We start from the raw sequence: 57,671 nt of genomic DNA, 5'->3' as shown, positions 1-57,671 counted from the left end.
AGCGAACTGCGCAAGGCCTCCGTCCTCGACGAGATCGAGATGGAGAAGCGCGCCAAGGAACTGCTGGACACCCTGTCCATCCGGATACCCAGCGTCCGTATCCCGGTCGCCTCGCTCTCCGGCGGTCAGCGCCAGGTCGTGGCCATCGCCCGCGCCCTGATCGGTGACCCCAAGGTCGTCATCCTCGACGAGCCGACCGCGGCCCTCGGTGTCGAGCAGACCGCCCAGGTCCTCGACCTCGTCGAGCGGCTGCGCGAGCGCGGTCACGGGGTCATCCTCATCAGCCACAACATGGCCGATGTGCGCGCCGTCGCGGACAGGGTGGCGGTGCTGCGACTGGGCCGCAACAACGGAGTCTTCGACGTGGCGACCACCTCCCACGAGGAGATCATTTCCGCTATCACCGGCGCCACGGACAATGCCGTCACGCGCCGTCAGGCACGCACCGCCACGAAGGAGGACGCGAAGTGAGCGACCTCGCCAAGACCCCCGGGACTTCCACCGACAAGCCCGCCGCCGAGGCGGCACCGGCGGCCGAGCAGTCGGCGGCCCCTATCCCCGCCGTGGACCCGCGCCTGCTCATCCGCGAGGAGGGCTTCAAGGGCTACTGGTCCGAGTTCACCCGCAAGGTGCGCGGCGGCGAGCTCGGCTCACTGCCGGTCTTCGTCGGGCTGATCGTCATCGCGATCGTCTTCCAGTTCCAGAACAGCAACTTCCTCTCCGCCAGCTCCGTCGCCAACATCGCCGTCTACAGTTCCGGCCTCGGCATCATGGCGGTCGGCATCGTCTTCGTACTGGTGCTCGGCGAGATCGACCTGTCCGTCGGCTCGGTCGCCGGTGTCGGCGCGGCCGTCTGGGCCGTGCTCAACGTCAACCACGGCTGGAACGACTGGCTGGCGGTTCTCGTCGCTGTGCTCTCCGGCATGGCGCTCGGCGCCCTGCACGGCTTCTTCTTCGCCAAGATCGGGGTGCCGGCCTTCGTCGTCACCCTGGCGGGCTTCCTCGGCTGGAGCGGTCTGCAGGAGTGGATGATGGGTGGTGAGGGCTCGATCAACACGCCGTCCGGCAGCGTCGTCGAGAACCTGACCAACTACTTCTTCGAGGACAAGGCCGCCGGATACGGTCTCGCCCTGGTTGCCGTCCTCGCGTACGCCGCCTCGCTTCTGATGGACAGCAGGCGCCGTAAGGCCGCGGACCTGCCTGCCCGTCCGACCACCGAGATCGTGCTCCGTACGGGCGTCGTCGCGGTCCTGTGCTTCGTCGTCGCGTACGTGCTGAACGAGCCCTCGGGCGCCCGCGGCCTGCCGCTGGCCCTGGTGCTCTTCCTCGCCGTGCTGGTCGTCGCGGACTTCGTGGCCCGCCGGACCACCTTCGGCCGCCAGGTCTTCGCGGTGGGCGGCAACCCGGAAGCGGCGCGACGCGCCGGTATCAACGTCGACCGGGTCCGGATCACCGTCTTCGCGCTCTCCGGAATGCTGGGCGCCTTCGGCGGTCTCTTCATCGCAAGCCTGTCGGGCGGTGCCACCAAGAGCGTCGGCGGTGGCAATACGCTGATGCTGGTCATCGCGGCCGCCGTCATCGGCGGCACCAGCCTCTTCGGCGGCCGGGGCAAGGTCTGGTCCGCGCTGCTCGGCATGATCGTGATCCAGTCGATCCAGCAGGGCCTGAACATGATCGGTATGGCGAATGCCATTCAGTACATGATCACAGGCGCTGTTCTGCTGGCCGCAGTGGTCATCGACTCGGTCTCCCGCCGCACCCAGAAGACGGCGGGCCGCGCGTAGCACCACGCTGCCCGATCCTGTGCCCGGCGCCGATACAGGCGCCGGGCACAGCTGTGTCCGGGGACGGATGCGGCGCGGCCGTGTCCGCGGGTGAAGGTGTCACCCCGGCGCGACGGCGGCGGCGCTGCGTGCGCTGACCTCGTCCGGCCACCTGGCCCCCGACCGGGAGCCGCTGGCGGGCAGCGACGAGGTCGCCGGCTGGATCGTCGACGTGACGTGGTGGCGCCACCGCCGGGAACTGCTGGCGGCGGCTGCGCGGGGCTGGGCAGCCGACCATCCGCTTGCCCCCGCCCTGCCGCGGGAGAGCGCGCTGCGCCTGACCGGCTTCCCCGACACCGCTCTGCTGGACGCGGCGGCGGACGGGCTCGGCATGGTGCGGGACGGATCCGGGATCCGGGAGGCGAATGCGCGTCCGCTCCTGTCCGACCGGGCACAGGACGCACCGGACACGCTCTGCGCGCGGCTGCGCGGCGAGCCGTTCGGCGCGCCGGGGCAACCGGAGCCGGCAGAGCTCGGCCTCACCACCCCGCACCTGCGCGCGGCCGTCGACCGCGGCCTGCTGTTCCGCGTCGGGCAGGGCGTGTATGTGCACCCCGACGCGGTGCGCCTCGCGCCGGCCCGGCTCGCGCCGCTGCCCCAGCCGTTCACCCTCAGCGCCGGCCGTCGGACGCTCGGCACCTCCCGCCGGGTCGCCGTACCCCTCTTCGAGCTCCTCGACCGGCTCGGGCACACCCGCCCCACTCCCGACGGCCTCAGGCATCTGGTCGCGAGTAGCGACGTGACTCCCTGACGTCACGTGATCTCGCACGGGTTCACCGAAAAACACGGAACACAAGACATATCAAGAGATATGTGGTATTTCCCGCCGAAGGTGTGACACAGGAACGCGCCCCCTGCCGAAAGCCGTCCCGTGCGGAACATTAGACTCTGCGGGATCGGCAAGAAGCTCGACCGGCTCATACGCAAGGAGGCACGGGTGCCGTTGCTGACCCACATCAGGGGACCGCGCGACCTGGACCGGCTCGGCCCGGAGCAGCTGAACCAGCTCGCCGAAGAGATCCGGACCTTCCTCGTCGACGCCGTTTCCAAGACCGGTGGCCACCTCGGCCCCAACCTGGGTGTGGTCGAGCTGACCATCGCCCTGCACCGGGTCTTCGATTCGCCGAAGGACAAGGTGCTTTTCGACACCGGGCACCAGAGCTATGTGCACAAGCTGCTCACCGGTCGCCAGGACTTCTCGAAGCTCAAGAGCAAGGGTGGCCTCTCCGGTTACCCCTCGCGCGCCGAGTCCGAGCACGACATCATCGAGAACTCGCACGCCTCCACCGTCCTCGGCTGGGCCGACGGTCTCGCCAAGGCCAACGAGGTACTGAAGAAGGACGACCATGTCGTCGCGGTCATCGGTGACGGCGCACTCACCGGTGGCATGGCCTGGGAGGCGCTGAACAACATCGCCGCCGCCAAGGACCGTCCGCTCGTCATCGTCGTCAACGACAACGAGCGCTCCTACGGCCCGACCATCGGCGGCCTCGCCAACCACCTGGCCACGCTCCGTACCACCGACGGCTACGAGCGCTTCCTGGCCCGCGGCAAGGACATCCTGGAGCGCACCCCCGTCGTCGGGAAGCCGCTCTACGAGACGCTGCACGGCGCCAAGAAGGGGCTGAAGGACTTCATCGCCCCGCAGGGCATGTTCGAGGACCTCGGCCTGAAGTACGTCGGCCCGATCGACGGCCACGACATCGAGGCCCTGGAATCCGCGCTGCAGCGCGCCAAGCGCTTCGGCGGACCGGTCATCGTGCACTGCCTCACCGAGAAGGGCCGCGGCTACACCCCCGCCCTCCTCGACGAGGCCGACCGCTTCCACGCCGTCGGCAAGATCCACCCCGACACCGGCCTGCCCATCTCCACCTCCGGCCTCGACTGGACCTCCGTCTTCGGCGAGGAGATGGTCAAGCTCGGCAGGGAGCGCGAGGACATCGTCGCGATCACCGCAGCCATGCTCCACCCGGTCGGCCTCAGTAAGTTCGAGAAGGCGTTCCCGGACCGCATCTACGACGTCGGCATCGCCGAGCAGCACGGCGCGGTCTCCGCGGCGGGCCTCGCCACCGGCGGACTGCACCCCGTCTTCGCGGTGTACGCCACCTTCCTCAACCGCGCCTTCGACCAGGTCCTCATGGATGTCGCCCTGCACAAGTGCGGCGTGACGTTCGTCCTGGACCGTGCCGGTATCACCGGCACGGACGGCGCTTCGCACAACGGCATGTGGGACATGTCGATCCTGCAGTGCGTGCCGACCCTGCGGATCGCCGCCCCGCGCGACGCCGACCAGGTCCGCGCCCAGCTGCGCGAGGCCGTCGAGGTCGACGACGCCCCGACCGTGGTCCGCTTCTCCAAGGGTGCGGTCGGCCCGGCGGTCAAGGCCGTCGGCCGGGTCGGCGGCATGGATGTGCTGCGCACGTCCGACGCGCCCCGCCCGGACGTCCTCCTGGTCTCCGTCGGTGCGCTCGCCCCGATGTGCCTGGAGATCGCGGACCTGCTGGACGCCCAGGGCATCACGACGACGGTCGTCGACCCGCGCTGGGTCAAGCCCGTCGACGAGGCCATGGCGCCGCTCGCCGAGCAGCACCGCGTCGTCGTCACCGTCGAGGACAACAGCCGGGCCGGCGGCGTCGGTTCCGCCGTCGCCCAGGCGCTGCGCGACGCCGGGGTCGACGTACCGCTGCGCGACTTCGGTATCCCGCCGCGCTTCCTTGACCACGCCTCCCGCAAGGAGGTCATGGCCGAGATCGGGCTGACCGCGCCGGACATCGCCCGTCAGGTCACCGGACTCGTCGCCAAGCTGGACGGCCGCTTCGACAGCGATGCCGACAGCCGCTCCGTGATCGAACCCGCGCGCGACTGACCTGTTCGAGCACGGTCCCAGCGACCGGCGAGCGATACGGCAGATGGGCCGGTCGGCCACCCTGTGAGGGTGGTTCGACCGGCCCATTCGCGTGAAATCGCCGGGTGCGGAGCCTCCCGCGACCGATGAGGTCCCAATCATGGCGTACACGACGAGCGCGTGGAGGTACGCCGGTGACTGCCCAGCAGGACACACCACCCAGGAAGGGCGGACTGTTCCGGACCAAGACGGTCGAGCAGTCGATCCGCGATACCGAGGAACCGGAGCACGCGCTCAAGAAGTCACTCTCCGCCCTGGACCTCACGGTCTTCGGGGTGGGTGTCATCATCGGCACCGGCATCTTCGTCCTCACCGGCAAGGTGGCGAAGGAGACCGCGGGACCCGCCACCGCCCTCGCCTTCGTGGCCGCCGCCATCGTCTGCGCGCTCGCCGCTCTCTGCTACGCCGAGTTCGCCTCCACCGTGCCCGTCGCCGGCTCCGCATACACCTTCTCGTACGCCTCGCTCGGCGAACTCATCGCCTGGATCATCGGCTGGGACCTGGTGCTCGAATTCGCCCTGGGCACCGCGGTGGTGGCGGTCGGATGGTCCGGCTACGTCCGCTCGCTGATGGACAATGTCGACTGGCACATGCCCGGCGTGCTCTCCGGGCCGGATGTGGCAAATGGATTCGGCTTCGACCTCCTGGCCTTCCTCCTGGTGCTCGTCCTGACCGCCGTCCTGGTGCTCGGCATGAAGCTCTCCGCCCGGGTCACGACGGTCGTGGTCGCCATCAAGCTGGCCGTCGTCCTGATCGTGATCATCGCGGGGCTCTTCTTCATCAAGGTCGCCAACTACTCTCCCTTCATCCCGCCGGCGCAGCCGCAGCCGGCCGGATCCGGACTGAGCGCGCCATTGATCCAGCTGATGTTCGGCTACGCACCGACCAACTTCGGCGTCATGGGCATCTTCACCGCAGCCTCCATCGTCTTCTTCGCCTTCATCGGCTTCGACGTCGTCGCGACGGCCGCCGAGGAGACCAAGCTCCCGCAGCGCGACATGCCGCGCGGCATCCTCGCCTCGCTCTTCATCTGCACGGTGCTTTACGTCGCCGTATCGCTGGTGGTCACCGGCATGGAGCCTTACACCGAACTGTCGGTGAGCGCCCCGTTGGCCGATGCCTTCAAGGCCGTCGGCCATCCCGTCTACGCCGGGTTCATCAGCTTCGGCGCGGCGGTCGGCCTGACGACGGTGTGCATGATCCTGCTGCTGGGGCAGACCCGGGTGTTCTTCGCGATGAGCCGCGACGGGCTGCTCCCGCGGTTCTTCTCCAGGACGCACCCGAGGTTCGGCACCCCGTACCGCCCGACCATCCTGCTCGGCGGGATCATCGCGATCGTCGCCGGCTTCACCAGCATCAACGAACTGGCGACGCTGGTGAACATCGGCACGCTCTTCGCGTTCGTCGTCGTCGCGCTGGGCGTCATGGTGCTGCGCCGCACCCGCCCCGATCTGCACCGCGCTTTCCGCACCCCGTGGGTGCCGGTGCTCCCGATCCTCTCGGTGGCCGCGTCGGTGTGGCTCATGCTCAACCTGCCGGCCGAGACCTGGCTCCGGTTCGGCATCTGGATGGTCATCGGCGTGATCATCTACTTCGCGTACGGGCGCAGCCACAGCCGGATCAACGTCGAGAGCGGCCGTCCGTGAGTCAGTCCGTACGCGACGGCGGCAGCGGCCGTACGGCACGGGGGCCTGCGCACTGAGCCCCGTACGCCTCCACCCGCTGCCGCAATTCCCGGTCGGCGGTGACGACGACACAGACACGAGCCGCCGAGCCGGCCGTCGCGGCGGCGACCATCTCGACGATCCGGTCGTCACCGCTGCCGGGCGCCGACTCCACGCGTACACCGGGAACGGAAGCGACGTCCCTGGCCCTGCCCTCGACGACCAGGATCAGCTCCGCGGGGCCCGGATACGCGTCCAGGCCATCCACGGCGAACGGGACCAGCGCATCACGCAGCCGCTCGGCTGCGCCACGCCGGTCCCGCCACCATCCGTCGGGTACCGAGCCGACCACATTGGCCGCGTCGACGATCACCAGAGTCGGTTCGGTCCGCATCCCGGAAGGGTGTCATGTGCCGACCGCGGACGGGTCCCGTCAGCCGCCGGTGGCGGGGGACTTCTTCGCGGACTCCGGGATCGTGCTGTCCTCGCGGATCGCCTTCCACAGCTCCTTGGCCTGCGGCTGCGCCGCGACCACCCGGTACGGGTCGATCTTGTCGTACACCACCGGGAGCATGATCGTCTCCATTGAGCCCGGGTCGACGCCGTTCATGGAGCGGGCGAACTTCGAGAGCGACGTCAGCGAGGCGAGTCCCTCGTCGGTCGTCAGCGACTTGGTGGCCGAGTTGGCGATCTTGTACGTGTTGGTCGGACTGCTCAGCAGATCCTGCGACTTGACCTCGCTCAGCAGCGCCAGCAGGAACTGCTGCTGAAGGCCGATCCGCCCGAGGTCGCTGCCGTCACCTATGCCGTGCCGGGTCCGGACGTACGCGAGCGACTGGGTGCCGTCGAGCTTGTGCGAGCCCGCCGTGAGGTCGAGGCCGGACGACTTGTCGTGGATGTCCTGGGGCACGTCGACGGTGACGCCGCCGATCGCGTCGACCAGGTCCTTGAACCCGGCGAAGTTGATCTCCAGGTAGTGGTCGATCCGGACCCCGGACATCTTCTCGACGGTCTTGACCACACAGGCCGGACCGAACTGGGAGTAGACGCCGTTGAACATCACGCGGTTCGCCGACGGCGTCGTCGAGCCGTCCGCCTTGGTGCACTCGGGCCGGGTGACGAGGGTGTCGCGCGGAATGGACACGGCGACGGCCCTGCTCCGGCCCTCGGGTATGTGCACCACCATCGCGGTGTCGGACCGGGCGCCGCTGACGCTGCCACCGCCGCCCAGCGCCTTGTTCTCGGCGCCGGCCCGCGAGTCCGAACCGATGACCAGCAGGTTCTGACCGCTGGTCGGCAACTTCTCGGGCCGATCGTCACCCAGCGCCTTGTTGATGTCGACGCCCTTGATGTTCCCGTCGAGGCTGCTGTAGAGCCAGTAAAGGGTGCCGCCAGCGGCGAGGAGCAGCGCGAGAAGGATGCCAAGGGTGATCTTGAGGCCCTTGCGCTTGCGCTTCTGTTCCTTCTTGCGGCCGCGGTTTGTTGCTTCCGCCGGTCGTGAGGCCCTGGGGCCCGGGGGCATGGCGTCGTGGCTCATCCTGCTCGAGTCCCTTGATCTCGTGGCCCGGAGGGGCCGGGGTGGGGTTGGACTCGGGTGGGGGGAGGAGCCGGTCCGACTTTTGTGGTGGATGAGAACTATAGACAGTCCATCGAGCGAGCGTACGAGTACTAGGGCGTGTTTCGAAAGTCCCCCTGCCAGGCGTCGCCTGGCACGCACGCTTGCTGCGTTGTCGGGCTCGCCCCGATACGACCGGTATCGGGGCGACCCTCCGCCTTGCGATCGCACGCACCGGACGCCGCCAGGCCCGCCCTACGGGCGGACGACGCTCCTTCCGAAACACGCCCTACGCGGCCCGTTGAGCTGGCGCGGGGGCGCGACGTCGGCAGGACGGGCCGATTGCCGCAGCTCCGAGTCCCCGACGCACCCTCGTTGCGAGGGTCTAGGATGTGGCAGATTCGAAACCATGCGCGATGTGCCATGGTGCGATGAATCGGGTGCCAGTTCTGGAAAGGTGACGGCGGATCCATGCTTGGACGCGATGCCCGCGCGACCTCAGAGGTCGCCCCTGCTGCTCGGGCGTTGGACGGTATCTGGCTCACCCGTGGCAAGGACGGCCGGCTCACCGTATACGTCCACACCGAGGACAGCCTGCGTCGTTGGACACAGACCCGTCCGGGGGGCGGGGAATGGCATTGTTCAGACCTGGCGACGGTGGGGCATCTGACACATCTTTCCGTTGTTCAGGACGCCAATGCCTACGTCCACTTTGTTGGCCGGCGTGAGCGCGTCGTCGGCTCCACGGTGACCACCGACATCGTGTACGCGATCCAGTACCAGACTGGGCGGCCGGTCTCGGCGTGGCGCTCGCTCGGCAATCCGCACAAGGACGCGGCAGGGGGGCATCGGATCGGCGCCCCCGCCGTTGTGGTGAGCGAGTCGGGCGAGGTCCACATCGGCATCCGGAACGCGGGCGGCGGACTGATGTTGCGCCGCGAGCGGGCCGACGGCACATGGCGTGGCTGGGAGGACCTTCGCGGTTCACACATCACGGGAGTTCCCGCGGCGGTCGCGCTCACATCCGGGGGCGTCGAGATGTTCGCGGCAAGCGACGGCGGGACGCTGCACTGGCAGCAGAAGGAAGCGGGTGGGGGCTGGAACGAGGTCCAGCCGTCGAGGCTCGCAGTGCGGGCGGGCACTCTGGCCGCGCTGGAGACAGCTCCCGGCCGGGCCACCTATTTCTGGACCGACCCCGCGGGCGGTGTCATGGCCTACCGTGCGGGGGCCTGGCCCATGGTCCTCGGCGGTGCCCCGGGTGACGGGCCGCACGCGGTGATCCGGATGGCCCTGGACGGGTACGACTGCACCGTGCTGGCACACCGGGGAATCAACGGCACGGCTGTGGTTGGCCTCGGCGTGACCGAGAACGAGGCCAACGGTGTGTGGTGGTCGGACACCGGGGTGCCATGTCTGGCAACCCCCGCGTTGACGCACGACGTCTTCGGCCGACTCGTGATGGCAGTGATCGGTGATGACGGGGCTCCGCGACTGGCTCTTCAGACGGATGCACCGGGTCTGACACTCGACGAGTGGCACGCCATCTGAGGCGGAGTCCCGTTTTGACGCGGTCGAGGTTCCGCGAGGGATGCGCCGTGCTCCTACCGTCGTCGGATGGTTGTACCGCCGAGGCCATGACATGAATCACGTGCACGAGTCCAGCTCTTGTCCAGGATCATCACGTGATCCGCACATTGACATCGTTTAATGTTTACTTAAGATTTACGTCTGGTGCTTCAGCTTCGAGAGTTGAACGACTGGCGATCGAAGGAGACCGGTTCTGAGCCAAAGGGGCTTGGGCGGCGGGGCAGCGCGCAGGGTTGGATCTTGGTGGTGGCCCAGTGCTCGCCGCTGCCGTGAACTGGAGTGTGAAGCATGGCCGATGGGCCGCGTCTGAGTGTCATCGTCCCGTTCCAGGACGTTGAGATTTACCTCGACGAGTGCCTGGAGTCCATTGCCCGTCAGACATTCCAGGACTTCGAAGTCATCATGATCGATGACGGCTCGACTGATCGATCCACGGCAATAGCCCAAGAGTTCTGCTCCCGAGATCAGCGCTTCCGGTTGATACGCCAGGAATCCCAGGGGCCCGGCCACGCCCGGAATACCGGGCTTCGTGCCATGCACCCGGCGGGCGAGTTCCTGGTGTTCGCGGACGGCGACGACGTCATTCCCGAGTACGCCTACGAGTTGCTGATACGGACACTCTCGGAGTCCGGTTCGGATTTCGTCTCCGGCAACGTCCAGATGATGAACTCCACCAAGAAGTGGCAGTCACCGCTGCATAAGGGACCGATGCAGCGTGACCGCCGCGGCACTCACATCACGCGGTTCGACGCCCTGATCTACGACCGAACGGTCTGGAACAAGGTCTTCCGCCGTTCCTTCTGGGACTACCACTTGATTCAATTCCCGGAAGGCGTCCTCTACGAGGATTCCTGGGTCAACATGTTCGCGCACTTCAGGGCGCGGAAGGTCGATGTCATCACCGATATCGTCTACTTCTGGCGGCGCCGGGAAGGCGGCGCGGCGCCGTCCATCACCCAGCGGCACACCGAGATCGACAATCTACGGGACCGGGTCGCCGCCGTAATGTCCGTCAGCCGCTTCCTGGGACAGCACCGGTCACGCTCGTTCAAGGAGCACAAGCGCAAGTACGACCTGGCCTGCCTCAAGTCCGACCTCATGCTCCACCTGAAGGTGCTCCCCGACGCGGACGACGAATACCGCGACGCCTTCATGCACTGGGCGCAGGAGTTTCTGGGCGAGGCCGACGACGACATCATCGAGGAACTGCCCGCCGACGCCCGGGTGAAGTGGCTGCTCGTCCATCAGGGGCAGCTCGACGAGCTGCTGGACGTCATCGAGTTCGAACGCAAGGGCGGGCCTCTGCCGGTGCGCCGTCGACTGCGCCGGTATCTCAATTACCCGCACCTGGGGAACCGTAAGACAGGTCTTTACAAGAGCGACTACCGGCTCGACAAGGAACTGTCGCCCTACAGCTCTCTCGCGGGTGCTCGCTGGGACGCCGAATGGCTGACGCTGACCGGTTCGGCCTATGTCCGCTTTATCAACGTGCACAAGCGGCACATGTCGGCCAAGGCCTTGGCGCTGCGGAACAAGAAGACCGGCAGCAAGATCATCAGTCTGGCGAAGACCACGTACTACCCTCAGGCGACCGAGCACTCCAACCAGAATCGTTACTGCTACGACTGGGCGGGCTTCGAGAGCCGGTTCGACACCACTCGGCTCAAGAAGAAGGGCGAGTGGGTCGAGGGGACGTGGGATGTTGCCGCGGGCGTGTTCAGCCGTGGTCTCTTCCGGTACAAGAGCATCGGGCGGGGAGGTGCGGGAACGGCCGCCAATCCGCCGTATCGCTACGTCGACAAGAACACTCGCATCATCCCCCTTTTCGTGCAGGGCGGTCTGAAGCTCCGAGTCGAGATCGTTCGTTGCCGCATCACCCGGCACCGTATCGCGGGCGAGCACCTGGAGCTCGGCGGCGTCTATCTGGGCCCGAAGGTCCCGGAGTGGGGAAAGCTCCGGGTGATCAGTATGAACGGTGCGGGCCGGCATGACTCCTGGCTGTCGTTCAAGCCCGGTGGCGATGGCTGGTGCACTTTCGTCACCCGTGTTCCGCTGCGCAACCTGGTACCCGGCTCGCGGGCCGACGGTGACACGTCCGTACCCCAGGCCTGGACCATGGGCAGCAACGGCTGGAAGATGACCGTTCATATGGAAGGCCGCAAGGCGCCGTTGTACCCGGTGATGGCGGAGGGGACCGAGGACGGCCACTACCGCATGCCGGCGAAGCTGCAGACGGAACAGGGCGACCGGGAGATCGTCGTGCACCGGAACGGATCGGGCTACGTGGTGCTCTTCGAGCGTGACGCACTGCCGCTGGTTACCGACCACAGGTGGCACGAGGACGGCTCGTTGGAGCTCATCGGCCACTACTCCTGCGCGGATCTGCTGTCACCGGACGAGCATGCCTGTGCCCATGTGGTGGTCAGGTCCCGGGCCCACGGTGCCGAGCGGGCCGTACCGCTGGAATGGGACGGGCGCCGCTTCCGCTGTGTCGTGACTCCCGCGGCCATGCGTACGCTGGCCGGAGCCATCCCGCTCGCCGCCGGCCGGTGGGACTTCTACTTGCGCCGACAGGATCCTTCATCCGTGGCCCCGGCCGACCGGTCTCCCGATCTCATGCTCAAGATCGAGCAGGACCTGATCGGCACTTTTCCGCAGGAGATCGAGGTGCAGGGGCGCGGTTACGACCTTCAGGCGGAGGCGTACGACCGACTCTCGCTCCTCGTCCGGTCCGCGATGGCCGAGGATGCACGGGGCCCGTACCGGCAGAAGCAGCTACGGACCCAGTACTATCCGCAGGCTCGTCGTCGCGAGATCAAGCCGGCAGTGCTGTTCGACGCCTTCAAGGGCACGCAGTACTCGGACAGCCCCCGCGCCGTCCATGAGGAGATGGTCCGGCGCGGCGTCGACGTGGAGCACTTGTGGGTCGTCCGCGACGACCAGGTCGAACTGCCGCCCACGGTCCGGCCCGTGCGCATGTGGTCCCAGGAGTGGTATGAGGCACTGGCGACCTCTCGCTACATCGTCGCCAACAACCACCTCCCGGACTGGTTCGAGAAGCGTCCCGAGCAGGTCGTCGTGCAGACCTGGCACGGCACCCCGCTCAAGAAGATCGGCCATGACATCGAGGCGGTGCACTTTGCCGATCAGCGGTATCTGGAGCGGGTCGCGAAGGAGGTGCAGAACTGGGACATGCTGGTGTCCCCCAACAGCTTCTCCACCCCCATCCTCAAGCGGGCCTTCCAGTTCCCCGGCGAGATGGTCGAATGCGGCTATCCCCGCAACGACCTCCTGCGCCGCCCGGGAACCGGGGGCAGGGCCGCGGAGATCCGGCGACGCATCGGCCTGCCGACCGACAAGCGCATCATCATGTACGCCCCCACCTGGCGGGACGACCAGTTCTACGCCCCGGGAAAGTACAAGTTCGACTTCCGGATCGACCTCGAGGACGCTCGCGCACGGCTGGGTGCCGACCATGTGCTGATGGTGCGTCGCCATCCGAACGTGGTGGACCCGGTGCCGAGCGCCGGGGACGGTTTTGTTTTTGATGTCTCTGACTATCCGGACATGGCCGATCTGTCGCTGATCACCGACGTGATGATCACGGACTACTCGTCGCTGATGTTCGACTACGTCAACACTGGGCGTCCGATCCTGTTCTTCACCTACGACCTGGACCACTACCGCGACACACTGCGGGGGTTTTACTTCGAGTTCGCGAGCAGTGCGCCGGGCCCACTTCTGTCCGAGTCGGCCGAGCTGATCTCGGCGGTCCGGGACATCGACCGCATTCAGGTGGCGTACGCCGACCGCTACCGCTGGTTCCAGGACCAGTTCTGTGATCTCGACGACGGATATGCCTCGGCCCGTCTGACAGACCGCATTCTGCTCGCCGGGGGCGACCTCACACCGGACCAGGCCGTAGCCCCGGCAGTCGGCACGGTGCCGGTCCGGCACCGTGCTCCCATCCGGAGGATGCTGGAGCAGACGCAGCCGATACAGCAGGTCCAGGAGTCTGCGCAGTCTTTCCGGCGCCAGGAATCTCAGCAGCCCCTCCCGGTCGAGGCACAGCAGTTCCGGCGGCCGGCACCACAGCGCACCGCAGGTGCTCCCGGCGAGCGGGTCTACGAGGGAGTGATCATGTGAGGCGGTGGCCGTTTCGCGCCGCAGCCCGATGCTGCTTCGAACCTGCCCCTCGTGCGGCACGCGCCGCCTGACCACGGAGATCGATATCTATGAAGATCGCCTTTCTGCTGCATGACGCCTATGGGATTGGCGGCACGGTCAGTGCCACCCTCAACCTGGCCGGCGCGCTGGCCAAGCGCCATGAGGTCGAGATCGTCTCCGTGTTCCGCACTCGTGACACTCCGCAGGGGAATCTGGAGCCCGGGGTGCGGCTGACTCCGTTGGTCGACATCCGTGCCAACAGCGCGGACAAGGACCACCAACTGTCCCGTCAGCCGTCGGTCGTGAGCCCGCGCAGTCCGTCGTTCTCGCAGCTGTACAACGCGCTCACGGACCAGCGGATCGGCCACTACCTGGACCAGACCACCGCCGAGGTCGTCATAGCTACCCGGCCGGTTCTGCTCATGTATCTGTCGCACTTCGGCGAACGTGACTACCTCAGGATCGGTCAGGAGCACCTGACGCACGACTCCCAGATCCCCGAGCAGCGCGAGCGACAGAATCAGATCATCCCGGACATGGACGCCTTTGTGACCGTGTCCCATGCCGACGCCGAGATCTATCAGAAGGTCCTGCCGCATGCCGCGTCCCGGATTCTCTCCATCCCGAACCCGGTAACTCTGCCGAGCGTGATGCCCGCGCAGAACGGCCAGCGGATCGTCGTGGCCGCTGGACGACTGGTGAAGGTCAAACGGTACGACGTTCTCGTCCGCGCCTTCGAGACCGTGGTCCGCCACCGGCCGGACTGGAGTCTGCGGATCTACGGCTCCGGCAAGGAAGAACAGTCCCTGCGCGAGCTCGTGATGGAGCGTGGGCTGTACAATCACGTACGGCTGATGGGCGCGCATTCGCCGATGGAGACGGAGTGGGCCAAGGGCGAGATCGCCGCCGTCACCTCGGACAACGAGTCCTTCGGCATGACGATCGTCGAGGCCATGCAAGTCGGCCTGCCGGTGGTCAGCACCGACTGCCCGCTGGGGCCCCGCGAGATCATCCAGCACGGGGTCGATGGTTTCCTGGCCGTGCCGGGTGACCCCGAGTCGGTGGCCCAGGCCCTGCTGGCGATCATCAATGACGACCAGCTGCGCCGACGTATGAGTGAGGCGGCCCGGCAGAACGCGTATCGCTTCGCCCCCGACGTCATCGCACAGCGGTACGAGGAACTCTTCGACCACCTCGTCACCAACCGCGTCCGCCGACCGGTGCGGCCGTTGTCGCGGATCCTGGCCCAGGGGCGTCTCATCGCGGCCGCCGGAGGAGCGTTCCGGCTTCAGTTGAAGGTCACCGGCGAGGTCGCGGCGGGTTACGAAGTGGGAATCAAGCTCCGCGACAGCCCGGAGATCCGCACGGTCCCGCTGGTCCCGGGGACGCCCATCAAAGACGCCCGGGGGCAGCTGTGGACGGACGTGGCGATCGATCCTCGCCTGCTGCGTCCGCACGAGGGTACGTGGGACCTCCGGCTACGAACCCCCGATGGCCAGGAAGAGCGCATCGTTGCCGAGGGGGTCGAGACCCAGCACCTCAGCGGACAGGCTCCCTGGCTCGACGGGCAGGGGGTGTCCTCTGCCATTCCCTATCGCACGATGGACGACTTCATCGCCCTGCGAACGTGGTACAGGGTCGCCCATGTGGAGATCGGTCAGGTCGTCGTCGATGAGGGCAGCACCGGCTTCCACGCCAACCTGTTGCTCCCGCAGCCAGCCCCGGCCGGTGCGGCGTTCCAGGCGGTGCTGCGCCACCGTAACGACAGGACGACCGAGTTCGCCGTCCCGGTCCAGCCGACCGGAGGTGTCGGGATCGCGTTCGCCGTTCCGCACCGGGAATTCCTGGCCCGCCGCATCGGTGCCACCGATATCTGGGATCTGTGGATTCGGGTGGGCGGCGGGGTTGCCGAGGCGCGGGCCGGCCGTATCGGAGGAGACATCATCCGTCGCAAGCACACCGACCGGTTTCCCAGCTCTCTGGACCGGTCCGACCTGGGTGTCGCGCATCGAACCGTCGTGTACATCACCGACGACAATGACCTGTCCTTCTCCGTGAAGCACGCATGACGTCTCCCGGTCATGGTTCATGAGATCAGGGACTCGACATGCACGCTCTCCCCGCATGAGATTGGAACTCCCGAGCCTTGTCCAAAGCAGCCTCTGGCCGTCCCTTGCATACCGGTATCGACGCGTCCGGGACCTTCCCGGTCGAGTACCGGTTCTCGCACGCCCGGAACGGTAATCAGCACCTGGTTGTTGTCTTCGCCAACTTCTCGGTTCCCGGCGACTACGGGTGGTCGAACGGAGTGTTCGATACTCTCCGGTCAAACATTCTCTGGATCCGTGACCGCTTCCACGGCAAGAACAGTTACTACCTGTGTAAGGGGATGGACTTCGGGCTGGAGCGGTCCGTCGCCACACTGATCTCGAATGTGCTGAACTCGTTGGGACTGACTCCGGACCAGTGCACCATGTGGGGCGGATCGAAGGGAGGCAGCGCCGCACTCTACTTCGGTCTGAAGTATGGCTTCCGGAACATCGTTTCGATGGTTCCGCAGTTCAGGATCGGCACCTACGTCCTGCAATACCCGTCCATCGCCCAGCACATGATGGGTGAGGTTACCGAGCAGAGCACCCACATCATCGATGATGCCATCCCGAGTCTGGTCCGGGCAGGGGCGAACCGGAACGCCAACATTTATATCCTCTCCTCGCCTCAGGACGAGCAGTACAAGGAGCAGGTGGAACCCTTCCTGCCCATGTTCGCCGGCTACGAGAACCTCAACTTCATCTTCAGCGACTCCCCGCACATTGTCGACCATGCGCATGTGACCGGCCGCAACCTCCCGGTCCTGATGGGGCTTGTCAATTTCCTCATCGACGGGATAGCACCGAGATTCGGCTTCGTACGCAGCGGCGGTGAGCGGCCCGACGCCGATATATCTGCCATCGACGCCTATCTCAAGGCGACTTCTCAGGTGCAGGAGGATTTCGCCGCACCCGTGGTTCTCATGCCGACGGCCGGACAGGCAGTGCACGGGCAGACGGTCACGTTCGCCGGTACGGCACCGGGCGCGGTGCGGCTGAGCGTGTGGGAGCACGGCAAGTTCCTCGGAGCCCCCGAAGTCGCTGCCGACGGGGCGTGGACCTGGGACCTCGGCCGCCCGTGGAGCGTGGGCAAGCACGCCGTGCGGATTCTCGGAGTGGACGCGGCCGGCTTCCATTCCCAACGGACCGAGGTTGCGTTCACCGTGTCCGCGACAGAGGAGGGCGGGCCGGCGGTCGCCGGCGTCGCGGCCTTTGCGACGGCTGCTGCTCCGGCGCAGGTTGTGGCAGCACCGGTGCAGGCTGTGGCAGCACCGCAACCTGCCAACGCCCGGCGGGTCTCCGCGCCGATGGTCGGAGTTCCCGCGCCGGGTCAGCAGGTCCAGGGACCGTTGATTCAGATGATGGGATACGCCGAAGGTGCTGTGCGGGTGGAGTTCGTCGAGGACGGCATGCGGCTGGGTGTCGCCCCGGTGGCGCTGGACACCAGTTGGTTCTGGGATTCGGGGTGGTCCTGGACCGAGGGACAGCACACCGTGGAGTGCCACGCCGTTGACGCGGTGGGTCAGGAGTCCCAGCGGACCGTCGTGGCGTTCAGCGTGGTGAACGCGTACAGGGCTTGAGTGTCGGGGCGCATCGGAGCTGCCGCGAGGCCCGAGCCGTGGGCGCGGTGGCCGGCATCGGGCCCAGCCGTCAGCGGGTCCCGACTTCCATGATCAGCGCCAGGTGATCAGACGCGGAGGTAGAGCGCACGGTACAGCTGATCCGGGGCAGTTCGGTGAACAGATAGTCAACTTTGTCACCGCTGTGCAGTGTTGCCCTGCCGGTGCGTGAGGAGGTGGTCCGTTGGTCGCACTCCCGATAGCGACGGTAGGTCTCGTGCGGCCAGATCCAGCTGTGCTCGTTCCCGGCCGTTGGCGCCGCACTGTTCAGATCACCACCGAACACCGTGCGCGAGTTCGCAGCGCCGACCAGGGAGCTGAGCTGGTTGTCGCGCAACTCCCATGTCGGATGCGCCCGGTCGCTGCCGGGCAGGCTGAGATGAGCACCGCACACGCGGATGCCACGGGTGAGAACCGTGGCGCACAGAATGCCCCGGTGCAGTCCGAGGACGGGCTGCTGCGAGGGCACCACCGCGACGCTGGTGAGTGGCGTAGAGGCGAGGATCGCGACGCCCGCCGGACCCTGGCCGCGCGTTGCGCACTTGACCGTGCTGAGCTGCCCCTTGGCATTGCGGTAGGTGTAGGCCCGAAAGGCCGTCACCCAGTTCCCGCCCAGTTCCCGCCGCGCAGTGGCGAGATCGCCCGCGCAGGCCTCCTGCAGCATGATCACACGCGCGCCGTCGACGTCGGCCAGACTCTTGAGGGCCTGAACCTTCCTCCGGACACTTCCGGTTTCCTGGCAGTTCCACTGCTGTACGCCACACATGTTCCAGGTGGCGATCCGCAGCCGGTTCAACGCCGCGTCAGAGGCGGGGGCCGCAACGGACAGCGGGGCGAGCACGACAAGGACCAAGGCCAGGGCAGGCCACAGGAGCAGACGGCGCGCTGCTGTGGTCCCCACGTCCCGCGTCTCGGCAAGGTGCAGCATGACCCGCTGTTCCCTCCCTCCGGTACAGAACCTGAACGCCGACGGACCGTACGGGAGATCATCCTGTACGGTCCGTCGGCTGCAAAATAGAGCGTTACGCCGGAACGCTCGCCACGCCCTGCGCCAGGAACTTCTTTCCGTTCACCCGCTCCGAGACGCCCTCACGGTCCAGGTACGGCGTGATGCCGCCCAGGTGGAAGGGCCAGCCCGCGCCGGTGATCAGGCAGAGGTCGATGTCCTGGGCCTCGGCGACGACGCCCTCGCCCAGCATCAGACCGATCTCCTGCGCGACCGCGTCCAGGACGCGGCCGCGGACCTGCTCCTCAGTCAGGACGACATCGCCCTGCTTGAGGAGCGCGGCGACCTCCGGGTCCAGCTCCGGCTTCCCGGAGTCGTAGACGTAGAAGCCGCGCTTGCCGGCCTTGACCACCGCCGCGAGGTTGTCGGAGACGGTGAAACGGTCCGGGAAGGCGCGGTTCAGGGTCTCGGAGACATGCAGACCGATGGCCGGGCCGACCAGCTCCAGGAGCACCAGCGGGGACATCGGCAGACCGAGGGGCTCGATGGCCTTCTCGGCGGTCTCGACCGGGGTGCCCTCGTCGATGACGTTCTGGATCTCGCCCATGAAGCGGGTGAGGATGCGGTTGACGACGAACGCAGGGGCGTCCTTCACCAGCACCGCGGTCTTCTTCAGCTTCCGCGCCACACCGAATGCCGTGGCCAGCGACGCGTCGTCGGTCTGCTCGCCGCGGACGATCTCCAGCAGCGGGAGGATCGCGACCGGGTTGAAGAAGTGGAAGCCGACGACCCGCTCCGGGTGCTGCAGCTTCGACGCCATCTCGGTGACCGAGAGGGACGAGGTGTTGGTGGCGAGGATCGCGTGCGCCGGGGCGACCGCCTCGACCTCCGCGAACACCTGCTGCTTGACGCCGATCTCCTCGAAGACGGCCTCGATGATGAAGTCGGCGTCGAAGAAGCCCTCGGCCTTGTCCAGCACCCCGGTGACCAGGGCCTTCAGGCGATTGGCCTTGTCCTGGTTGATCCGGCCCTTGCCGAGCAGCTTCTCGATCTCGGCGTGGACATAGCCCACACCCTTGTCGACGCGCTCCTGGTCGATGTCGGTGAGGACGACAGGGACCTCGAGGCGGCGGAGGAAGAGAAGGGCGAGCTGCGAAGCCATCAGGCCCGCACCCACCACGCCGACCTTGGTGACCGGGCGGGCCAGGTTCTTGTCGGGGGCACCGGCCGGGCGCTTGGCGCGCTTCTGGACCAGGTTGAAGGCGTAGATCCCGGAGCGCAGCTCGCCGCCCATGATCAGGTCCGCGAGGGCCTGGTCCTCGGCGTCGAATCCGGCGCTCAGGTCGCCGTCCTTCGCCGCGGCGATGATCTCCAGCGCGCGGTACGCGGCCGGGGCGGCGCCGTGCACCTTGGAGTCGGCGATGGCCTTGCCACGGGCGACGGCCTGGTCCCAGGCGTCACCGCGGTCGACCTCGGGGCGCTCCACCGTGACCGTGCCGTTCAGCACGTTCGCGGTCCAGATCAGCGACTGCTCCAGGAAGTCCGCGCCCTCGAAGATCGCGTCGGCGATGCCGAGCTCGAAGACCTGCTTGCCCTTCAGCTGGCGGTTCTGGTTCAGCGAGTTCTCGATGATGACGGAGACCGCGCGGTCGGCGCCGATCAGGTTCGGCAGCAGGGCGCAGCCGCCCCAGCCGGGGACCAGACCGAGGAAGACCTCGGGCAGCGAGAACGCGGGCAGCGCCTTGGAGACGGTGCGGTACGAGCAGTGCAGACCGACCTCGACACCGCCGCCCATTGCCGCGCCGTTGTAGTACGCGAACGTCGGGACCGCGAGACCGGAGAGGCGGCGGAACACGTCGTGACCGCCCTTGCCGATGGCGAGCGCGTCGTCGCGGTTCTTCAGCAGCTCGACGCCCTTGAGGTCGGCGCCGACCGCGAAGATGAACGGCTTGCCGGTGATACCGATACCGGTGATCGCACCCTCGGCGGCCTCCTTCTCGACCTGGTCGACGGCGGCGTTCAGGTTCGCCAGCGACTGCGGTCCGAAGGTCGTCGGCTTGGTGTGGTCCAGGCCGTTGTCCAGCGTGATGAGGGCGAACCTGCCCGCACCCGCCGGGAGGTCGAGGTGGCGTACGTGCGCCTGCGTGACGACCTCACCCGGGAACAGCTCGGCTGCGCCCTTCAGAAGCTCAGTGGTGGAGCTCATGCCTGACCCTCGCTTCGCTCGGCCCGGCATTCGCTCAGGCTGCACCTCTTGTCTGTTCGCTCGCTGCGCTCGCTCACGCGTTGCCTCCGTCGAAGTTCGGGTTCTCCCAGATGACCGTCGCGCCCATGCCGAAGCCGACACACATGGTGGTCAGGCCGTAGCGGACGTCCGGCTGCTCCTCGAACTGGCGGGCCAGCTGCGTCATCAGACGCACACCCGAGGAGGCCAGCGGGTGACCGTAGGCGATGGCGCCGCCGTACTGGTTGACGCGCGCGTCGTCGTCGGCGATCCCGTAGTGGTCGAGGAAGGCGAGCACCTGGACGGCGAACGCCTCGTTGATCTCGAAGAGACCGATGTCACCGATCGACAGACCGGCCTTGGCGAGGGCCTTCTCGGTCGCCGGGATCGGGCCGTAGCCCATGACCTCCGGCTCGACACCCGCGAAGGCGTACGAGACGAGACGCATCTTGACCGGGAGACCGAGCTCGCGGGCGACGTCCTCGGCGGCGAGCAGCGAGGCGGTGGCGCCGTCGTTGAGACCGGCGGCGTTACCCGCGGTGACACGGCCGTGCGCACGGAACGGCGTTTTCAGACCGGCCAGGGACTCCAGCGTGGTGCCCGGGCGCATCGGCTCGTCGGCGGTGACCAGGCCCCAGCCGGTCTCACCGGCATCGGCGTTGGTGCGGCGCACGGAGATCGGCACCAGGTCCTGCTGGATCTTGCCGTTGGCGTACGCCTTGGCGGCCTTCTCCTGCGAGCGGACCGCGTACTCGTCGGCGCGGAGCTTGGTGATCTGCGGGTACCGGTCGTGCAGGTTCTCCGCGGTCATGCCCATGAAGAGGGCGGACTCGTCGACCAGCTTCTCCGACACGAAGCGCGGGTTCGGGTCCACGCCCTCGCCCATCGGGTGGCGGCCCATGTGCTCGACGCCACCGGCGACGACGACGTCGTACGCGCCGAAGGCGATGGAACCGGCCGTCGACGTGACGGCGGTCAGGGCGCCCGCACACATGCGGTCGATGGAGTAGCCGGGCACCGACTGCGGCAGACCGGCCAGGATTCCGGCGGTCCGGCCCAGCGTCAGGCCCTGGTCGCCGATCTGGGTGGTCGCGGCGATGGCGACCTCGTCGATACGGGCGGGGTCCAGGTCCGGGTTGCGGCGCAGCAGCTCCCGGATGGCCTTCACGACGAGATCGTCGGCGCGGGTCTCGTGGTAGATGCCCTTCGGGCCCGCCTTGCCGAACGGGGTGCGGACGCCGTCGACGAAGACGACGTCCCGGATGGTACGAGGCACGATGGCTCTCCTCCAGGGTGCGGGATGGCACTGCTGCGGAGCACGCCTCGGAGGCGCGCCGCACCCCTTCATGCTACTTGCGGGTAACCAAGTGGGGTAGTCCCCGCGCCCGGAGCGGCGAACGTCACACTGGGTGAGGGACCGCGTGGGGGGGGGGGGGGGGGGGGGGGGGGGGCCCCCCGCCCCCCCCCCCCCCCCCCCCCCCCACGGGGACGCCGTGAGGGTTACGGCGCCCCGAAGGTCAGCACCAGCTGCGGGGTGTTCTCCGCGGCCGGCGCCTCCCTGGACCACAACCACAGCGCGTCCGTCCCGGTGCTCGTGAGCGCCAGGTCGTAGCTGCCCCCCAGAACGGGAGAGAGCGCCGAGGTGTCGAGCGTCGCCGAGTAGACCGTCGACAGGTCGGTGGCCCCGCCGAGGGTGCCGATCGAGGTCGAGGACAGGGCGGGCTTGGAGACGAAGGTGGTCCCCGCCTCCGTCCAGCTTCCGGTCACCGGCCGTACGGCGAAGTCGTCCGTGCTGCCCGCACTACTCAGCGTGGTCGTCTTCACCGCGAGCCGCGCGCTCTTGAGCACGGTCCCGGCCGGGGCCGCAGGCAGGTCGAAGCGCAGATACGTCTCGTACGCCGCGCTGCCGCGCACCGCCAGCGAGGTGGAGGTGCCGTAGTTGGTGCTCGCGGCACCGGCGTTGACGTACGTGTCGGCCGTTGCGCGGACGGTCTGCACGCTGTCGGCCGGGGCCGTGGCCAGGGTGTAGTGGCTCTGCACCTGGGTCGCGCTCAGCACCGACGGGTAGATCGCGGTCTCGTCGATCTGCCCGGCGAAGTAGTTGCTGGACGGCTGGTTCGGCCAGCCGTTGAGGTTGTCGCCGCCGACGTGCCAGTAGCCGCTGTAGAACTGGCTGTTGGACTCGGCGAGCGTGCCGATCTGGGTGCCGTCCACGTACAGCGCCATCCCGGAGGAGCCCTGGGTGGCGACGACGTGGTGCCAGGCGCCGTTGTTGTAGCTGTTGGGCGTGGTGATGGTGCGGGCCGTGCCCGTCCACACGCCGAAGACCAGCCGGCCGTCGTTGCGCATGTAGACGTGCTTGTCGTAATTACCGCTGGCCCGCGTGGTGTTGTCGCCGAACCCGACGAGCTTGCCGCCACTGGTCGTGGTCGTCTTGAACCAGGTCTCGATCGAGTACTGACTCGGCACCGTGGTGCGCTTGTCGCTGTAGACGATCTGGTCGCTGCCGTTGAAACCGATGGCGGTGGAAGGACCGGTCACGGCGGCCGGAGTCTGGCGCAGCGAGGGCCCGTTGACGTGGATGCCGCTCTGGTCGCCGGGCGAGGTGTCGCCGACGAACGGAGTGGCGGACTCGTCATAGCGCCAGTACAGGTTCGCGCCGTCGTCGAGCACCTGCGCCGGGTACTTCTGGGCGGAGGTCGGCACTGTCACCGAGGTCGTGGCGGACAGCGCGGAGGCGTTGCCCGCCCCGTCGGTCGCGGTCACCCGGTAGCTGTAGGTGGCGCCGGCCGTGACGTTGGTGTCGGTGAACGACAACTGCGGACGCGACCACTCCACGGAGTCGCCGTCTACCGTGTACACCGGCGTGGAACCGCCGTTGCGGTACACCTTGTACGTCAGCTTGGTGTCGTCCGTGTCGAGGCTCGCGCGCCAGCGTATGTGGGCCTCGGTTGGCTTGACCGACTCCGCGCTGACCGAGGGCACCGTCGGCGCACCGACGTCCGGGGTCGCCGCGAAGTGCGTCAGGCCCTGGGCCGCCGAGCCGTTGACGGTGGTGAACTCGCCGCCGACCCACATGTACTTGTTGTCGGACGTCTCGGAGACTGCCATGGCGCGCGGGCCGATGCCCTCGCCCAGACCGTCGTTGGTGTCCGGGAACCAGCCCAGCTTGTTGGTGCCGGTGGTCGGCTCCGCAAGCAGGTGGCGACGGCGCCCGTCGGGGTATTCGCCGACGCTGGAGCAGTCGTGCGCGTGCGAGGCGCTGTACACCACGTTCTGGTACGACTTGACGGCCTGGGTGGCGCCCAGACAGGTGTCGCGCCAGCGCTGGTTCAGCGTGGACAGGTCCAGCGCGATGCGGCCGTCGAAGACGCCGCCGCCGGTGCCCTCGTTGCCGGTGTAGAAGCCGGTGGCGTCCGTGTCGAGCGCCTTGACCACCGAGTTGTTCTCGATGAACCCCGGGTAGGTGCGGACGTTGGCGCCCGTAGCGGAGTCGACGACGGCCAGGGCGTGCGAGGTCGCGCCGTTGACGGTGAAGAAGTCACCGCCGAGGATCACGTTGTTGCCGTCGGGGGTGACCGCGACGGCCCGTCCGGGCTCGTCGACGTCCGCCTGGAAGGGCTTGACGGCGCCGCTTGTGGCGTCCACCGCCGCGTACCGCGCGTGCGCGCTGCCACCGACCGAGGTGAAGTCGCCGCCCAGGTACACGGTGTCGTTGGTGACCGCGAGCGCCCGCACGGTGGCGGAGACGCTCGGGCGGAAGTTCGCCTTGGGCGTGCAGGTGGCGATGTCGATCGCGGCGAGGCTGCTGACCGGCGTGCCGTTGACCGCGCCGAAGTAGCCTCCCGCGTATAGCGTCTTCTTGTCCGGCGACACGGCGAGCGCGCGCACCGTCGCGCTGCCGCTGCCGATCGTGAAAGACAGGTTGCAGGACGTCGGGTTGCCGGTCGCCGCGTTCAGCGCGACGAAGTTCACCGCGTTCTGCGTGGTCCCGCTATCCCCCTGGGGCGGACGCACCTGCGAGAAGGTGCCGCCGGCGAAGACCGTGCCGCCCGCCTCCGCCAGGGCCCACACGATGCCGTTGGTCTGCCAGGTCGGCAGGTCGTCGGCGGTGAAGGCGACGGGCGGGGTCAGCGCGGCAGCCGGCTGCGGCAGGGCCACAAGGCCCAGGCCCGCCGCGGTGGACAGGACGAGGGCGGCGCTGAGCCCTCTGGATCTTTGCATGTACCCCCCGGCTTCCGGGCCCGGTCGCGGGCCCTCTGCCTCATCGAGCCCGCCGGTGTCCCTCGGATCCGAACGGGCCGCTCGAACATGTTTGTTTGCGAACAATACGAGTACATGACACGCAATGGAACGCACTTGACTCATCTAGTAGGAAATTTCAACGTGTTCACCCCGACCCCGTGCGTCCCGGACGTCCGTGTCGGGTATGCGCAGGCCATCACGGCCGCACCCGGCGTCAGCGGTCTATGCGCACCGCGGCACCCGCGAGCTGGTCCTCCACCTGCCGCACATCGGCGTCGACCATGATCCGCGCGAGCTCGTCCACCAGGACGGTGGGTCTCCAGCCCAGCGTCTCGCGTGCCTTGGACGCGTCCCCTATCAGTGCGTCGACCTCGCTCGGCCGTTCGTACTTGGGGTCGTAGCGCACATGCTCGCTCCAGTCGAGGTCGGCGTGGGCGAACGCGGTCTCCACGAACTGCCGGACGGTGGCCGGGACTCCGGTGGCGACCACGTAGTCTGTCGGCTCGTCGTGCTGGAGCATCCGCCACATCGCCTCGACGTAGTCGGGCGCGTACCCCCAGTCGCGGACCGCGTCCAGGTTGCCGAGGTAGAGACGGTCCTGGAGGCCGGCCTTGATCCGCGCGACGGCTCGGGTGATCTTGCGGGTCACGAAGGTCTCGCCGCGGCGCGGGGACTCGTGGTTGAACAGGATGCCGTTGACCGCGAACATCCCGTATGCCTCACGGTAGTTGACGGTGGTCCAGTAAGCGAAGACCTTCGCGGTGCCGTACGGGCTGCGCGGGTGGAAGGGGGTGCCCTCGTTCTGCGGGGGAGGCGTGGACCCGAACATCTCCGAGGACGACGCCTGGTAGACACGGGTCTCCACCCCGCTCGCCCGGACGGCTTCCAGCAGCCGCAGTGTGCTCAGGCCGGTCACGTCGCCGGTGTAGAGCGGCGCGTCGAAGGAGACCCGCACATGGGACTGGGCGCCCAGGTTGTACACCTCGTCCGGCTGGATGTCGCGCAGCAGGTTCACCAGCGCCACCCCGTCGGAGAGGTCGGCGTGATGCAGCACGAAGTGCCGCTCGGCCTCCTGGGGCCCCTGGTAGATGTGGTCGATGCGCTCGGTGTTGAAACTGGACGACCGCCGCAGCAGGCCGTGCACCCGATATCCCTTCGACAGCAGCAACTCCGCCAGGTACGAGCCGTCCTGTCCGGTCACGCCGGTGATCAGTGCGGTCTTGGTCATGCGGTGTTCCCCTCCCCGCCGGACCCGTCACCGGGACGGATCCGGCCCGTACGCCCGCCGAACGCGGGTTGAACGTCGTGAACTACGGGAAATTTTGGCAAAGTTGATGGTCCGGGCGTTCCGATCACGCGGCTCCTGGCATGATCCGGCCCATGACCGCATCGCTGCTGCCCGAACGTGCCCGTGTCTTCGTCGCCGGCCACCGTGGCCTGGTGGGCTCCGCCGTGGCTCGCCGGCTCGCCGCCGACGGGCACGAGGTGCTCACCCGTAGCCGCGCCGAACTGGATCTGCGTGACGCCGCGCGCACCGCGGCCGAACTCGCCGCCCTGCGCCCCGACGCGGTGGTGCTCGCCGCCGCGAAGGTCGGCGGGATCATGGCCAACAGTACTCAGCCGGTGCAGTTCCTGGAGGAGAACCTCCAGATCCAGCTCAGCGTGATAGCCGCGGCCCACGCCGCCGGGGTGGGCCGCCTGCTCTTCCTGGGCTCGTCGTGCATCTACCCCAAGCACGCCGCCCAACCGATCTCCGAGGACGCACTGCTGACCGGTCCGCTGGAGCCCACCAACGAGGCATACGCCCTCGCGAAGATCGCGGGCATCGTCCAGGTGCAGTCGTACCGGCGGCAGTACGGCGCGTCGTACATCAGCGCCATGCCTACCAATCTCTACGGCCCCGGTGACAACTTCGACCTGGAGACGTCGCACGTCCTGCCCGCCCTGATCCGCCGCTTCCACGAGGCGGTGGCCGAGGGGCGGGAGGAGGTCGTCCTGTGGGGCAGCGGCACCCCGCGCCGGGAGTTCCTGCATGTGGATGATCTCGCCGCCGCCTGCGCCGTGCTGCTGCGCTCCTACGACGGCGACGAGCCGGTCAATGTCGGCTGCGGCAGCGACCTCACCATCCGTGAGCTCGCCGGGACGGTCGCCGGGGTCACCGGGTTTTCCGGCCGTATCGCCTGGGACGCGACGCGGCCCGACGGCACCCCGCGCAAGCTGCTCGACATCTCCCGGATTGCGCGGCTCGGCTGGAAGCCGGCGATCCCGCTGCGCGACGGCATCGCCGCCACCTACGCCCACTGGCGCGGCGGGCTCGACGGCTGACGGGCCTCGCTCGTGTACGGGCCTCGGCGTGCGGCGCGCGCCGAGGCACTGTGCGGCCACGGGCGGCGCTCTCAGTACGCTCCGCGGCCGTCGACGACGGCGCGGAACGTGCGGGCCACGACATCGACATCACTGGTGAACGACCAGTTGTCGACATAGCTGAGATCGAGCTGGACGGTCTCGTCCCAGGACAGTTCGGAGCGTCCGCTGATCTGCCACAGCCCCGTCATGCCCGGCCGTACGGTGAGCCGCCGCCACTCGACGGACGTGTAGTGCGCCACCTCTTCCGCCAGTGGCGGCCGCGGGCCCACCAGGGACATGTCACCCTTGAGGACGTTCACCAGCTGGGGCAGTTCGTCGAGCGACGTACGGCGCAGCCAGCGACCGACCCGGGTGACCCGGGGATCGCGGCGCATCTTGAACATCAGGCCGTCGTTCTCGTTCTCATGGGCCAGGGCGGCCTTCTGGCGGTCGGCGCCCACCCGCATGGTGCGGAACTTCCACATCACGAAGGGGCGTCCGGCCCGGCCGATGCGCTCGTGGAGATAGAGGACCGGTCCGGGCGAGGACAGTTTCACAGCGGCCGAGACCAGCAGCAGCAGCGGTGCCAGCACAAGCAGGCCCAGCAGGGCGGTGCAGCGGTCCAGGACCCCCTTGAGCAGAGGCTGCATGCCCTCCCGCACCGGCGGGGCCACGCGCAGCAGCGACATCCCGCCGGCAGACCCGGTTTCCAGACGCTTGACGGACACCTCCACCAGGCCGGGCGCCACGAACAACTCGATATCGGCGTCGTGCAGGCCCCAGGAGAGGCGGCGCAGCCGTTCCCCGGACAGTGCGGTGCCGGGGACGACGAGCGCCAGGTCGGCGCGGAGTCGGTGCACCGCGCTGATGACGAGGCTGGCGTCCTCCGTGGGGGACTCCGGGGCGGTGGCGGCGAGCCGTTCCCCGGTCCGGACCCCTGACGCGAACGGGCCCCGTCCCGCGGGAACGGCGCCCACCGCCACGTACGGGTGGTCGGTGCGCGCGGCGAGATGTGCGGTGACCCGGTCCACCGCGGTGGGCTCACCCACCACCAGGACCTTGATCACCGCCTGCGCCCTGCGGCGCACCGCCGTGAGATGCCGGTGTACCGCCTTGCGGCACACCAAGGTCAGCGGCAGGGCGGGCAGCAGCGCGGCCAGGCACAGCGGCGCGCGCAGCCGTATCCCGGCCCCGGCGTGTACCACGGCGAGCACCCCCAGCAGGATGAACCAGTCGTGGAGCACCGGCAGCGTGCCCCGGCTCTCGCCGATGGTGCGTGCCGCATAGCGCGAGCGGAACAACTGGACCCCCGCCCAGGCGAGCCCCGCAACGATGCCGCTCGGCACCGCCCACGGCTGGTGGGCGGCGGAGAGCACCAGAGTGACCGGCACCCCGGCACCGACGAGGTCGGTGATCAGGGAAGTTGGAAGATACCAACGGGACTTGCGTCCCATCCACGGTGAGGTGCGCGCCCGCGAGCGCGCCTTGCGCGATCTGTCGGATTCAGCGGCCTGAACATCCCACATGTACCCCCCCAGGCACGTTTCGCGGCACGAGCGGCTTCATATCGCGAACATCCGTCCGTCGAACATGAGGCACGATGGTGAACAGTACGGCAAACTTGTGGTCGCATGGGAGCGTTTACGTGAACGCCGCGAGAAGTGCCGATCCGTACGAAATCCCGTGCGGGGTCCTCTGGTTGGTCCGGCGGGGTCGATGGACTGGCGGAAAGCGATGCGAACGTCGAACGTGCTGGCTACAGTGTGCGCCCGGTGCGGAAGGGGCCGTACCGCGTCGATGTGGGGGGTTGTGTGGTGGGGGACAAGAACACGGCCGAGGCCGAAGCCACCGGTCGGGACGACGTGGCAGGACGGGAGGAAGGGGCGGGCAGAGCCGGTCCGGCGGGCCCGGACCCGGTCGCCGACGTTTACGATTCCTCAACGGGGCCTTCACAAATGGAGGTTGACACTTCCGGAGTTGCGCCGACTCGACCCCCGCGCCGCAGGAGCCCTGCGCGTCGGGTGCTCCTCGGGGCGTTCGCGCTGCTCGCGGTGGGGCTGCTCATGGTGGGCGGGGTCACCTGGTGGGCCGTCGAGCACTACACGGGGAAGGTCGACCGTCTCTCCGGTGTCTTCCCGACACAGGTCCCCGCGGCGGCACAGCCGGCACCTTCCCGCGGCGGGCAGACCTTCCTCCTTGTCGGCGTCGACAGCCGCTCCGAGCTGCCGACCACGGGCCGTGATGCCAAAGCCCCCGAGTGGAAGTACGGGGCCCAGCGCAGTGACACGATGATGCTGGTCCATCTCCCCGCGGACCATTCCGGCGCTTACGTCGTCTCGCTGCCGCGCGACGCGTGGGTGGACATCCCGGGACACGGCAAGGCCAAGCTCAACGCCGCCTTCTCCTGGGGCGGCCCGCCACTGCTCATCGACACCGTGCAGCGGCTGACGAAGGTTCGCGTCGACCATCTTGCCGTCATCGACTGGGACGGCTTCAAGAAGCTCACCGACTCCGTGGGCGGAGTGGACCTCGTCGTGAACGGCGCCCGCCGCCGGATGAACGGCACCCAGGCCCTGGCCTATGTGCGTGAGCGCCACCACCTCGCCCGCGGCGACTTCGACCGCACGCACCGTCAGCAGTACTTCCTGCGCACGCTGCTGGCGAAGGTCATGCGACCCTCGACCTTCTCCAACCCCTTCAAGGCCGCCGAGGTGCTGGACGACCTCACCGCCGCCGTGAGTGTCGACGACCGGCTCGACGACGGCGACCTGCGTGCCCTTTTGTGGGACAGCAAGAAGGTCCGTCCCGGGAACATGGTGTTCATGAACGCGCCCGCCAGGGGAACCGGCACGATCTCCGGGCAGTCCGTGGTCCTCCTGGATCCCGGCGCCGGCGCCGAGTTGTGGCGAGCCATGCGCGAGGACGCCGTCGATATCTACCTGCAGTCGCACGACGCCGACCGGCTCGGGGCCACGACCCCCTGACGGGACGTCGGCGATCGCCGGAGATGTCTGGCTGATGATGGTTTGCGGGACAACGGGCCACTCGTGCAGTAGAGTTCGCACCAGCGGCCCCCTCGGCGTTCGCGGAGGACACCCATGACGGATCATCCCGCTCGTCCGACGCACGGGCACCGAAGGTCGCCGGGCCGACGGCGTGCCGTGGTCGGTGCCCTGTTCGGTCTGCTGCTGATCGGACTGATCACCGGTGTCGGACTGGCCCGCGACCGCGAGGACGCCGCGCCCCGCGCAGCGCGGGCGAGCGCGACGCTTCCCTTCGACCTGCCTGCCGCCGACGTGTTGCGCGACAGCCCGCATCTGGTCTTCGCGCACTACTTCCCGCCGTATCCGCCCTCCCTCGACAACCAGCCCGCCGCGCACGACTACTACGCCCGTAACTACCTCACGCCGCAGGGCGAGCAGGGCAAGCACGCGGCCTACGGCGGACTGCTGCGCGACCGGCCCCTGCCCGTGCCGCTGTCCAGGGGCGACTGGCAACTCGCCAACCTCGAACGGGAGGTGAGAACCGCACGGGGCGCCGGGCTCGACGGGTTCACCGTCGACATCCTCTCCCTCGACGGCACCAACCGTCAGCGCGTCGACCTGCTGCTGCGCGCGGCGCAGCGCGTCGACCCGGGCTTCCGGATTGTGCTGATGCCGGACATGACGTCCCTGCACACCGACCCGCGCACCCTCGCCGATCAGCTGGCCCGGCTCGCCGCGTCCCCGTCCGCATACCGGCTGGCCGACGGTCGCCTCGTGGTCTCCCCGTTCAAGGCCGAGGCCCAGGACCCCGCCTGGTGGAGCCAAGTCATCGCCCGGCTGCGCGACCACGGCATCGGCACCGCGCTCGTCCCGGTCTTCCTGGACTTCCGCGCCAACGCCGAGAGGTTCGCGCCGGTCAGCCATGCCTTCTCGTCCTGGGGCAATCGGAGCTACACCCGCCAGGACAACGTTCCCGGTGACATCCGGCTCGCCCACTCCCTGGGAAAGAAGTGGATGCAGGCCGTGTCCGTGCAGGACGCCCGGCCCAACCAGGGTGTCTATGACGAGGCGGGCAACACCGCCACCCTGCGGTCGACCTGGAACCACGCGATCTCCGACGGTGCGGACTGGGTGCAACTCACCACCTGGAACGACTACTCGGAAGGCAGCCAGTTCGCCCCCTCACTCCACAACGGCCATGCCTACTTGGACATCTCCTCGTACTACCTCACCCGCTTCAAGACCGGGGCCTGGCCGCAGATCGTCCGCGACACCGTGTACGTCACCTCCCGCGTCCAGTTCGCCGAGGCCGGCGGTGCCCCGCTCCAGCCCCGGCTGATGCGCCCGCGGCCGGGCACCGCGCCCCCGCGCGACCAGGTGGAAGTGCTCACCTTCCTGACCGCGCCCGCCACGGTCTCGGCCCGCGTGGGCACCGTGCCTGACACCTACCGTGCCCCCGTCGGCGCGTACGCCCAGGACCTGCCGCTGTCCCCCGGCCGCAGCGAGGCAGTGGTCCGCCGCGCGGGGGCCACCGTCGCCGCCGTCACCACCCGCTATCCGGCGCGGCGGACGGTCACCGTGCAGGACCTTCAGTACTACGCGGTCTCCAGCGGCCGCCGGTGAACTCCCGGAAGCGTCCTGAAGTGCCTGCCAACCGGCCCTGTTCCACGGCGACGATGCCGCTCATGCGGGCCTGGGCGCGCGTTGTCGGTGCGAGTGGGCTGGTGCTGCGTGGATGCGCGGGGCTCCGTAGGTGCCGCGCGAGTGCTGGTGGACCGCGGTGATCTGACCGGCTAGTTCGACATCACGGACCGCCCGCGGACCGGGTTTTCCGGTTCGGCGGGCGTGGTAGGCGGTTCGGGAGACCTTCAGCAGTTCACACGCGCGCGTGACGTTGTGGCCGCTCTACTTCTCCGCCTCGATGAACGGGTGCACCGTCACCGGGTCTCCTTCGCGAAGAAAGCCATCGCACGCTTGAGGATGTCAACGTCCTCCCGAAGCCTGCGGTTCTCGCGCCGCAACGCGGCCAGCTCCTCACGTTCACTGCTGGTCAGGCCATCCCGTTCACCCGCGTCGACCTCGGCTGGTTGACCCCCAGCCGAACTGCGGTCTCGGTGAGATCGAAGTGCTTGGCGATCTGTTTTGCCGAGCGGTCACCGCGACGGCACAGCTAGACGATCTCGGCCTTGAACTCCGGCGGGAACGAGCGGCGAGGGCGAGGCTTCTTCTTCCCCATGCTCTCCATGATGGACATCCTCCCGGGGCTGAGCCCCTGATCTCCGATGTCCGTCAAAGCGGATCAAGCCCACCTGCCAGGGTCTCCCTCCGCAAGGAACGGTAGCGACCGCGCCTCCCGCCGCAGCATCGAAGGGGAGGGCCGGACAGTCCAGCCCTCCCCCCCGTGTACCGGGAGTTACTCGGTGACCTCGTGGTCGTGGCCCTCGTGCAGGCCACCGCCGCTGCCCGCCGAACCCTGGGTGTTCTGCGGCGCCACCGGCTTACTCAGAAGGCTGGTGTCCCAGGCGTACTGGCCCACCGCGTTGGCGATGACGTCGACATTGACGTCGAACGCCTTCATGTTGATGTTCTTCAGTGTGTCGCAAGCGGCGTGGTAGCAGGCGTCGTAGGCGACACCGGCCTTACCGCCGTACACCTTTGCCTGCTCGGCCGTCTTGATGCCCTCGGCGCCGGTGAAGGTGCCGCCCGCGGGGATGCCCACCTCGATGAACGGCCCGTAGTCCGACCGGCCGGTGAAGTCGGTGCCCTCGTGCGGGACGCCCCGGCTGTCCAGGTAGTCGGTGATCTGCCGCTCCAGCTGCGCCGAGCCATCCGGGCCGGGACCGGCACCGACCTGGTCGGAGTCGTCGCCGTCGTAGACGAACTGGGCGTAGTTCGGCGAGGCGATCATGTCGAAGTTCAGGTACATCTTGACCTTGGCAAGGTCCGCCGCCGAGAGGCTGTTGACGTACGCCTCCGAGCCCAGCAGGCCGAACTCCTCAGCCGACCACCAGGCGAAGCGCACCTTGTTCTTGACGTTCTCGTGGGCAGAGTTCAGGGCCACGTCGAGGATGCCGGCGGAGCCGGAGCCGTTGTCATTGATGCCCGGGCCGGCCGCCACCGAGTCCAGGTGGGCGCCGAACATCACCACGTTGTCGGCGTCGCCGCCCTTGGTCTCGGCGATCACGTTGTAGGTGTGCCGGGTCTCCGCGAAGGTGCGGATCTCCAGGTTGACGGTCACTGCGCCGGCGGCGGCCTTGGCCGCGAGCGCCTCGCCGTCCGCCCGCGTGACGCCGCCGGTCGGGATCTTGGCGACGGACGGGTCTCCCAGGGTGCCGTTGAGCGCGCCCTCGGTGTTGTTGTAGATGATCGCGCCGACCGCGCCCGCACCGGCGGCGGTCTCCTGCTTCTGCGCAAAGGAGCAGCCGCCGCGCTTGATCAGCGCGATCTTGCCGGTGAACGTCCCGGGGGCGTAGTCCTCCGGCTCGCAGCCGGTGGTGGCGTTGACCGGCACCACCGCGACCGGGGCGGTGATGCCGCCGACCGGGCTGCTGGCGGAGTACGTCATGGCGATCAACGGGACGTCCTGCTGCTGCGGCGACACCACCCGCAGGCTCTGCGCCAGCGTCTCGGTGAACGGGTAGTCGAACTCGTTCCGGGTCACCGAGTACCCGGCCTTCCTCAGCAGGCCTTCGACGTACTCGGCCGACTGCCGGTGCCCCTCCGACCCGGCCACCCGGGTGTTCCCGTTCTTGTCAGCGATCCGCTGGAACTGCTTCAGATGCTCGTAGGCATCCTCGGCGTTGCTCTTCTTGACGAGCTTCTTTGCGAGCTTGGCACCCTCCTTGGCAGGGTCGCTGTGGGCGGAGGCGGTGCCCGATCCGATCAGCAGCAGCGGCGCTATGAGCCCTGCGACGGATACGGCGGCTACCATGGTGCGGCGGTTCCGAGCGTTCAAAACGCTTCCTTCCGGCGGTCCATGAGAAATAGGCGTAATGGCCGAAAATAGGCCGAACGACGTACGGCGGTACTCCGAGGCAGGCAGGGACGGCCGGATCGCTCCGCCCCCCTGCCACCGGCAAGGAGAAAGGTATCTGCTCAGTAAACGATTGGTAATGGGTTGACGGGAATCTTTGGCGCCGGCGCCGTCCGTGCGCGGTACCGAGCACATCGATCGGCCGCTGACCCAAACGAAGTTGGCTGGAAGTCACCGGTGCCCGGTGCGGTCGCCCCTCGCATGAGGTCCCTGGCGACTCGGGTGGCTTGCCGCAGGAGCAGTCCAGATCCGTGCCGACGATCGGCAGGCCGTGTTCAGGGTCCGTCAGCAGGTTGGTGATGCCTGCGGTTGCATCAGCCTCCGTTCAGGCCACCCTTTCAACTCGGCGAAGCGCGCGCCGTTATGGAGATGCGGGCAACTCCTGTACTCAGTGCCGCAGAGGTAGGGCGGAAGGGCGGCCCGCTTAGCCTCACCGGCAGTGCCTGCAGGTTCACTCCGCCGGCCCGCAACTGCGGCAGCCAGCGCTCCCGGAAGTACCCCGCCCAGTGGTCCACCGGCCGGGCGACCACCGCGCACAGCAGATCGTTGTGCAGATCGGCTACGACCGCGCGTCGGTGCAGCTCGTTCATCGCTGCGCCCTCCGCTCGGCCCGGCCGGTGTGCAGATACATCGCGTGCCCCTGTCCGTCGTCACCGAGGAAGGCGAGCGGCGCGTGGACCCCGCGCTCCGGCTCGACCGGCAGCAGGGTGTCACCGCGACTGCCGACCAGCTGCGTGCGGTACGGTGCCTCGTCCAGGTCGGCGACGATTCCGCGGGGAGTACGTTCCAGCCACAACCGCCCAGCCGTGTCCCGGCTCACCGTCGTCTGGGCGGAGCTGGACGTGTACGTGCCGACATACCGGGACGCCTCCGCGACGCGAGCGTCCACATCCGGCACCGACGGCGCAGGCAGGTGGACCCCGGCGAGGTCACCGAGGATCCGGCCCGCGATCTCCGTGTACACGCGCCGCGACAGGCCGCCGTTGGTGACGATCGCCACCGCGACATCGCGCTCCGGCACCAGGCGCAGGAACGCCGACTGGCCGATGGTGTTCCCGTCGTGTCCGATGACTCTGCCGCCCGGCAGGTCGAAGAGCTCCCAGCCCAACCCCCAGGCGGTGCCCTGGTCGATGTCGGGCAGCGTGACCTGCGGCCGCTGCATGGCCTCGACGGTTGCCGGGGCGAGCACGCGCCCCCCGTCGGGGCCCCGGCCTTCGGAGAGGTGCATCCGCGCGAAGGCCAGCAGGTCGCGCGGACGCATCGCCAGCATCGATCCGGCCGGCGCGTTCGAGCGCGCCAGCGCCCACACCCGCGTCGGCTCGAGCGGCGCCCCCGGCACCGTCTCGACGTGACCCACCGCCGTGCGGTGGACGATCGCCTCGTAGGGGTCGCTCGCGGCGTGGCTCATACCCAGCGGAGTGAACAGATATCGTCGAGCGCAGACGTCGAACGGCTCCTCGCGCAGCACCTCGACGATCCGCCCGAGCACGCAGTACCCGGCGTTGTTGTACGAGAACATCGCGCCCGGCCCGAAGAGTTGCGGCACCTCCCGCAGGACGTCCAGGTACTTCTCCAGGCAGTTGTCGCCCTTGCCGGTGTCGGTGAAGATGTCGCCCTCGAAACCCGCGACGTGACTCAGCAGGTGCCGCGTGGTGATCCGCCGCGTCGCCTCCTCGTCGGCGATCCGGAACTCCGGCAGGACGGCCCGCACGGGAACGTCCAGATCCAGTCGCCCCTCGTCGACCAGCTGCATGACCAGCGTCGCGGTAATCACCTTGGTGATCGACCCGATCTGGAACAGGGAGTCCACCGTGACGTCGACCCCGGTGGCCGTGCTCAGCACACCGGCCGCGGCTTCTATCACCTGGTCACCGGCGCGGACCGCCACGGCCGCCCCGGGCACCTGGCTTTCGACGAGGAGATCCGGCAACCGACGGCGCAACCAGACGCCGATCTCCTCCAGCCGGTTCAGCGGATCCGTCCCGTCCGTCTTCTGCACAGCATCCCTCCCTGCTCGATTGCGCAGGAGCATAGGACCTGCGAGAACCGTCCTCTTCGTCTACTGCCACCACATGTGGCCCGGGCATTGGTACGGTCGGCCGAACCGGTCCGCCCGGGTCGAACGAACAGTGTCACTCGGGTTGTTGGAGCGGTCGGCGGCAGGGCGGCCTGGGTGCGGGAGCTGGACACCGCCCTCGTCAGGGGCAGTGCTGATCTCACGGTGTCGTGCGCCGAGGACCTGCCAGGTCCACATGAACGAGGATCCGATGTTGTGACCAAGCACTACTAGTTTCCACACAGGAGCCCTCGGTCGAAGGGCTCCCGTTGGGGAGCCCGATAAGAGGGTTGGTTGACGAGATGTGAGTGAACCGCGATCCCCAATGCGAGCGAACTTGGGAAAAGGGCGCCGAGACGCGTTGTCATCGTGTACAGGGCCAGTTCGCGGGAGGTTACCGGCGGATCGCCGGACGGGACCCGGCGCGACTGTGGGCGCCGTGGCAGGGTGCGGATTAGGTTGGCACGGAAAAGTCTTCGGCAGCCGGACTCGTGATGGGGGCGAGCATGACCATGCAAAAAGGAGCCAATGTTCCGGTGGCGGCCCAGGCCGTGCGGGTCGAATTGGGGTGGCGTACCGCTCCGGGGGCGCCGGACGTGGATGCATCGGCGCTCCTTCTCGTGTCGGGAAAGGTGCGCAGCGATGCGGACTTCGTCTTTTACAACCAGCCGGTGCATGGCTCCGGCGCGGTGCGTCATGAGGGCAAACGGAACGCCGCCGGCGGTGTCACGGACAGCCTTGCGGTGGATCTGGCGCGGGTGGAGCCCGTCATCGAGCGCATCGTCCTGGCCGCCTCCGCGGACGGTGGCAGTTTCGGGCGGGTGTCAGCCCTGTACGTACGGATCACGGACATGTCGAACGGCTCGGAGATCGCGCGCTTCGACAGTGCGGACGCGACGGTGGAGACCGCGTTCATTCTCGGTGAGCTCTACCGTCGGCAGGGCGCCTGGAAATTCCGCGCCGTGGGGCAGGGATACAGCAGCGGCCTCGAAGGTCTCGCCACGGACTTCGGCATTTCCGTCGACGAGCCGCAGCGACCCCAACAGCCTCAGCAAGCGCACCAGCCTCTTCAATCTCAACAACCGCGAGCAGCAACACGAGTTGACCTGCCGCCCCCGCCCCGGTTCCCCCCGCACGCCCAGCCCCCGGCTGCCGCGCCGACGGCGCCCCCGGCGCCCCCTGTCACGCCGCCCGTATCGCCGTCTCCTCAGCCCGTCCGGCTCTCCAAGGTGACGCTCACCAAGGAAGCGCCGTCCGTCTCCCTCGCCAAACAGGGCGGCACGTCAGGAGTCATGCGCGTCAATCTCAACTGGGAGGTGCGCAAACAGTTCAAGAGCTGGGGCAGCAAACTCGGCAGGGCCGTCGCCAACCACGCGGATCTCGATCTTGATCTCTGCGCCCTCTACGAACTGACCGACGGCAGGAAGGGAGTTGTGCAGGCACTCGGAAACGCCTTCGGCGCTCTCGGGCAGCCCCCATATATCCACCTCGACGGGGACGACCGCACCGGCGCCGTATCCACCGGCGAGAACCTGACCATCGACCTCGACCACAAGGACCGGCTCCGCCGAGTCCTGATCTTCGTCACCATCTATGAAGGCGCCCGGAGTTTCGCCGATCTGCACGCGACCGTCACCCTGCGGCCGCAGCACGGCGCCCCGATCGACTTCGCACTCGACGAATGCACCGTTCCCTCCACCGTCTGCGCACTGGCACTGATCACCAACAACGGGGGAGACCTCACCGTGCAGCGCGAAGCCCGCTATCTCGTACCCGAACGCGGGGTGAGTCCGCAGCGCACCATCGACTACGCCTATGGGTGGGGGATGAGCTGGACACCCGGCCGTAAATGACCCCTGGTCCGTCCGGGGCCCGCCACTGCGGACGGACCGGTGTTCCCTCCGTTCATCGGTCCGGTGCGGTCCCGGGACGGGCGTAGGTGCGTCCCTTCCAGGCCGCGCCGCGGCCGCGGTGGTGCTGCACTGCCGAATCCACGGTCATCAGCAGATACAGCACGGCCGTGAACGGCAGCAATGGCGCGAGCCACATCGACTGCCGGTAGTAGCCGAGCATCGGCATGTACGTCCCCGCCATCACCGCCCACGCCGCGCCACCTGCCCACGCCGCCGGCCGATCGCCGCCCAGCAGCCCCGCCGCCAGTGTGACCGGCGGAGCGAGATAGACGAGCGCGAGACCCAGCAGCGTACCGATGAGCAGAACGGGGCTGTGCCGCAACTGTGCGTACGCGCTGCGGGAGACCATCCGCCACAGATCCGCGAGCCGGGGATACGGCCGCACACTGTCCACCCGCTCCGCGAGCCCCAGCCAGATCCGCCCGCCGCTGCGCTTCACCGCACGCGCCAGCGACACGTCGTCGATGACCGCCTGCCGGATGGACTCCGGAACCCGCGCCCGCTCGGCGGCCCCGGTCCGCAGCAGAACACAGCCGCCCGCCGCGGCGGCGGTCCGTGCCTTCGCCCGGTTCACCCACCGGAACGGATAGAGCTGTGCGAAGAAGTACACGAACGCCGGCACGACAAGACGCTCCCAGACGCTCGCCACCCGCAGCCGGGCCATCTGCGAGACCAGATCGAACCCGCCGGAACAGGCGGCGGCGACCAGCTCCCGCAGGCTGTCCGGCTCATGCGCGATGTCCGCGTCCGTGAGCAGCAGAAATTCCGGCGCCGGCTCCCGGGCCCGCGCGAGCGCGATCCCGTGCCGTACGGCCCAGAGTTTGCCCGTCCAGCCGGACTCCGGCTCCCCGGGAGAGACCACCGTCACCGGCAGCCCGCCGTACCGCACGGACAGCGCGCGGGCGAGATCACCGGTGCCGTCCTTGCTGCAGTCGTCGACCAGGAAGATCTCCGCTGCCCCCGGATAGTCCTGCGCCTGCAGCGATGGCAGGCTCACCGGCAGCATGTCGGCTTCGTCACGCGCGGGCACGACGATCGCGACCGACGGCCAGTGGTCCGGCCCCGCACGGCGAGGCAGCCGCTGGTCGGTCCGCCAGAAGAACCCCTGTCCCAGCAGCAGCCACACCCACGCGGCCAGCGAACCCACGGCGATCCAGGCAACGGCGCTCATTCGCCGCAGTCTGCCCCACTCCGACAAGACCGCAAGGGCGGTCGACTATGGTGACCGGGTGAAGATCGCGCTCATGGACTCAGGAATCGGCCTGCTCCCGGCGGCCGCCGCGGTACGTCGGCTGAGGCCCGACGCCGATCTGGTGCTCTCCTCCGACCCCGACGGCATGCCGTGGGGTCCGCGGACACCGCAGGACCTGACCGCGCACGCGCTGGCCGTGGCCCGCGCGGCCGCCGCCCACCGGCCCGACGCACTGATCGTCGCCTGCAACACCGCCTCCGTACACGCCCTGCCGGCGCTCCGTGCCGCGCTGGAAACCACGCTGCCCGTCATCGGCACCGTCCCCGCGATCAAGCCGGCCGCGGCCGGCGGCGGACCCATCGCAGTCTGGGCGACCCCCGCCACGACGGGCAGTCCCTACCAACGCGGACTCATCCGCGAATTCGCCGGCTCCGTCGACGTCACCGAGGTCCCCTGCCCCGGTCTCGCCGACGCTGTGCAGAACGCGGACGAAGCCGCGATCGACCGTGCCGTCGCCGCAGCCGCCGCGCTCACTCCACCGGGCGTACGGGCCGTCGTTCTCGGCTGCACCCATTACGAACTGGTCGCCGAACGGATCCGTGCCGCCGTACAGCAGCCCGGCCTGCCGCCCGTAGCACTGCACGGCTCCGCCGGGGCCGTCGCCGCCCAGGCGCTGCGCCGGATCGGGGTCGCACCCGCCCCGTCGGCCGAGCCGGCGACCTCCCTCACCGTGCTCCTGAGCGGCCGTGATGCCGAGTTGCCGGAAGCGGCCCTGACCTACGCCGAGGGGCGGCTGCTGGCAGCCGTCAGCCCCGCCCGCTGACCGTTCGTCGACGCGGTGAGGACCGTTGGGCCCATCCCGGATACCCGGATTCTGAGTACCCTGCTGGCATGAGGGACCACCCCCGGAAACCGAGCGAGACCGGCGCCGAGGCGGCTCCCGCCGTCTGGACCGGCCGGGCCACCAACAAGGCGCAGTGGGTGCTCGCCGCGACTGGTGCGGCGTGCCTGGCACTGGGTATCGAGCTCGCCGTGACCTCCGACTGGACCTCCGGCATCGCCCCTCTGCTGATGTCGGTGATCGGCTGCGTGGCGGCCGGACTGCTCATGCTGTTCGGGACGCTCGCCTTTGTGAACGTGGCCGTGCGGGTCGACGGAGACGCTCTGGAAGTGCGCTGCGGCCACCTGGGTCTGCCGCGCCGGCGGATCCAGCTCACCCATGTGGTCGGGGCGGAGTTCGTCCCCCGGGTCACCCCCCGCCACTGGGGCGGCTGGGGCTACCGCTGGCGCCCCGAGCAGGGGACGGCCGTGGTGGTCCGCAGGGGAGAGGGCCTGGTGCTCAAGCTCGGCGACGGCAGGACGTTCACCGTGACGGTGGACGATGCGGAAGCGGGCGTACGGTTCATCCGCGAACGGCTCCACCTGCCGGCGGCCGACGCGGCTGCCGGGGGCTGAGAGCCTGTCGGATGACCTTCGATCGGAGAGCGGACGCGGCATGGTGCGTGCGATTCCAAGGCGCCGGGATGCCCTGGTAGCGGAGCTACCAGGGCATCCCGGCAACGCCGGAAGCGTGCGTGCCAGGGCGTGGCCGCCCGATCAGAGGTCACCCGACAGGTTCTGAGCGGTCAGCAGTGCCGCACCCGTCAGAGGGGGGTGCGACCGGCCCGCGGACGGCGTCCGGCCGCGGTCCCCGTCCCGTACGCGGCACGGTCCGCAGCCTCGTCACTCTCCGTACCGGATGTGCCCGGCGTGCCGTCCCCGATCGGCTGCCGGGCCGAGGCCAGCCCCGCGAGCAGCCCCACACCCGCCGTCACCGGCGTGAAACTCAGCGCGTTCGCGACACTCGCCAGCGCCGCCAACGCGGTGAGCGCGGCGCCCGCAGTCAGGACGACCGCCGTGGCGCGGGGTGAGCGCCACAGTACGTACAGCAGCCAGCCGAACGCCGCCCCCAGCAGTGCCACCCCCACGATCCCCTGCTCGGCGGCCTGCTGCAGCGGCGCCGAGTGGGGTTTCCCGTCCGACCGCACGGTCTGCTGGGAGGTGGGGCTGAGCTCGGCGAACCGGCCGGGTCCGACGCCCAGCAGCGGATGCTCCTCGGCGAGATCCACCGCGTCCTGCCAGAGCAGCACCCGGTTCCGGGTGAGCTGCCCCTCCAGAGAGACCATCAGTCCGTCGGGCAGCGCATCCTCGGCCACCGCCCATGACGTACCGACGACCAGCGCCGTGACCAGCGCCAGCCCGGTCAGACCGAGCAGTCTGCGGTGTATCCGGACCGCGGCCAACGAACTGAGCAGCACCCCGAACGCCGTGATGAAGCCGGCCACCGAGTGCATGGCCGACGCGGCACAGGCGGTGCCGAGCGCGAGCAGTCGCAGCGTGAGACGCACCGGTGCCCGGCGGGCCGCCGCGGCCGCACAGCAGGCGGCGCCCGCGGCCAGCACCAGCAGCGCGGCCGCCGCCCCGGTGTGACCGGGCGCGACGTCGGCAGCGGCGGTGGCGCCCGGCATACCACCGCGCGAGGCGAGCGCCAGGGCGAGGGCGGCGACGGCGGCGACCGCCGCGGTGGCCACCGGCAGCAGCGTGCCGCAGATCCGGCCGCAGACGAACCCTGCGGCGACGGCCAGGAGCGCCAGCAGCACACCCTCCGGCCTGGACTCCCGTCCGGCCGCGCTGATCAGGGACCAGATCGCGCAGGCGGCGAGGATCACGGCTCCGGCGGCATCGGACGCGTTGCCGCCCTCCCGAGCCCCGTACCGGCCCGCCCGTGCAGCCATCATGTCCGACCCCCCGAACTGTGACCGTCCCGTCCACGACGGCCGGATCCGGCCGGTCGGCGGGGGACTGGCGCACACGGTAATGGGAGTGGTGCGGGTTTGTGGAGGAAAAGCGCAGGAATGATCCGGCCGGAAGCATTCCGAATGGATCCCGGTACCGCCCCGGGGCTGCCCCGCGCTCTCCTCACCACCGTAGACTCCGCCAGGTGAGCGCCACCATCACCCCCGTCGACGACCCGCAGTTCTCCGCCACTCAGCCGCGGGGGAGACGGTTCCTGCCGCGGCTCGCACGACCGGCCGCGGCCGCACTGTCGGGTGTGCTGCTGTATCTGAGCTTCCCGCCCCGACCGCTGTGGTGGCTGGTTCTGCCCGGTTTCGCACTGCTCGGCTGGGCTCTGCACAGCCGTCGGCTGCGCGCCGGATTCGGCCTCGGCCTGCTCGCCGGGCTCGGCTTCATGCTGCCGCTGCTGCACTGGACGGGCGAGGAGGTCGGTCCGTTGCCGTGGCTGGCGCTCGCCGCCGCCGAAGCGCTGTTCGTCGCCGTGGGCTGCATCGGGGTCGCCGCCGTGTCCCGGCTCGCGTGGTGGCCGGTCTGGGGCGCCGCGGTCTGGGCCCTGGACGAGGCGGTCCGGGCCCGGGTGCCGTTCGGCGGGTTCCCCTGGGGCAAGATCGCCTTCGGGCAGGCAGACAGCGTGTTCCTGCCGCTCGCGGCGGTGGGCGGCACGCCGCTGCTCTCGTTCGCGGTGGTGCTGTGCGGCTTCGGACTGTTCGAAGCGGTGCGTTCCTTCCGCGCATACCGCAGCACCGGTCGGATTCCCCGCGCCGCAGTCTCCGCCGCGGCCGCGACCGTCCTCGTACCCCTCGCCGGGGCGTTGGCCGCGCGCCCGCTCGTCGACGACTCGGCGGAGGACGGAACCGCGACCGTCGCCGCGATCCAGGGCAACGTGCCGCGCCTCGGACTTGACTTCAACGCCCAGCGCCGCGCCGTTCTTGACAACCACGCACGCCGCACCGAACAGCTCGCCGCCGAGGTGAAGGCGGGCAAAGTACCGCAGCCCGACTTCGTACTGTGGCCCGAGAACTCCTCCGACCTCGACCCCTACCGCAACGCCGACGCACGGATCGTCATCGACGAAGCGGTGAAGGCGATCAACGCCCCCACCGTGGTCGGCGCGGTCATCGAGCCCGACACCGGCAAGCTGCGCAACACCCTCATCCAGTGGGACCCGTCGGGCGGCCCCGTCGCCACGTACGACAAGCGCCATATCCAGCCGTTCGGCGAGTACATGCCGATGCGTTCCTTCGTACGCATCTTCAGCTCCGACGTCGACCGGGTACAGCGCGACTTCGGACCGGGTAAGAAGGTCGGCGTGTTCGACCTTGCGGGCACCAAGGTGGGGCTCGTCACCTGCTACGAGGCCGCGTTCGACGACGCCGTACGGGACACCGTCGAACACGGCAGCCAGTTGATCGCAGTCCCCAGCAACAACGCCACCTTCGGACGCAGCGAGATGACGTACCAGCAGCTGGCCATGAGCCGGGTGCGGGCCGTGGAACACAGCCGGTCCGTCGTCGTCCCCGTCACCAGCGGCGTCAGCGCGGTCATCCGCCCGGACGGGACGATCGCCGAGCAGACGAAGATGTTCACCCCGGACGCGCTGGTGGACAAGGTGCCGCTGCGCTCCTCGATGACCCCCGCGACCCGGCTGGGCACGCTCCCCGAGGGGTTGCTCGTGCTGATCGCCGCAGCGGGACTGGGCTGGGCGACCGTCAGATCGGTACAGGCGCGCCGAGGGCGCTGAACGGTGGCATGGGCCACGTAGGGTCGGCGCATGGCTATTCCTGACTTCATCCGTGAAATCCGTGCCACGGCGGGCACACAGCTGCTCCTGCTGCCGGGCGTCAGCGCCGTGGTCTTCGACGACGAGGGCAGGGTCCTGCTCGGCAGACGCTCCGACACCGGCAAGTGGGCGCTCATCGGCGGCATCTGCGAGCCGGGGGAGCAGCCCGCCACGACGGCGGTGCGCGAGGTGTACGAGGAGACCGCCGTGCACTGTGTGGCGGAGCGGGTGGTGCTCACCCAGGCGCTGAACCCCGTGCAGTACGCCAATGGCGACCGGTGCCAGTTCCTGGACATCACCTTCCGCTGCAAGGCGACCGGCGGTGAGGCGCGCGTCAATGACGATGAGTCCCTGGAGGTGGACTGGTTCCCGCTTGACGCCCTGCCGCCGTTGAACGACTTCGGTCTTTTCCGGATCAAGCAGTCCCTGACCGACGAACCGACCTGGTTCGAGCCGACGGTCCAGCCGTGACGCGGTAGTACGCGCACCGTGGCCGGACGGGCCGGTTCCCCGGCCCGTCCGGCCACCGGAACTCACGCGGTACGGGCATCGGCGGGCAGCACCGCGGGCGCGTCCGGCTCCGCCGTCGCCTCGATGTCCGTGAGATCCCGGTGGCGGGTCTCCTTGGCGCACACGACCGCCAGCACGGTGATGAGCGCCGCGGCGATGACGTACAGCGAGATCGGTGTCGAGGTGTGGTAGTCCGCGAGCAGCGCGGTGGCGATGAGCGGCGCCGGAGCACCGGCCGCGACCGATGAGAACTGCGCACCGATCGACGCACCCGAGTACCGCATCCGGGTCGCGAACATCTCAGAGAAGAAGGCCGCCTGCGGTGCGTACATCGCCCCGTGGAAGATGAGCCCGACCGTGACGGCGAGCAGCAGGCTGCCGAAGCTACGACTGTCGATCAGGGCGAAGAACGGGAACATCCACAGCCCCACACCGACCGCCCCGATCAGATAGACGGGCTTGCGGCCGATCCGGTCCGACAGCGCACCCCACATCGGGATGACCGTGAAGTGGATGGCGGAGGCGATGAGTACGGCGTTCAGCGCCGTCTGCTTGCTCAGGTCGGCGGCAGTCGTCGCGTAGACGAGAATGAACGCGGTGATCACGTAGTAGCTGATGTTCTCCGCCATCCTGGCGCCCATGGCGATGAGCACATCCCGCCAGTGGTGCCGCAGCACGGCGACGAGCGGCATCTTCTCGGTGGCCGACGCGGCCGCCTTGCGCTCCTCGGCCCGCTCCAACGCCGCCTTGAACACCGGCGATTCATCGACAGAGAGACGAATCCACAAGCCGACGGCCACCAGTACGCCGGAGAGCAGGAACGGGATACGCCAGCCCCACGCCTCGAAGGCCGAGTCCGACAACAGCGCGGTGAGGGCGGAGAGCACTCCGGTGGCGAGCAACTGCCCGGCCGGCGCCCCGGTCTGCGGCCAGGAGGCCCAGAACCCTCGCCGCTTCGCATCGCCGTGCTCCGACACCAGCAGTACGGCCCCGCCCCACTCACCACCGAGGGCGAAGCCCTGCACCAGACGCAGCACTGTGAGCAGTACGGGAGCGGCGGCGCCGACGGTGGCATGCGTGGGCAGCAGCCCGATGGCGAAGGTCGCACCTCCCATCAGCAGCAGGCTCAGCACCAGCAGCTTCTTGCGACCGAGCCGGTCGCCGTAGTGCCCGAAGACCAGGGCACCGAGCGGCCGGGCGGCGAAGCCGACCGCATAGGTGAGGAAGGAGAGGAGCGTTCCGACGAGCGGGTCGGAGTCGGGGAAGAACAGCTTGTTGAAGACCAGCGCGGCTGCTGACCCGTAGAGAAAGAAGTCGTACCACTCGATGGTCGTGCCGATGAGGCTCGCGGCGACGATGCGCTTGAGGTTGGAGGGGGGTGGAGGAGCGGTCGCGGGGGAGGACATCGGCACCACTTCCTGGTATGTGACGGGGACGTTTGCGTGTCGCCACACCGTAGGAATGCGCAGGTCAGAGGCGTATGTGGTGGGACACCATAGTTCTGCGTGCCGAAGTGCGCGTGCCCACCATGGGGGTGCTGCCGGCGCCCCCGCGAGGGCTCGGCCAGCCCGCGAAGGGTGTTGTCCATGGGTCTGGCCAGCCTCCCGCAGAAGTCCTGGATGATCAATAGAAGTCGGGTGCCGGCCGCGGACCTCGCAGCCGACCCCGACGCCTGGCTCCGCCTTCTCGCCCTGCACTGCCGGGACAAGCTGTCCGACGCAGAACCTGCCACGATGCGGTTCCGGATCTACCATCTGCCCGGCCGGCTCGCGGTCCGCGCCCGACGCCGCAACCGTCGCCTCGACCCCAGCTGGCCATGGTCCAAAACGTTCATCCTGGCCTGGTGGCGACTCACCGACCTGACCGCCGGCACCTGACAAGCGGGCCCGGCCCCAACGAAGGCCAGGAAGGAGAACCGCACGTCCCGGGCTCGTGGAACCCGGTGCTGCCGCAGCGACACGCGAAGGCCCCACCTGGCCACCATCGGGACAAACGGGGCGAAGTCACCGCCTCACGCGGCAGCGATCACCACTGAAGAATGGAGGCTCACGCTCCGTCAGGAGATTCCTGGGCCACTGCGGCCTCCGGTCCTCCCGGATCTCGAAGCCCACTGCAACTCCCTCTGGACGGGGTTGTTGTAACGACCTCTTGAGATGAACGCTTCTGGGCGACGGTGACGGTCGCCGCCGCACAGGACCCGATCTGGGGAGGTCACTCCCGCACACCTGCCAGCTCCACCGCCCTACGGCGCAAGGAGAGCGCCGCAGGGACGACCGAGAAGACCACGGCGAGCACCACGCAGGCGCCCACGACCCCGCCGATCGTCGCCCACGGGATCTCGATCGAGGTCCACACCGACAGCAGGCCCAGCGCGCCCCACATGCCCATCAGGTTGAGCCCGGCGACAAGGAGTCCCAGCACCGCGCCGACCGTGACCACCACCAGCGCCTCGGCGCCCACCAGCCGCAGCACCTGCCACCTGGTGGCTCCGGCCAGCCGCAGCACGGCCAGGTCACGGACCCGGTCGGAGGTCGCCATGACCATGGTGTTGGCCAGCGAAATGCCCGTGTACAGGAGGGCGATGCCGAGGACCAGCAGGAAGCCCAGCCGGGTCGTGCGATTGGTCTCGGGGTAGGTTGCCCGCACCCACTGGTCCTTGGTGAAGACCTCTCCGCCCGAGGTGTGCACCACCTCGCGCAGTCCGGCGGCCACGGTGGTCGCGTCGGCACCGTCCGCGAGGGCCATGTCGACACGGTCGACGGACGCGCCCGGGGCATTGCGCGGGGTGACGTAGACACCGTTGTTGCCGGTGCCCGTGGCCATGACCGCGACGATCCGCAGCGTTTTCTTCGTACCGTCACCGAGCCACACGTCCACCCGCTCGCCCACGGCGTGCCGCTCCCACTCCTCGTTGACGATGATCGAGTCGTCGTCGAGGTCGCTCACCTTGCCGGCGGCCAGCGGCAACCGGGTGGTGGCGGCGAGCAGTGCGGGTTCGGCGGCGCGGGCCTCGGACTTGAGGAGCGCAATGCCATCCTCCAGGACGTAGACGGCACTCGACGAGGTGGCCGACACTTCGGCGCCGGGCACATCGCGCAGCTTTTCCAGCGTCGCCCGGTCGAAGCCCGCGCCGCCGGCCGGGGTGATCACGAAGCCGGCGGCTGTCTGCTCTTCCACCTCGGTGGCTTTGGCCTCGTTCAACGTGGCGGTCGCGCCCAGCAGTGAGCCGGCCAGCGCGACCGTGACCAGGACGGGCGCCGCGACGGCGGCGGTGCGTCGGACACCGGCGGCCGCGTTCTCCCGCACCAGCATCCCGGTGGCGCCGGGCAACTGGGCCGGGAGCCAGGCGATCAGCCGGGCCAAGGGGCGTACCAGCACCGGTGCGAGCAGCGCGACCCCGGTGATCAGCAGCATCGGCCGGCTCACATAGGTCTTGCGGTGCAGCAGGTCGGTCGGGTCGCTCACCAAGGCCAGGCCCAGCGTCACGGCCGCTGCCAGCAGCAGGGCCACGCCGAAGAGCCAACGGCCCCATGTCATCGCCCGGGTGTCCACGGCCGCCTCGCGCAGCGCCTCGGTGGGGCCGGTCCGGCCAGCCCGCCAGGACGCGGCCACCACACCGCACAGCGCGACGAGCAGGCCCGTCCAGAACGCCATGTGGTACGGCCAGGTGTCATCGCCGATGGTGAACCATCGGGGGGCGAGGCCGCCCTCGACCACCCACTCGGCCAGTTTCGGCGCCCCGTACGCCCCGAGCACACAGCCGGTGGCAGAGGCGAGCACGCCCACCACGAGGGCCTCGGAGACGATCATGCGGCGGATCTGACCCGGAGTGGCCCCCGCGGTGCGCAGCAGACCGAACTCCCTGCGCCGCTGGGCGACCGCGAACGCGAAGGTGGACGCCACGACGAACACCGACACGAAGCCGGTGACTCCGCCGGCCGTGCCGAACATGGCGTTCATCGCGGTGAGGGCCTTGCTGTCCCGGTCGGGATCGGCGTCGGCGAACCTGCGCGCGTCACCGGTGAGGACCTGGGCGCCGTCGCTGTCCCGCACCGCCTCGCGCACGGCCGCCTCGTCGGCGTCCATGGCGACCTGGAAGCTGTGCGGCGACAACTCGGCGGCACGTTGGTCGGTGTAGAAGACAGCGTTCTCGAAGCCGAGACCGGCGACGGTGCCGACGACCTGTACGGTGCCGCCATCGGTCCGTAACCGGGCGCCCGGCCGGGCCCAGTCGCCGCTGACGACCACCTCGCCGGCGGTGCGGGGCTCGCGTCCCGCTTCGATGCGGTACGGGGCGAAGGCGGCGGTGGACCAAGGGTGCCCCACCAGGTCACCGGGCCCGCCCTGGGCCCGTACGGGGAACGACCGGTCTTCGACGACGCTTCCCAGCTCCTTCAGCCGGGCGACGACCTCGCCCGGCACAGGCCTGGGGTGCGCGAGCTTCTGGGTCCGGTCGCCGATCGAGGTGGGTACCCGCAGGGTGTCCGCGCCCTTGACCACGACCGGGGCGGCGGCGAACCGCTCGGGTTTGCGATCGGGGGCGTCGAGCGAGGACGCCAGCGCCAGACCCATCACGGCGAGCAGCGCGACGCCCAGCGAGAGGGCGACGAAGCTGCCGACGAAGGTGACCCAGCGGGTGCGCAGGGTGTGCAGGGCGGTGCTCAGCACGGTACGGCCTCCAGCTTGGTCATGCGCGCGGCGATGTCCTCGGCGGAGGCTCCGATCAGCTCGCCGTTGAGCCGGCCGTCGACGAGGAAGACCACACGGTCGGCGTAGGAGGCGGCGACCGGGTCGTGGGTGACCATGATGATCGTCTGGCCCTCGCGGTCGACCATGCCGCGCAGCAGGGTCAGCACCTCGCGGCTGGTCTGGGAGTCGAGGGCGCCGGTGGGTTCGTCGCCGAAGACCACCTCCGGGCGCGTGATCAGGGCGCGGGCCAGCGCGACCCGCTGCTGCTGGCCGCCGGACATCTCGGTCGGCCGGTGCCGGGCGCGGTCGCCGAGGCCGACCTGCTGGAGCACCTCGCGGACCCGATCCTTCGGGGGGCGGCGGCCGGCCAGGCGAAGGGGCAGCGCCACGTTCTGCTCGGCGGTCAGGGACGGCAGCAGGTTGAACGCCTGGAAGACGAAGCCGATGCGCTCGCGGCGCAGCAGGGTCAGCTTGGTCTCGCTCAGCTTGGTCAGCTCGGTGCCGCCCACGGTGACCGAACCCGACGTGGGCCGGTCCAGCCCGGCCGCGCACTGCAGCAGCGTCGACTTGCCGGAGCCGGAGGGGCCCATCACGGCGGTGAACGTCCCCGTGGGGAAGGCGAGCGAGACCTCGTCGAGGGCGGTGACGGAGGTACCGCCGGAGCCGTACCGCCTGATGACGGAGCGCAACTGGATCGCGTCTTTACTCATGTGTCCCAACTCGTATCGGTGTTCGGTCATCCCGCGCACCTGGGCGGGGCTGATGCCTCGGAACGCGGCGCCGGCCGGCCATTGTCGAAGCGGCCGGGACGCCGGTCACGGCGTGGCGTGCGGCATCTGCCTGCACTGGCAGGAGCCTGCGCCCTCGGGGGTGTCACCCGGGCCCCGCCGGCCCCATGACGTAGCCGAACAGGACGAAGGCCGACGCCCACACCGCGCTGCTGACCACGGACCAGAACCGATAGCGGCGCAGCGGCATCCCGGTCGTCCCGCACAGGGTCGGTATGAAGGTGCGCAGGACGGCGGTGAAGCGTCCGACGAACACCGCGCTGCCGCCGCGCCGTTCGATCAGCCCCTGGGCCCGCTCGGTGTACCGGCGGTGCCTCGACCGGGATGTCATCCGGGCCAGCAGGCGGCCCTGCCAGCGTCGCCCGACGGCGAACCCGGCGAGGTTGCCGAGCACCGCGCCCATGAGCGCGGTGAACAGGGCTGCCTCGACCGTGATGTGGCCGTGCCAGGCGAGCATCCCGCCGAGCACCACGGCAGTTTGCCCTGGCATCAGCGCCCCGACCACCGGGAGCGCCGCCTCCAGGGCAGGCAGCAGCACTGCGGCGAGGATGCCGAAGCTTCCGTACGCCAGCACCTGCTCACCCAGCCATGCCGTCATCGGGGCGCCGCCTCTCTGTCTCCGTGATGCCTCCACGAAACCCCAGGAGCGCTACACGGCGCAGTGCGGCAGGCGCGAGACTTGGGGTAGGGCCAGACCTACCCCCCGGCCTCCGCCCAGCCCGCCTCGATCCCGGCCGTCCCCTCGGAGCCTGTCGGGCGACCTCTGATCGGGCGGCCACGGCGTGGCAGGCACGCATCCGGCGTTGCCGAGATGCCCCAGGGCGTGTTTCGAAAGTCCCGCCAGGCCCGCCCTACGGGCGGACGGCGCTCCTTTCGAAACACGCCCTGGTAGCTCTTTCCTCGAGCTCTCAGCTTCGGTCTTTTCCCCCGAGTGCGGATCGCAACCGTGAGAGGACCGACTGAGCACTGCGACCCCCGGGTTCGCGCGGGGCGCGGTGCCGGACCTTGCGTACGATTGTCGACGCCCTCGGCACGACCCTCAGTCAGCTCTTCCATGCGGTCGGCCGTGAACGATGCGTGCTCACGCGTCCTCACGAACGTGTGGAACTCACCTGGGCGGGTGTGCGGGGCGTCACCTATACCGGGCATGCGTCAACCGCCGTTACGCGGCGGGGGACGGCAGGTATGGTCGCGCTCGGTTGCGGCTGACGCGCCTATCATTCCGGAACGACAGGCGCGTCAGCCGCGTCGGCGTGACAGTGCCGTCGTCGCCACTGAATTGTGCACCGTGAAGGCAACCGTGCCCGGCAGAAAACGGTCGTCCGACCACATCAACGGCCTGCCCGCCTGGTCCGTGGCCCGCCGCCGCTCCCGCATCAGCGGCGCATCCGGGGGACAGCCGAGCAGGCGCGCATCGTCGGTATCGGCGCAGACGAGGTCGATGGTGTGTTCCGAGTCCGCGAACACCACTCCTTCCTCTGCCAGTGGATCGGTGTGCGAGATCGTGTGGGGATCCAGGCGCTCGATCAGGGCGCCGATGCGCTCGGGATAGATCGTCCGCTCGATCATGATCGGCACGCGCGACAACGTCCGCAACCGGAGCACCCGGTAGATCGGTGATCCGGGAGCGAGGCTGAGTTGCTCGCACTCCAACGGTTCTGCGGGACGGTGTTCGACGTCGATCGTGCGGCCGCCCGGCTCTTCTCCGAGCGAGCGTGCCCAGCGGGTGAAGCTCAGCAGCTCGAAGAAACTCTGCGTCCGTGCCGTGCCGAGAACGACGCGACGCGTGCCGCGCCGGGACGTGACCAGGCCGTTGGCGCGCAGCACGGCCAGCGCCTGACGGACGGTGCCGCGTGATACACCGTACTGCTGGGCGAGCTGCTCCTCACTGGGCAGCCGACCGTCCGACCCGTAGGTGCCGGCAGCTATGGCCTCGCGCAGGTCGGCCGCCAACCGTCGGTACCGGGCCGCTCCGGCGGTGCCGCCCCCCGCGACTGCCATCTCGCTCTCCTTTCCTCGGGCGTCCATCGATGCTCTGACGTGACCCTATCCGCTCCCCGAGCCTGGCTCACCGGCTAGGTCCTCCCGTTGAACGGTCCGCGATCTCTTTGCGAGAGACTCCTCCGCATGTTCGTCGGCGTTCATTTTCCGTACACCACTCTCCTGGGTAATGAGTCAAGTTGTACAGCCAACTTATTGCACTAGGAGACTTCAGTGAGACTGCACCACGTTCGCTCCCTGAGCCTTGCTTGCACCCTTGTAGCGGCCGCACTGGGACTCAGTGCATGTGGCATGACCAGCGCAGATGGTGAAGGAGGCAGCGGAAGCAAGGCCGCGACCGCCACTTCGGCAAAGGACTTCGGCGGCATGGACGCCCTCGTCGCGGCAGCGAAGAAGGAGGGCAAGTTGAATGCCATCGCCCTCCCTCGTGACTGGGCGAACTACGGCCAGATCATCGACACCTTCGAGAAGAAGTACGGCATCAAGGTCGAGGTCGAGAACCCCGATGCCTCCAGCCAGGACGAGATCAACGCGGCCGCCTCCCGCAAAGGCCAGGGTCGCTCCCCGGACGTCATCGACGTGGGCAGGGCCTTCGCCATCAGCGCGGCCGGGCAGAACCTGCTGGCGCCCTACCGCGTCTCCGCGTTCGACCAGATTCCGAAGGCCCAGAAGGACGCCCAGGCCCGCTGGTACAACGACTTCGGCGGATACGCCTCGATCGGGTGTGATGCGGCCCGTGTCAAGAAGTGCCCGAAGACCTTCGCCGACCTGCTCGATCCGCAGTACAAGGGCAAGGTCGCGCTGACCGGTAACCCGACGAAGTCCGGGTCCGCCTTCGGCGCCGTGTACGCGGCGGCGCTCGCCGGCCACGGTTCCTTCGACGACATCGGACCGGGCCTGGATTTCTTCACCCGACTGAAGAAGGCCGGCAACTTCAACCCCGTTGAGTCGACTCCTGCGACCATCCAGAAGGGCGAGACTCCCATCAGCATCACTTGGGACTACCTCAACGCCGGTTACGCCGACGACCTCCGCGCCAAGGGCGTCGACTGGAAGGTGAGCGTCCCGACCGCCGGCGTGTACGCCGAGTACTACTCCCAGGCCATCGTGAAGTGGGCACCGCACCCGGCCGCGGCCCGCCTGTGGCAGGAGTTCCTCTACAGCCCCGAAGGCCAGAACCTGTGGCTCAAGGGCCACGCCCGCCCCGTGCTCATGCCCGCGATGCAGAAGGCCGGCACGCTCGACACCACCGCCGCCGCCAAGCTCCCGCAGGCACCCGGAGGCACGGCGGCGTTCCCGACGGAGGATCAGCTCAGCAAGGCCAAGCAGGCCGTCATGCAGGGCTGGGGCCGGGTCGTCAGCGGATGAGCGCTCTCCAGAAGGTCGCCGCAGACGACAACCTCACCCGCCCCTTCGGCGGCGGTACCCAAACCGATGCCAGTTCCGCCCGACGGTTGCGCCTGCCGCGCTCGGCAGGCTGGCTGGGCGCCGTTCCTCTGCTCGTCTTCGCCGCGGTGGTGTTCGGCCTGCCCGCCGGGACGATGGTGTACGGCGCCTTCATGACGCCCGAGACCATGCCCGGCGGGGCCCGCTTCACCGGCGCCAACATGAGCGCCTCGCTGCACGGCCCCTATTTGGCCGCGCTCATCGGAAGCATCAAGCTCTCAGCCGTCTCCGCGCTGATTGCTGCGGTTGTCGGTCTGCCGATCGCCCACGCGGTCGTGACCTCGCGATTCCGCGCGCTGCGCGAGGCGATCCTCGCCGGCGCGGGCGTGCTGGCGAATTTCGGCGGTGTGCCGCTCGCTTTCGCGTTCGTCGCGACGCTCGGTAACGCCGGGGTGCTGACCACGCGCTTCCACCTCCTCGGATACGGCTGGAACCTGTACGGCTTCTGGGGCCTGACCCTCGTCTACCTCTACTTCCTGATTCCGCTCATGGTGCTCACACTGGCCCCCGCTCTGGAGGGGCTGCGTCGCCACTGGCGCGAGGCTGCCCACAACAACGGCGCCAATGCCTTCCGGTACTGGACGCACGTCGCCCTGCCGATCCTCATGCCGTCTCTGCTCGGCGGCTACGTCTTGCTGTTCGGCACCGCGTTCAGTGCATACGCGACCGCCGCCGCGATGGTCGGCAGCTCGGTACCACTGGTCACCATGCAGATCGCGGACGCGCTCTCCGGCGACGTCCTGGTCGGCCAGGACAACGTCGCCTTGGCGCTCGGCGTCGACATGGTGCTGGTCGCAGGGCTTGTCATGGCCGTCCAGGTGCCCTTGCAGCGCAGGAGCACGCGATGGCTCGTTTGAACAGGACCGGATACGGGCGCGGCGCCGTGCTGCTGCTCACCGGTATGTACTTCCTCGTCCCGATCGCATGCGCCGTCAGCTTCAGCGTCGGAATCGGTGGCCCCCGCCAGAGTGTCGGATTCGATGCCTACACCGGCATCTTCGACGCCGACGGCTTCACCAGCAGTCTCACACTGACCCTGAAACTGGCCACAGCCACCATCGCGCTCGTTCTCGGGCTGCTCGTGCCCGCCTTGGTCACGGCGCGGCTGGCCGCTCCTCGGCTGCGCGCGCTCGTTGAGATCGTGTGCATGCTGCCGCTGGTCGTACCCGCTGTTGCCCTGGTCGCCGGGATCAGCACGGTGCTGCGCTGGGGACCCGACCATTTCGCCGGCACCCCGCTTTTCCCGGCCATGGTCGCGCTCCAGGCCCCGCAATTCCCGCTCGTCCTGGTGCTCGCTTATACGCTGATGGCGCTGCCGCTGGCATACCGCACGCTTGACACCGGGCTGTCGGCCGTCGATCTGCGCGTGCTCGTCGAGGCCGCGCGGTCCTGCGGGGCCTCATGGCCGCGCACCCTCGCCCACGTGGTGCTGCCCAACCTGCGCGCCGCGCTGCTCAACACGGCGTTCTTGACCCTGGCACTCGTGCTCGGCGAGTACACCGTCGCAGCGGTTCTCGGCTACCAGCCGTTCGCCGTGTGGATCGTCGCCATCAGTGGCTCGCAGGCGCAGATGTCGGTGGCCGTGTCGATGGTCGGCCTCCTCGGCACCTGGATTCTGCTGCTGGCGATCAGCGCCACCGGACGCACGCGCCGCCCCAAGGAGACCTCATGACCGACCTTCTCACCGATCCGACAACCATCAGCCCGACACGAGCCGGCTCCACTGTGGAGTTCCGGGGGCTGCGCCGCGCCTTCGGCACCACGACGGCACTGGACGGACTGGACCTGGATGTCCGCCCCGGCGAACTCCTGGCACTGCTCGGCCCGTCCGGCTGCGGCAAGACCACCGCACTGCGCACGGTTGCAGGCTTCGAACAGCCCGACGCGGGCACGGTACTGGTGGACGGCGAGGACATCACGCGCGTTCCCGCACACCGCCGCGACGCGGGCATGGTGTTCCAGTCGTACAGCCTCTTTCCGCACATGAACGCCATCGACAACGTCGCCTTCGGGCTGCGGATGAGCGGGATGCGCAGAGCCGCACGGCGGACTCGCGCCGCGGAACTCCTGGAACTGGTCGGGCTGGCGCACCACGCCGCCCGCTACCCGCGCCAGCTCTCCGGCGGCCAGCAGCAGCGCATCGCACTGGCCCGGGCCTTGGCCCTGCAGCCACGCGTCCTCCTGCTCGACGAGCCGCTGTCGGCGCTCGACGCACAGGTACGGCAGACACTGCGCGAGGAGATCCGCCGCCTTCAGCAGCAACTAGGCATCACCACACTGTTCGTGACACATGATCAGGAAGAGGCCCTGTCCATGGCCGACCGGGTCGCGGTGATGCGTGCCGGGAGACTGGAGCAGTGCGCACCCCCCGCAGAACTGTACGAACGCCCCGCCACCACGTTCGTCGCCGAGTTCGTGGGAGTGATGAGCCGCATACCTGCCAGGCCGGCCGCGGATGGCAGGAACGTATGCGCGTTCGGCCGCACGCTGCCAGTTCACGGGACGCTGCCGGGCTTCGCCGGAGCCGTCGGCGGAAGCGGCGAACTGGACGTACTGGTACGACCGGAAGCGGTCGGGGTCACGGCGGACGGCGAGGGCACGTCCCGGATCGTGGGCGCATCGTTCCTGGGCGCGACGACCCGGCTGACTGTACGCCTGGCCGAAGGCACGGAGGTGCTGGCGGATGTGCCGACCCACTCCACTGCCGCACTCCCCGTCGGTACGACGGTGAGGCTGACGCTACCGGACCGGCCGGTGCTCGTGGATCGCCACCGCCAGGCAGACGGCCGTGGCGATGGAAGCTGACGCCTCCAGTCACCTTCGCCACCCGACGGCACCTTCGTCTCGGACCCATCCTGCCGGCCTTGCCGGCATCCGACGCGAAGAGCTTCCGCTTCCGCCCGATCGCCACGCACTGGAGAGACACCCATGAACGATCGCAACCCCACGCCCGGCCGTCCCGCTGCCGTGCTGTTCGACATGGACGGCACACTCGTCGACACCGAGCGGCTCTGGTGGGCCGCGGTGAATCAGATCGCAGACGCGATCGGGCGGCCTCTGACCGATGCCGACACACCTCACGTGCTCGGCCGCCCGGCGGTGCACACCGCAGCTCACCTCCACCGCACCGGCGGCCCTGCGGCCCCCGATGCCGGCGCGCTCGCCACCGACCTGGACACGACGTTTGCCGCGCTGGTTGCCCGCGACATCGTGCCGCGCCCGGGCGTACCGCGCCTGCTGGACGAACTGGCCGCAGCCGAGGTCCCCACGGCGATCGTCTCCGCGTCGCCGCGCCACGTCGTCGACCTCGTGCACAAGGCCCTGGGCGAGGAGCGGTTCACCCTGACATTCGCCGTCGAGGACACAGCCCGCACCAAGCCGGCACCTGATCCCTACCTCGCGGCGGCCGCCGCCCTCGGCGTTGATCCGCGAGCCTGCGTGGTCGTCGAGGACACGCCCACAGGCGTCGCCGCGGCCGAGGCCGCCGGGTGCGCTGTGCTGGCCGTTCCCTCCACCGTACCGATCCCCACTGTGGCGGGACGGACGGTCCTCGACTCCTTGGAGCGGGCAGATCTGAGCCTGCTCGCGTCCCTGCTCACGTCCGCGGAAAGGAACTGACACCATGGACGACATCCGCCACGTCGTGATCCTCATGCAGGAGAATCGCAGTTTCGACCACTACTTCGGCACGCTGAACGGCGTACGCGGGTTCGGAGACCGTCAGGCACTGATGTTCCCGAACGGCGACAGCGTCTTCCGCCAGCCCGCCCTGTCCCGCACCGACGGTGGTTTCCTGCTGCCCTACCGGATGGACTCCACGAAGTTCAACGCGCAGAACGCCGACGGCCTGCCCCACGACTGGGAGTCCGGTCACGAGGCCATCAACAACGCAGCGATGAACCGCTGGACGTCGGCCAAGGGTGAGCAGAGCATGGGCTATCTCACCCGTGAGGACATCCCCTACCAGTACGCGCTGGCCGACGCCTTCACGCTGTGTGACGGGTACTTCTGCTCCCTGGCCGGGCCCACCAGCCCCAACCGCCTCTACCTGTGGACCGGCACGGTTGGCCCGGGCCGCGACGGTACGACCGGGCCGTGGATCGACAACACCCCGCTGCCCGAGAGCCCGGTGTGCGACTGGACGACCTACGCGGAGCGCCTTTCGGAAGCCGGCGTCTCCTGGCGTGTCTACCACACACCCGGGCTGGACGAGCGCGACGGCAACTACGAGGACAACGCCCTCGAATACTTCAGCCAGTTCCATGCGTTCGAC

42 protein-coding genes and 1 pseudogene (2 of these 43 cut by a window edge) are annotated in these 57,671 nt (G+C 68.9%); 24 read left to right on the top strand and 19 right to left on the bottom strand.

All coding sequences use genetic code 11. From position 1 onward, the window contains the following. The 5 genes from ACIBB8_RS23850 to ACIBB8_RS23830 all read left to right on the top strand — a co-directional run. Positions 1-471 carry the 3' portion of an ATP-binding cassette domain-containing protein gene (locus tag ACIBB8_RS23850; RefSeq protein ID WP_398955212.1) on the top strand. It extends 324 nt beyond the left edge of the window, so the window shows 471 of its 795 coding nt (coding positions 325-795); its start codon lies off the left edge, out of view; the stop codon is at positions 469-471. After that, positions 468-1,784 carry a sugar ABC transporter permease gene (locus tag ACIBB8_RS23845; protein ID WP_398955210.1) on the top strand — a complete coding sequence of 439 codons (1,317 nt, stop codon included), beginning with the start codon at positions 468-470 and terminating at the stop codon, positions 1,782-1,784. The genes ACIBB8_RS23850 and ACIBB8_RS23845 overlap by 4 nt, the downstream gene beginning before the upstream one ends. A 211-nt stretch (positions 1,785-1,995) precedes the next feature. After that, the gene (locus tag ACIBB8_RS23840; protein ID WP_398955208.1) at positions 1,996-2,574 is read left to right on the top strand and encodes a SelB C-terminal domain-containing protein; all 579 of its coding nucleotides are present in this window, start codon (positions 1,996-1,998) and stop codon (positions 2,572-2,574) included. Positions 2,575-2,760: 186 nt separating this feature from the next. Beyond that, positions 2,761-4,689, top strand: coding sequence for a 1-deoxy-D-xylulose-5-phosphate synthase (dxs, locus tag ACIBB8_RS23835; RefSeq protein ID WP_398955238.1), 1,929 nt, complete (start codon positions 2,761-2,763; stop codon positions 4,687-4,689). Between the two features lie 173 nt (positions 4,690-4,862). Beyond that, a complete protein-coding gene (locus ACIBB8_RS23830; protein WP_398955206.1) occupies positions 4,863-6,374 on the top strand; it encodes an amino acid permease in 1,512 nt (503 codons plus the stop codon). A gap of 1 nt (position 6,375) precedes the next feature. On the opposite strand, the gene ACIBB8_RS23825 is transcribed toward ACIBB8_RS23830, so the two are convergent. Together ACIBB8_RS23825 and ACIBB8_RS23820 are read right to left on the bottom strand one after the other, a co-directional pair. After that, positions 6,376-6,786, bottom strand: a complete 411-nt coding sequence (locus ACIBB8_RS23825; protein WP_398955204.1) for an NTP pyrophosphohydrolase — start codon at positions 6,784-6,786, stop codon at positions 6,376-6,378. A 39-nt stretch (positions 6,787-6,825) separates the two neighbouring features. Beyond that, the gene (locus ACIBB8_RS23820; RefSeq protein WP_398955203.1) at positions 6,826-7,929 is read right to left on the bottom strand and encodes an LCP family protein; all 1,104 of its coding nucleotides are present in this window, start codon (positions 7,927-7,929) and stop codon (positions 6,826-6,828) included. Between the two features lie 489 nt (positions 7,930-8,418). Here ACIBB8_RS23820 and ACIBB8_RS23815 point away from each other — a divergent pair, with 489 nt between their 5' ends. The 4 genes from ACIBB8_RS23815 to ACIBB8_RS23800 all read left to right on the top strand — a co-directional run bounded on the left by ACIBB8_RS23815 (position 8,419) and on the right by ACIBB8_RS23800 (position 17,371). Continuing rightward, on the top strand, positions 8,419-9,495 hold the full coding sequence (locus ACIBB8_RS23815) for a hypothetical protein (RefSeq protein ID WP_398955201.1): 1,077 nt from the start codon (positions 8,419-8,421) through the stop codon (positions 9,493-9,495). A gap of 327 nt (positions 9,496-9,822) precedes the next feature. Further along, positions 9,823-13,680: a CDP-glycerol glycerophosphotransferase family protein gene (locus tag ACIBB8_RS23810; RefSeq protein ID WP_398955199.1), complete on the top strand. Its 3,858-nt coding sequence runs from the start codon at positions 9,823-9,825 to the stop codon at positions 13,678-13,680. Positions 13,681-13,769: 89 nt separating this feature from the next. After that, positions 13,770-15,770, top strand: coding sequence for a glycosyltransferase family 4 protein (locus ACIBB8_RS23805; RefSeq protein ID WP_398955197.1), 2,001 nt, complete (start codon positions 13,770-13,772; stop codon positions 15,768-15,770). 104 nt (positions 15,771-15,874) lie between these two features. Continuing rightward, positions 15,875-17,371, top strand: a complete 1,497-nt coding sequence (locus ACIBB8_RS23800) for a hypothetical protein (RefSeq protein WP_398955195.1) — start codon at positions 15,875-15,877, stop codon at positions 17,369-17,371. A gap of 70 nt (positions 17,372-17,441) precedes the next feature. Here ACIBB8_RS23800 and ACIBB8_RS23795 read toward each other — a convergent pair whose 3' ends face one another. From ACIBB8_RS23795 to gmd, 5 genes are all read right to left on the bottom strand, one after another. Then, on the bottom strand, positions 17,442-18,338 hold the full coding sequence (locus tag ACIBB8_RS23795) for an endonuclease/exonuclease/phosphatase family protein (RefSeq protein WP_398955193.1): 897 nt from the start codon (positions 18,336-18,338) through the stop codon (positions 17,442-17,444). Between the two features lie 94 nt (positions 18,339-18,432). Beyond that, positions 18,433-20,562 carry a 3-hydroxyacyl-CoA dehydrogenase NAD-binding domain-containing protein gene (locus tag ACIBB8_RS23790; protein WP_398955191.1) on the bottom strand — a complete coding sequence of 710 codons (2,130 nt, stop codon included), beginning with the start codon at positions 20,560-20,562 and terminating at the stop codon, positions 18,433-18,435. Positions 20,563-20,635: 73 nt separating this feature from the next. Beyond that, positions 20,636-21,856: a thiolase family protein gene (locus ACIBB8_RS23785; protein WP_398955189.1), complete on the bottom strand. Its 1,221-nt coding sequence runs from the start codon at positions 21,854-21,856 to the stop codon at positions 20,636-20,638. A 224-nt stretch (positions 21,857-22,080) separates the two neighbouring features. Next, a complete protein-coding gene (locus ACIBB8_RS23780) occupies positions 22,081-24,804 on the bottom strand; it encodes a LamG-like jellyroll fold domain-containing protein (RefSeq protein WP_398955186.1) in 2,724 nt (907 codons plus the stop codon). Positions 24,805-25,039: 235 nt separating this feature from the next. Further along, a complete protein-coding gene (gene gmd / locus ACIBB8_RS23775; RefSeq protein WP_393308956.1) occupies positions 25,040-26,053 on the bottom strand; it encodes a GDP-mannose 4,6-dehydratase in 1,014 nt (337 codons plus the stop codon). A gap of 152 nt (positions 26,054-26,205) precedes the next feature. Here gmd and ACIBB8_RS23770 point away from each other — a divergent pair, with 152 nt between their 5' ends. After that, complete coding sequence (locus tag ACIBB8_RS23770; protein ID WP_398955184.1) at positions 26,206-27,150, top strand: GDP-L-fucose synthase family protein; 945 nt, start codon at positions 26,206-26,208, stop codon at positions 27,148-27,150. Positions 27,151-27,221: 71 nt separating this feature from the next. On the opposite strand, the gene ACIBB8_RS23765 is transcribed toward ACIBB8_RS23770, so the two are convergent. Next, positions 27,222-28,625 carry an exopolysaccharide biosynthesis polyprenyl glycosylphosphotransferase gene (locus ACIBB8_RS23765; RefSeq protein WP_398955182.1) on the bottom strand — a complete coding sequence of 468 codons (1,404 nt, stop codon included), beginning with the start codon at positions 28,623-28,625 and terminating at the stop codon, positions 27,222-27,224. A 567-nt stretch (positions 28,626-29,192) separates the two neighbouring features. Between ACIBB8_RS23765 and ACIBB8_RS23760 the strand changes: the two genes are divergently transcribed. Both ACIBB8_RS23760 and ACIBB8_RS23755 read left to right on the top strand, forming a co-directional pair. Continuing rightward, positions 29,193-30,155 carry an LCP family protein gene (locus tag ACIBB8_RS23760; RefSeq protein WP_398955180.1) on the top strand — a complete coding sequence of 321 codons (963 nt, stop codon included), beginning with the start codon at positions 29,193-29,195 and terminating at the stop codon, positions 30,153-30,155. A gap of 114 nt (positions 30,156-30,269) precedes the next feature. Then, entirely contained in the window at positions 30,270-31,778 is a 1,509-nt protein-coding gene (locus ACIBB8_RS23755) for a glycoside hydrolase family 71 protein (protein WP_398955178.1), read from the top strand. A 332-nt stretch (positions 31,779-32,110) separates the two neighbouring features. Here ACIBB8_RS23755 and ACIBB8_RS23750 read toward each other — a convergent pair. From ACIBB8_RS23750 to ACIBB8_RS23735, 4 genes and pseudogenes are all read right to left on the bottom strand, one after another. Further along, positions 32,111-32,236: pseudogene (locus ACIBB8_RS23750) on the bottom strand (IS3 family transposase); the annotation flags it as partial. A gap of 332 nt (positions 32,237-32,568) precedes the next feature. Then, positions 32,569-34,086 (bottom strand): M28 family metallopeptidase, encoded by a 1,518-nt coding sequence (locus ACIBB8_RS23745; protein ID WP_398955176.1) that lies wholly within the window; start codon positions 34,084-34,086, stop codon positions 32,569-32,571. 440 nt (positions 34,087-34,526) lie between these two features. Further along, positions 34,527-34,778, bottom strand: coding sequence for a hypothetical protein (locus ACIBB8_RS23740; protein ID WP_398955174.1), 252 nt, complete (start codon positions 34,776-34,778; stop codon positions 34,527-34,529). Continuing rightward, complete coding sequence (locus ACIBB8_RS23735; protein ID WP_398955171.1) at positions 34,775-36,187, bottom strand: serine hydrolase domain-containing protein; 1,413 nt, start codon at positions 36,185-36,187, stop codon at positions 34,775-34,777. The genes ACIBB8_RS23740 and ACIBB8_RS23735 overlap by 4 nt, the downstream gene beginning before the upstream one ends. Before the next feature lie 551 nt (positions 36,188-36,738). Between ACIBB8_RS23735 and ACIBB8_RS23730 the strand changes: the two genes are divergently transcribed. Continuing rightward, positions 36,739-38,097, top strand: coding sequence for a TerD family protein (locus ACIBB8_RS23730; protein ID WP_398955169.1), 1,359 nt, complete (start codon positions 36,739-36,741; stop codon positions 38,095-38,097). Positions 38,098-38,149: 52 nt separating this feature from the next. Here the strand turns inward: ACIBB8_RS23730 and ACIBB8_RS23725 are convergent, their stop codons facing one another. Next, the gene (locus ACIBB8_RS23725) at positions 38,150-39,328 is read right to left on the bottom strand and encodes a glycosyltransferase (protein ID WP_398955167.1); all 1,179 of its coding nucleotides are present in this window, start codon (positions 39,326-39,328) and stop codon (positions 38,150-38,152) included. A 58-nt stretch (positions 39,329-39,386) separates the two neighbouring features. Here ACIBB8_RS23725 and ACIBB8_RS23720 point away from each other — a divergent pair, with 58 nt between their 5' ends. Then, positions 39,387-40,172 (top strand): glutamate racemase, encoded by a 786-nt coding sequence (locus tag ACIBB8_RS23720; RefSeq protein WP_398955166.1) that lies wholly within the window; start codon positions 39,387-39,389, stop codon positions 40,170-40,172. Between the two features lie 68 nt (positions 40,173-40,240). Continuing rightward, positions 40,241-40,804: a hypothetical protein gene (locus ACIBB8_RS23715; protein ID WP_398955164.1), complete on the top strand. Its 564-nt coding sequence runs from the start codon at positions 40,241-40,243 to the stop codon at positions 40,802-40,804. 188 nt (positions 40,805-40,992) lie between these two features. On the opposite strand, the gene ACIBB8_RS23710 is transcribed toward ACIBB8_RS23715, so the two are convergent. After that, complete coding sequence (locus ACIBB8_RS23710; RefSeq protein ID WP_398955236.1) at positions 40,993-42,123, bottom strand: O-antigen ligase family protein; 1,131 nt, start codon at positions 42,121-42,123, stop codon at positions 40,993-40,995. Between the two features lie 206 nt (positions 42,124-42,329). On the opposite strand from ACIBB8_RS23710, the gene lnt reads away from it, so the two are divergent. Together lnt and ACIBB8_RS23700 are read left to right on the top strand one after the other, a co-directional pair. Further along, the gene (gene lnt / locus ACIBB8_RS23705; RefSeq protein WP_398955162.1) at positions 42,330-43,925 is read left to right on the top strand and encodes an apolipoprotein N-acyltransferase; all 1,596 of its coding nucleotides are present in this window, start codon (positions 42,330-42,332) and stop codon (positions 43,923-43,925) included. Between the two features lie 30 nt (positions 43,926-43,955). Beyond that, positions 43,956-44,435: an NUDIX hydrolase gene (locus tag ACIBB8_RS23700; protein WP_398955160.1), complete on the top strand. Its 480-nt coding sequence runs from the start codon at positions 43,956-43,958 to the stop codon at positions 44,433-44,435. Between the two features lie 62 nt (positions 44,436-44,497). On the opposite strand, the gene ACIBB8_RS23695 is transcribed toward ACIBB8_RS23700, so the two are convergent. After that, positions 44,498-45,880 (bottom strand): MFS transporter, encoded by a 1,383-nt coding sequence (locus tag ACIBB8_RS23695; protein WP_398955158.1) that lies wholly within the window; start codon positions 45,878-45,880, stop codon positions 44,498-44,500. Positions 45,881-46,093: 213 nt separating this feature from the next. On the opposite strand from ACIBB8_RS23695, the gene ACIBB8_RS23690 reads away from it, so the two are divergent. Beyond that, complete coding sequence (locus ACIBB8_RS23690; RefSeq protein WP_398955156.1) at positions 46,094-46,351, top strand: hypothetical protein; 258 nt, start codon at positions 46,094-46,096, stop codon at positions 46,349-46,351. Positions 46,352-46,685: 334 nt separating this feature from the next. On the opposite strand, the gene ACIBB8_RS23685 is transcribed toward ACIBB8_RS23690, so the two are convergent. The 4 genes from ACIBB8_RS23685 to ACIBB8_RS23670 all read right to left on the bottom strand — a co-directional run bounded on the left by ACIBB8_RS23685 (position 46,686) and on the right by ACIBB8_RS23670 (position 51,952). Further along, positions 46,686-49,142: an ABC transporter permease gene (locus tag ACIBB8_RS23685; RefSeq protein WP_398955154.1), complete on the bottom strand. Its 2,457-nt coding sequence runs from the start codon at positions 49,140-49,142 to the stop codon at positions 46,686-46,688. Then, the gene (locus ACIBB8_RS23680) at positions 49,136-49,873 is read right to left on the bottom strand and encodes an ABC transporter ATP-binding protein (protein ID WP_398955235.1); all 738 of its coding nucleotides are present in this window, start codon (positions 49,871-49,873) and stop codon (positions 49,136-49,138) included. The genes ACIBB8_RS23685 and ACIBB8_RS23680 overlap by 7 nt, the downstream gene beginning before the upstream one ends. 163 nt (positions 49,874-50,036) lie before the next feature. Next, positions 50,037-50,549, bottom strand: coding sequence for a DedA family protein (locus ACIBB8_RS23675; RefSeq protein ID WP_398955151.1), 513 nt, complete (start codon positions 50,547-50,549; stop codon positions 50,037-50,039). Positions 50,550-51,190: 641 nt separating this feature from the next. Further along, a complete protein-coding gene (locus tag ACIBB8_RS23670; protein WP_398955150.1) occupies positions 51,191-51,952 on the bottom strand; it encodes a GntR family transcriptional regulator in 762 nt (253 codons plus the stop codon). A gap of 291 nt (positions 51,953-52,243) precedes the next feature. On the opposite strand from ACIBB8_RS23670, the gene ACIBB8_RS23665 reads away from it, so the two are divergent. The 6 genes from ACIBB8_RS23665 to ACIBB8_RS23640 form a co-directional block, all read left to right on the top strand. Then, a complete protein-coding gene (locus tag ACIBB8_RS23665; RefSeq protein WP_398955147.1) occupies positions 52,244-53,320 on the top strand; it encodes an ABC transporter substrate-binding protein in 1,077 nt (358 codons plus the stop codon). Continuing rightward, positions 53,317-54,255, top strand: a complete 939-nt coding sequence (locus tag ACIBB8_RS23660; RefSeq protein WP_398955146.1) for an ABC transporter permease — start codon at positions 53,317-53,319, stop codon at positions 54,253-54,255. Before ACIBB8_RS23665 ends, ACIBB8_RS23660 begins: the two co-directional genes overlap by 4 nt. Continuing rightward, the gene (locus ACIBB8_RS23655) at positions 54,243-55,070 is read left to right on the top strand and encodes an ABC transporter permease (protein ID WP_398955144.1); all 828 of its coding nucleotides are present in this window, start codon (positions 54,243-54,245) and stop codon (positions 55,068-55,070) included. Before ACIBB8_RS23660 ends, ACIBB8_RS23655 begins: the two co-directional genes overlap by 13 nt. Continuing rightward, positions 55,067-56,203, top strand: a complete 1,137-nt coding sequence (locus tag ACIBB8_RS23650) for an ABC transporter ATP-binding protein (RefSeq protein ID WP_398955142.1) — start codon at positions 55,067-55,069, stop codon at positions 56,201-56,203. The genes ACIBB8_RS23655 and ACIBB8_RS23650 overlap by 4 nt, the downstream gene beginning before the upstream one ends. A gap of 123 nt (positions 56,204-56,326) precedes the next feature. Then, complete coding sequence (locus tag ACIBB8_RS23645) at positions 56,327-57,016, top strand: HAD family hydrolase (protein WP_398955140.1); 690 nt, start codon at positions 56,327-56,329, stop codon at positions 57,014-57,016. Between the two features lie 4 nt (positions 57,017-57,020). Further along, positions 57,021-57,671, top strand: partial view of a phosphocholine-specific phospholipase C gene (locus ACIBB8_RS23640; RefSeq protein WP_398955138.1) — the 5' portion only. It continues 1,221 nt past the right edge of the window; only the first 651 of its 1,872 coding nucleotides appear in the window; it begins with the start codon at positions 57,021-57,023; its stop codon lies beyond the right edge, outside the window.

It is taken from the genome of Streptomyces sp. NPDC051286 (genome assembly GCF_044455345.1).
GTDB lineage: Bacteria > Actinomycetota > Actinomycetes > Streptomycetales > Streptomycetaceae > Streptomyces.
This window is presented reverse-complemented; position numbering and strand designations above follow the sequence as displayed.

Excerpts from the sequence above, each read along its gene's own strand:
- ACIBB8_RS23795 (WP_398955193.1), bottom strand. The coding sequence starts at position 18,338 with ATGCTGCACCTTGCCGAGACGCGGGACGTGGGGACCACAGCAGCGCGC.
- ACIBB8_RS23740 (WP_398955174.1), bottom strand. The coding sequence starts at position 34,778 with ATGAACGAGCTGCACCGACGCGCGGTCGTAGCCGATCTGCACAACGAT.
- ACIBB8_RS23715 (WP_398955164.1), top strand. The coding sequence starts at position 40,241 with ATGAGGGACCACCCCCGGAAACCGAGCGAGACCGGCGCCGAGGCGGCT.
- ACIBB8_RS23695 (WP_398955158.1), bottom strand. The coding sequence starts at position 45,880 with ATGTCCTCCCCCGCGACCGCTCCTCCACCCCCCTCCAACCTCAAGCGC.
- ACIBB8_RS23725 (WP_398955167.1), bottom strand. The coding sequence starts at position 39,328 with ATGAGCGCCGTTGCCTGGATCGCCGTGGGTTCGCTGGCCGCGTGGGTG.
- ACIBB8_RS23765 (WP_398955182.1), bottom strand. The coding sequence starts at position 28,625 with ATGGGACGCAAGTCCCGTTGGTATCTTCCAACTTCCCTGATCACCGAC.
- ACIBB8_RS23805 (WP_398955197.1), top strand. The coding sequence starts at position 13,770 with ATGAAGATCGCCTTTCTGCTGCATGACGCCTATGGGATTGGCGGCACG.
- ACIBB8_RS23820 (WP_398955203.1), bottom strand. The coding sequence starts at position 7,929 with ATGAGCCACGACGCCATGCCCCCGGGCCCCAGGGCCTCACGACCGGCG.
- ACIBB8_RS23700 (WP_398955160.1), top strand. The coding sequence starts at position 43,956 with ATGGCTATTCCTGACTTCATCCGTGAAATCCGTGCCACGGCGGGCACA.
- ACIBB8_RS23730 (WP_398955169.1), top strand. The coding sequence starts at position 36,739 with ATGGGGGCGAGCATGACCATGCAAAAAGGAGCCAATGTTCCGGTGGCG.
- ACIBB8_RS23650 (WP_398955142.1), top strand. The coding sequence starts at position 55,067 with ATGACCGACCTTCTCACCGATCCGACAACCATCAGCCCGACACGAGCC.
- ACIBB8_RS23755 (WP_398955178.1), top strand. The coding sequence starts at position 30,270 with ATGACGGATCATCCCGCTCGTCCGACGCACGGGCACCGAAGGTCGCCG.
- ACIBB8_RS23790 (WP_398955191.1), bottom strand. The coding sequence starts at position 20,562 with ATGAGCTCCACCACTGAGCTTCTGAAGGGCGCAGCCGAGCTGTTCCCG.
- ACIBB8_RS23745 (WP_398955176.1), bottom strand. The coding sequence starts at position 34,086 with ATGGTAGCCGCCGTATCCGTCGCAGGGCTCATAGCGCCGCTGCTGCTG.
- ACIBB8_RS23815 (WP_398955201.1), top strand. The coding sequence starts at position 8,419 with ATGCTTGGACGCGATGCCCGCGCGACCTCAGAGGTCGCCCCTGCTGCT.
- ACIBB8_RS23810 (WP_398955199.1), top strand. The coding sequence starts at position 9,823 with ATGGCCGATGGGCCGCGTCTGAGTGTCATCGTCCCGTTCCAGGACGTT.
- ACIBB8_RS23675 (WP_398955151.1), bottom strand. The coding sequence starts at position 50,549 with ATGACGGCATGGCTGGGTGAGCAGGTGCTGGCGTACGGAAGCTTCGGC.
- ACIBB8_RS23770 (WP_398955184.1), top strand. The coding sequence starts at position 26,206 with ATGACCGCATCGCTGCTGCCCGAACGTGCCCGTGTCTTCGTCGCCGGC.
- ACIBB8_RS23710 (WP_398955236.1), bottom strand. The coding sequence starts at position 42,123 with ATGGCTGCACGGGCGGGCCGGTACGGGGCTCGGGAGGGCGGCAACGCG.
- ACIBB8_RS23665 (WP_398955147.1), top strand. The coding sequence starts at position 52,244 with ATGACCAGCGCAGATGGTGAAGGAGGCAGCGGAAGCAAGGCCGCGACC.
- ACIBB8_RS23780 (WP_398955186.1), bottom strand. The coding sequence starts at position 24,804 with ATGCAAAGATCCAGAGGGCTCAGCGCCGCCCTCGTCCTGTCCACCGCG.
- ACIBB8_RS23670 (WP_398955150.1), bottom strand. The coding sequence starts at position 51,952 with ATGGCAGTCGCGGGGGGCGGCACCGCCGGAGCGGCCCGGTACCGACGG.
- gmd (WP_393308956.1), bottom strand. The coding sequence starts at position 26,053 with ATGACCAAGACCGCACTGATCACCGGCGTGACCGGACAGGACGGCTCG.
- ACIBB8_RS23690 (WP_398955156.1), top strand. The coding sequence starts at position 46,094 with ATGATCAATAGAAGTCGGGTGCCGGCCGCGGACCTCGCAGCCGACCCC.
- ACIBB8_RS23645 (WP_398955140.1), top strand. The coding sequence starts at position 56,327 with ATGAACGATCGCAACCCCACGCCCGGCCGTCCCGCTGCCGTGCTGTTC.
- ACIBB8_RS23655 (WP_398955144.1), top strand. The coding sequence starts at position 54,243 with ATGGCTCGTTTGAACAGGACCGGATACGGGCGCGGCGCCGTGCTGCTG.
- ACIBB8_RS23660 (WP_398955146.1), top strand. The coding sequence starts at position 53,317 with ATGAGCGCTCTCCAGAAGGTCGCCGCAGACGACAACCTCACCCGCCCC.
- ACIBB8_RS23825 (WP_398955204.1), bottom strand. The coding sequence starts at position 6,786 with ATGCGGACCGAACCGACTCTGGTGATCGTCGACGCGGCCAATGTGGTC.
- ACIBB8_RS23680 (WP_398955235.1), bottom strand. The coding sequence starts at position 49,873 with ATGAGTAAAGACGCGATCCAGTTGCGCTCCGTCATCAGGCGGTACGGC.